Raw genomic sequence first — 57,671 nt, 5'->3', positions numbered from 1 at the left:
ACGAAGTCGCCACGCAAAACCTTCTCCAGGTGCTCGGTTCCGACAACATTAACGAACCGCTGACGCTGACGACCGAGTTGAAATTCGACGACGACCGCTTCGACGAGACCGCCCTGGTGCAACGCCTGGAAGCTAACAACAGCCAGCTACGAACTTTAGCAACCAACCGCGCGCTAGCCGGTATTCAAACGGAACTCATCCAAACTGAATACAAACCCACCGTGGCGCTCGTCACCGGGCTTGGCTACGACTTCTCCGTCGCGACCGGCACGCAGACTTTTGATTTTAACGACGATCGGCCTTCCCGCGAGGTAAAGCTACCCGGCTTCAAAGCCCCGGCCCGGACGCTCTCCGGAAACATCGGCTTCGGCGTCAACTACTTACTCTACGATGGCAAGAACCGCAAAGTGCGCGAGCAATCCGCCCGCCTGGAAGAACTCACCAGCAAGCTGGAATACGACGCCACCAACCAACAACTGCGCACCCAACTGCTCAACGCCGTGGCCCGGCATAACAACCAAACCCAGCTCGTTAACATCACCCAGGACCTGATCGCCAACGCGGAGCGTAACATTACCATCGCGGAAGAACGCTTCAGGGGTGGCACGATCAATAGCTTCGACTACCGCATCATTCAGGTCAACTTAGTTAATGCGGAATTTCAGTTGCTCAACGCGCTCTTGAACCTGAAAAATACGGAAACGGAGGTGCTGCGGCTTACGGGGCAGGTGGTGCAGTAGTTGGGGGCGAAAAGAATATAGAGAAAAGAGGTAAGACTAAGGAAAGAAGATGAAGGAAGGTTTGGAGTTGAAGGCTGCCGTGCTGAAGGAGTGTTTTCGCCGGTTGGTCGCGCAGTTGACGACGATCGAGTCGAGCATGAACGCCATTCGGGAATCGAAAAGTAGCGAAACGAAATCCAGCGCGGGTGATAAGTTCGAGACGGGGCGGGCGATGTTGCAACTGGAAGAAAACAACCTGAAGCAGCAACTCGCCGCCGCGTTGGGAACTCGCCAGCTACTCACGCAGGCGGAGCGGCAGCCGACCGGCGGTACAATCGCGATCGGTAGCCTGGTGGCGATGGATAAGGGCCTTTACTTTGTCTCTGCCGGTTTCGGCAAAGTCTCCGTTAACGGGCGGGACGTGTTCTGCACGAGCCCGGAGAGCCCGATCGGACGACGGTTAATCGGTAAGGGGGTGGGGGAGGCGTTTCTGTTTAATGAGGTGCGGTTCGTGGTGTTGGGGTTTGTTTGAGAGGTTGGCACCACGGCCCGCAATACGATTGACAACTTACTGAAAATGCGCGGCTCGCGGCTCAGCGAAGACTTCGAGCCAGCTACTCGTTATGTCGCCAACGGATACTTAACGGCTTTTACCACGCCGGCTTAGCTTTACTTTGCGACCTTAGGGTAAACTCTGCCCGATGAAATACCCGCTCGCCGCTCTATTACTATTTTTCCTCTCCGGCGGTATTTTTGCCCAAGAAGTTACTGCCAAGCGCACGTCAGCGCTACAAAAAGAAGGCTACGCCATTACGGGCAGCGTTGTCATCGAGGAACTTTCCGACGGCAAGCTAAAGTTATCTTTGACCGAGGACTACAGCACGCAGTCCGGGCCGGACGTGCACATGTTGCTTGCTACCTCCAAGTCCGTAGACGGGGCGTTCGACGTAGTTAACCTGACGGCGATCAACCACTGGTCCGGCGCGATGACTTTCGACCTGCCCGACAGCATCACCCTCGACCAATACGCTTACGTACTTCTGCACTGCGTACGGTTTAACGAGCCCTGGGCCTCCGGAAAACTGGGGGAAGTAGAGCAGGTGACGACCACCGCTACCAAAGATGCCTCCCTCACCAGCCAGGTGTCGATATTCCCCAACCCCGCCTCCGACGTAGCTAGCATCACCTGGCCGGCCACTTTTCAGCCCCACTCCGCTGACGTATTTAGCGTGCTTGGCCGCAACGTCAGCACACAACGCATTACCTCGAACGCCGTCAACACTGAGCTAGACGTAAGGCATTTTGTTGCGGGTCGCTATTTAGTGCGGCTGTCGGACGGGCAACGCACCGTCACCCGGCTGTTGTTAGTTAGACATTAATCTATTTCCTATTCCAGCAAAAAGTCAATCGCCTCAGAAATTCATTGATGACTGCTCGCGGCGTCGCTCATAATTCCGCACTGGCTGAGAACTGAGGCTTTTCTAAACCCTGATCTCCGGAACCTCTCCCCGCACCACCAGCCGGCCGGCCGTGGCCGCCCTAATTTCCTCGACGCTAACGCCCGGTGCCCGCTCCAGCAGTAAGAATCCGTCCGGCGTAACCTCCAGCACCGCCAGGTCGGTCACGATCTTCTTTACGCAGGCGACGCCGGTCAGCGGTAGCGAGCACTTAGATAAGAGTTTCGACTCCCCCCTGCGGTTCGTGTGGCTCATAGCCACGATAATGTTTTCGGCCGAGGCGACCAAATCCATTGCGCCGCCCATGCCCTTTACCATTTTACCAGGGATTTTCCAGTTGGCGATGTCGCCCGTGTCCGATACCTCCATCGCACCGAGTACGGTAAGCTGAACGTGCTGACCACGGATCATCGCAAAACTCGTGGCGGAGTCAAAAATACTCGCGCCGGGTAGCGCCGTGATGGTTTGCTTGCCGGCGTTAATCAGGTCGGCGTCTTCCTCGCCCGCGTAGGGGAACGGACCCATCCCGAGGATGCCGTTCTCGGACTGGAAAGTCACGTCAATGCCTTCGGGGATGTAATTAGCGATGAGGGTAGGGATGCCGATGCCGAGGTTGACGTACCAACCGTCTTTCAGTTCCTGGGCGATTCTTTTGGCAATTCCGTTTCTGTCTAACATGATTATTTTTTGGGTGGGTGGTAATAAATTAAGCCGCTTAATGGCGTCGCGTGCGCTAGTTTACTGCTCCCGCACGGTACGCTGCTCGATCCGCTTTTCGTAATCGACGCCCCGAAAAATACGCTGCACGAAGATGCCCGGTGTATGAATTTGGTTGGGGTCGAGCTCGCCCGGTTCCACCAGTTCTTCTACTTCCGCTACGGTGATCTTACCGGCCATGGCCATTAATGGGTTAAAGTTTCGGGCGGTGCCTTTGTAGATCAGGTTGCCGTCCCGATCACCCTTCCAGGCTTTGACGAGCGCGAAGTCGGCCGTCAGGGCGGATTCGAGAACGTGGGGTTTGCCGTTGAAGTCACGTACTTCTTTTCCTTCCGCCACTTCGGTTCCGTAACCGGCGGGCGTGAAAAAGGCGGGGATGCCCGCCCCGCCGGCCCGGCAGCGCTCGGCGAGCGAACCCTGCGGGATCAAATCGACTTCCAGACTCCCATCCAGCATCTGGCGCTCGAACTCTTTGTTCTCACCAACGTAGGACGAAACCATCTTACGCACCTGCCGCTGCTGGAGCATCAGTCCGATGCCAAAGTCATCGACGCCGGCGTTGTTGGAGATGCACTCCAGGTCGGTTACCCCACTTTCCACGAGCGCCGCGATGGCGTTTTCGGGGATGCCACAGAGGCCGAAGCCCCCCAGCATCAGGGTCATTCCGTTTTCAATTCCGGCTACGGCCGCGGCCGCATCGGGGACTACTTTGTTCATGATCGATCGTTTGTGTTCGGGGGTAAACTACTGCTTATTCAGCGCCCAGTCGTATTCTTTGTAGCCAATTTCTTTGTCGGCGGGAATGGCGGTGGCTAGGTACTCGTTGAGGTAGCCGCGTAGGTCACCAAAATCTTCTCCGTACCAGTCGAAAATCTTGGACACTTTGACGCTGCCGCTAGTTTGGTTGTAATCGGGGTTGCGGATGAACGCGCGGGCGCTTGTTTCTAGCATCCGGTCGAGATTCTCGGCGGTAAAGGCCCTGTTGGGCAGCGGCGGGCAGGACGTCGCGGCGCAATTGACGGCGAAGTGGATGCGGGCGTCCTTGTACCGGGGGCGCAGAATGTCGTGCTCGATGTTGTTGAGGCTGTAAGATTTCCCGTCGATGTCGATCCATTTCACCTTCCACGGGTCGCCGCCACTGATGTCCTGAATGGAGTTGACCGGGTAGAATTCCAGGACACGTTTGATGGTGAAGGCATTGTAGGCGTTAATCCAGTAAGCCATCGTGGCGTTACGGCCCCAGTCGTCGGTGGGGGCACTTTTCTGCAACGTAGCCAGGTAGTTATCGAGCTCGGCCTCGTTCTTTTTCAAGCCGGCGTAGTTGACGTTTCCCGCGTCGGTGACGTAGCGTTGTAGGAGAGTGTTCCAGGGCGCGTGGTCGGGTGGGGTGATGGCTGCCGGGGTTTGGATTGGTACTTTAGTCGGTGCTTCCGGTTGCGCGGTCGCTGGTGCCGAGTTTATGTGAGAAGGAGCGGCAACCGTGTTAGCTGGCTGGGTTGGTGCGGTAGGTTCTGGGTTCGCTGCTGGCTTGTGGACGGACGAACCGGTAGCAATCTTGGCGGGCTTAACCGGAGCCACGGGTTTGGCCTCCACCGGGGCGGGTAAGGTAATTTCCTTGATGGTGGACGGGTCTACGTTGCGGGTGAACTCGATCTGGTCTTGCTCGACGGGCAGAGAAGTTCTTGCCGGTACGGTCGCGGTAGTTGCGGTAACCTGGTCGACTGGTTCCGTGGTGTCGGTGGCAGGATTGACGTCGTCACAACCCACGGCAAGTAATCCGAGTAGGAGGGTGGTGGTCAGAAAACAAAATTGCTGTTGCATAATGCGGGTAGTTCTGTACGGAAGAACGCGTATACGGGTCGCATAGGTTTAGTGGCGGGGAATGGTGGTGGCGCGAAAAAACTAATTCGTCACCCGGCAACTTTAGCGAGAAATATTCTTGTTCATCTTCCGCCGGCGTTTTACCTTTGCGCCCACAAACGGAGGAATGGCAGAGCGGTTTAATGCACCGGTCTTGAAAACCGACGTACGGAAACGTACCGGGGGTTCGAATCCCTCTTCCTCCGCCCGAAAAGCTCGATCGATCACCGGTCGGGCTTTTCTATTTTCCGGCCAACTGTACGTAAGGATTCCACGTTGACCGAAGACTACAGACTAAAGACCCCAGACCAATAATGGACACCACCAAGATCATCCGCGCCCTAGCCACCGTCCAGGACCCCAACACCGGCACCGACCTGATCACCGCCAACATGGTCCTCCACCTCAAGGTCGCAGCGCCGGACGTCACCTTTACCCTCCAGCTACCGAAACTAGATAACGACTACAAGCAGCAACTCAACTTCGCCTGCCAGGAAGCTATTCTCGACGTATACCCGGAAGCGAACGTCCACGTCCACATGCAAAACCCCGGAAACCCTGCACCCGCGTCCGCGCAAGGCGCTGCTACCGGTGGCCCCCAAAAGCCTAATCCGCTCCCACAGATTCGCAACATCATCGCCATTGCCAGTGGAAAGGGTGGCGTTGGAAAATCTACGGTGGCCGTTAATCTGGCCCTCGCCCTCCAGGAAATTGGCGGTACGGTCGGCCTCCTCGACGCCGACGTCTACGGCCCCTCCGCTCCAACCATGCTCGGCTTGGTCGGCCAGAAGCCAACGGTCGAAAAAGTGTACGGCAAGCCGAAAATCAAACCCCTCTACGCCTACGGGATGCCCGTAATGAGTACCGGCTTCGTCGTCGAACCCGAGCAAGCCGTCGTTCTCCGTGGCCCCCGCCTGTCCGGCATCATCAAGCAGTTCCTCGAAGAGTGCATTTGGCCGCCGCTGGACTACTTAATCATCGACCTTCCTCCAGGAACGGGCGACGTTCAACTCAGCCTCGTCCAGACCGTCTCCGTAACCGGTGCCGTTCTCGTGACTACCCCCCAGGAAGTCGCGTTGAGTGATGCCATCAAAGCCATGAACATGTTCTTCCTGCCGGACGTACAGGTTCCCGTGCTCGGTGTGGTAGAAAATATGTCCTGGTTCACACCAAGGGAATTGCCGGATAACAAATACTACCTGTTCGGTAAAGACGGTGGGAAGATTTTGGCGAAAAAATCTAACTCGATGCTGCTCGGTCAAATACCGCTCATACAGGGCATACGGGAAGGTGGAGACAGCGGTAAGCCCGCCTTTCTCGATAAGGAAGACACGGTTACGCGGGAAGCGTGGCTGAAAGTCGCCAAAAACGTGGCACGCCAAACGGCCCTGCGCAATGAGATGATGAGTGCTACGCCGGTCGTGCAGGTCAAAAACACCTAATATCGTTTGGCCACAAAATCACAAAAATGGCCAGTGTCGTACATTTTGTGCTTCCGTGTTTTTGTGGCCCAATAGCTCGGTGATTCAAAGCCGGACTCCAAGCGTCAGATAAAATGACCGCGGCGCGCTGGGAATGATCCCGGGGCCAGGGTAGCCCGTGGCGCGCCGCGTAAAATACTGTTGATCCAACAAATTACCGGCCCCGGTTTCTACTAAGAGCTTCTTCCAACGGTAAGAGAGCGAAAGGTCCATCACGCCGTAGGCCGGTATTTCGCCTACGATGCCCGACTGATTATCTCGCACATCCTGCCCCGCGTTACTAGCATCCGTAAACTGGGAGGAAAGGTGTACGTACTGTAGCGATGCGAGTAAATCCCCGTACCCGGCGCTGATGCCCGTTTTCAAATTGAGAAACGGAATGAATTCCACTTCATTCCCTTCCACGCCGGCCGTCTCCGAGGAAGTGTATTGTGACCTCGTCAAACTAGTATTGGCAAAAGCTTCGACCGAATAAGCGACGCCCCCGTTTGTTTTTCCCCGCACGGCCTTCCAGGTAACGAGCGATTCAAGGCCGTAGATAAAAGCAGTCCCGATGTTCCCCCGTCTGCGGACAATACGTCCGCTGCGAACCTCCGTACCGTCCGCCCGAATGATGACTTCCGGTGTCAGGACTTCCCCGAGACGATCATTATAACGCAGGCCAAAAATATTCGCGGTCACGTCAATTTGCTTAAACGCGGCTCTAAATCCAACATCGGCCGTATACCCATCTTCGTCAGAAATATCCGGGTCTACCTGGAAAGACGGGTTGACGGTACGGATGTCGTTAAAGGTAACCGAGCGGTAGTTTTGACTGAAGTTAGCGAACAGTTCCGTGCCGCCTTCATCTCGGTAGCTGAGGCCCACGCCCAGGAGGAGGAGGTTACGCGCGAAGGTGCGATTGTCGTCAAATTCCGTATCCCGGATCGGGTTATTGGCCAGGTCGAAATCGATACGCCGGAAGGTGCCGCTGCTCTCGGTTTTGATGTATTCGTAGCGTGCGCCGGGGGTAACGCTCAACCGGTCGTTCAGGTAAAAGATGTGTTCACCAAAGATGGCCAGGTTACGGTTGGGGAAGGTGAATTGGCTCTGGCTCGGAAAGGAAGGGAAGCGGTCCGTCGCCAGGTTAAAGTCCGCGTCCTTGCCGTTCGTGCCCGGGCCCTGAAACGCGGTGTTATCGGCGTGGTAATATTTAGCACCGATGAGTGCGATTGCGCTTCTTTTACCGATGGTATAGCGGTGCAACAAACGCCCTTCCGCGCCGTAATTGTTGAAATCGTTCACGATCAGGTCGCGTGGCGCGTCGAGGTCGTCCACCTGGCTGACCCGGTTGGTTCGGAAGCCTACGGCAGCGCGGGAGGCATCGAGGCCAAATACGCTGAGGGATAGGTTCGTACGGTCGGTGAGTTTGTGTTCGTAGCGAAGGTTGTACAGCTGCCAATCGACTTTAAAATGATTGCGGGTTCGGTTGCTCTGGAAAGGGTCCTTGTAGAATTGAGCATCGGTAAGCCCCCCGGCCTGTTGAGCGAGATAGTCTAGGTAAGTATATTCAAAGGTCAGGCGGGCGTTTTCGCTAAAGGAGTAGTCGAGGTGTAAGTAGGCGTTACGACTATCGAAGTCGGAATTAGGCCGGAAACCATCGCCGCGTTTGTAGTTGACGTAGCCGTAGTAACCGACTTTCCCGACCGTTCCGCTCAGGGAATTAAAACTCGTAAATAGTCCGTAGCTGCCGACCGTTTGGCGACTGATCAACTCGATCTTTCGGTTGCGATTCGGCTCGTGGAATACGAAGTTTACCAGGCCGCCGAACTGCGTTCCGTACTGTAGACTCGCCGCCCCGCGCACGACCTGAATTTCCGCCAGCGCCTCCGCCGGCGGGGTGTAGTAGCTTTCCGGGTAGCCCAGCACGTCGGCCGAAATATCGTAGCCGTTTTGCCGGGTGTTGAAGCTGGCCGAGCGGTTGGGGTCGAGCCCGCGCCCGCCGATGCTGAGTTGTAGTCCGGCGTCGTCGGATTCGTAGATATTCAGTCCGGAAACGCGGGCGTAGAGTTGCCTTGCCTGGTTAGCGGCGAGGTTGGCGGTCAGTGCGGCTACGTTGACGACTTCCGTTTTCTTACCTGCGTAAATGGCCGTGCCTTCGACCGCGCGGAGGCGGCGGATAGCGGCTTTGAGATCCCGGTTCCCAATCACGGTCACCGCATCCAACTGCATATTCAGTCTCCTTAATTCAATCGTGATGCTCGTCTCTGGACCAGTCAGTGGAAAGTGGTACTGTAAGCTAGAAAATTCGGACTGATAAGATAGTAGTGTTACTCCTCTAATATTTTCCTGTATTGAAAAATTTGCCTTACCTTGTGCGTTGGTTACCCGCAGTTCTTGCGTCTCCGAAAGGTACAGGTCGACGCCCCGCAGGGGTTGGCGCGACGCACTGTCCACTACTGTCACCACTAATTTTGTTGTTTGGGCGCGGACGCCGATGCTGGGTAATGTGACAATGAGCAGCGTTAGCGAGGCTAACATCAAGGTGAACCTGCTGCTCAAACCGGTTCGTGTTTTCCTGAGCGCACGCAGGTCAGTACGGTGAGCTCGGGACGTAGAGGTCCCAAAATTTATCGAGTTCGACACCATCTTTCCCAGTCGATTCACTACTGATTCAATGCTAAATTCCATAGATCTGCTCATTAAAGTCAGTTAACCAAGTCACTCGTGGCGCGTCTTCGGTGATCGTCGTCAAGTCCACGTCTTTGCGCACATAAAGGCGGCTCGCTCGTCCATTCAGGGCAACGTAACTCTCCGCGTACACTTCCGGTTGCCGGCCCGTTCGCCCGATTTCTTCCTCCGCTAAAAAATGAGCGAATTCCAGAATAAAATCCGGTTGCGTCGCCAGCTGCTTCGACTGAAATGTTGAGAGATATGCGGCAGGGTCGACAATTCTGCTTTTGCCGGTTGCGGGGTCGACCAGCCGGTAATTCAGGTAACCCGCCTTTTCCATCAGCATCACCCGCCAGCTGAAGCGGTAGCCTTCTTCCGTCCAGAACAACTCCCCGTCGTTCGCCAAATAGCGCCAGGGGAGAAGTAAGTGTATCGCCAGTAGTAAGACTACGCAGCTGCTAGCAAGCCGGGGCACCGCCACCATTTTTTTGCTCTTCCCGAAATTTCCTTGCACCCGCGCTGCGCCAGCTAATCCTGCACTTAGTCGTGACGACCCCGCCCCGATAAATCTGCGAAACCACTCAAGTACCCGCTCGTGCCACTCCGCCCCGAAAAAGATCAGCGCGCTCACGATCATGATGTACGGAAACATACCGATCGGGAAAAGCACGCGCGTCATCACGTGAAAAACGACCACCGCGACGAAGGCCAAATTACGTGTCGGTCTGTATAGCAGGAGAAACGGAATGAATAGGTCGTACAGCGCGCCACTCCACGCAAAAGCGAAGTGAACCCAGCGCTCCTGCAACAAGTCACCGAGCAGCGGAATACTGTATTTAGCGGGCAGCCAAATGGCCAGTGGCTGGGCGTGAAGTAACCAATCCGTGTTCAGCTTTGCGAGACCGGCGTAGAAGTAAACAACCCCCACGAAAAGCTTCAGCACGTCGATCGTCCACCGTGGAACCAAGGCACCTTCGTTCAATCCGGCATCCAGCGAAAACCGTGCGTTGGCCGGCAGAAATATCATTAAGGCGGATAGCAGACTAACGAAGTAATAGTGGTTCAGGTAAGTCGTTTTGTCCATCAACTCCACGTAAGTGAAGCTGAGAAAAAAAACGACAGTTGCAACGCGATACTTCCACCCAAGGAGGATACAGACCGAACTCAAAGCGATGGCGCCGAACAGCAAATAAGTCCAATCACCAAGCGGCTTCACCCACGCAAAATATTGGTAGCTAAAGAAGTAACTCGGCTCCAAATAAAGCTTTTCGATCCAACCATTATACCAAAAGCGAATCACCGAAAGCAGCATCATCAGACCAAAACCAATGCGGAACACGGCCAGCGGCGCAGCACTGACCGGCGTGTTCAAACCCGTACGGGGCACCGGTGAACTCGTGCTGGAATCGATGTTAGCTAAATTAAATTTTCCTGGCTGAAGTGATGTTTACCGCGGATTGCGATCAGTCCCCATCCGCGTCAACGTAGTCCACGTTGATACTCAATGCCTGTAACATATCGACTTTTAGCAAAATCGTTAGCTTCTGCAACTCATCGTACAGGGCAAGCATTTGACCGTTATCCGTTAGGACCTGCTGACCAAAATCATCGTCCAGTGTTTGTGCCGCTGCTTTTATCGTTAGAAATTGCTGGGCAATCGAGGCACTCAAGGGTTCCCGCTCGGTAGCTCCGGTCGATTGGACGGCGTCCAAATAATCGGCCAGCCCATCACGATTAAAGAAGGTTTCGGTAGCCTCCAGCGCAGCTAAAAAGAGCGCCTTCGAATTGCCCCGGTAGCGGCCCTCGACCCGGTCCGCCAGCGGATCATCACTGAAAACCCCGGCGGGGATGCCGACTTTACCCGCCCGTAATGACTTTTCGTAGTAAAAAATGTAGTCGTTTACCGTGCGGTCAATGCTGGCCGTGGCGCTGTTGCCATCGTTGGCAATGTAGGCACTCCGGCCTTCCTTCACCTGTTCGGAAACTGCATTCTGTAGCTCAAGCATCCGATCGACAAGGCGTACGGAGTAAGTTATTGCTTTGCCGTTATTCGCCACCGGAACACCCGTTTCATCCGTACCAAAAAGTAGGTATTCGAGGGCGGGGAAGCCCTGAGCGGCGATCATGGAAGGCAACGCGAGGTTAGCTTCGGTCGCGATATTTTCTTGTATCTGCTTCACGTCCGCCGGGTAGGTGTTCGACTGACGGCGTAGGCGAACGGCCTCCGCTTCGGCTAGCAAAAATGGAGCTTGCCGTTGCCACGCTAAGTAAGCTGCGTCAAACTCAGTACGAGCTTGCTCGAGATTTGCGTCGTTCCCTTCACTTTCCAGTGATTGCAGACTCGTGAGAAGCTTAGTCAAAGGTGCCCGGCTAGCCCCGTAGCTGGGAATAATCACGTCATCAACCCAACCCGTCAGCATTTCGGAGCGGTCGAAGTTATTGCTGACGATTTGGTCGTCATCATTATCATCCGGATTACACGAGCTTGCGAGAAAGAGAATAGATAGAAACAAAAATACTCTTGACATCAGGGAAGAATTTAAAGGCGCTAATTTTGACGGTAATTACGGGGGGGGGAGCGGTCTAGTTGGCTGCTTCCGCTAAGACGAGACCGTACTGATCGGCAATTGCCGTTGCAATCGTCTCTAATTCAGCGGGGGCTACGTCCCAGAAACCTCTGTTCGTTGAGTTGTCTAGCTCGGATAATACGGTCAGTGACGAGAGGTAGCTATCGCTCAGTCTTGCCGCTTCGGTATAACCCACGGTGCTGGGTGTGAAGCGCAGCGAATAGATAAACCCGTACCCTTCGCTCAAATCGTGAAAAGCAGCTCCGTGATCTACCGGGGTAGCTTCCAGGCCCGCTTTACCCTGCATCAGGTAGAAGATCGCGCGGACTGCGAGCACCTTGGTCAGGTTGTCTTTGATAACGTCGGCCTGCGCGTCGCGCTCCTCGTAATCTCCGGCAACGATGGCGGCGCGACCGGCACGAAAAGCTTTTTCCGTAGCCTCGGCGGTGCCCGTGTAGTCCGTGTCACCATCCACGCGCTCCAGGTATTCATTGAGGAAACCGTCAACCTCACCGAGATCCGTTAGAGGCTTTTCCGGGGAAGCGGAAGCACCGAATAGGTAGCCGAACGCTTCGTCCCACTTGTGCTCCATGTCGGTGTAGGGCTTCCCTTCAAGTGGCGTACCGGCCGTGTTGTCGGCGCGGTTCGTACCCGCATCGAGCACGGTCGGGCTGAGGTAGTTATTTACTAATTGATCGTACATCAACGCACCAATGAGCGCCTTAGCGAATAGCTGATTGTATTCGTAGCCATCTTCACTTACGTAGCGCGTGCTGCTGCCATCCGCTAACTGGCCGGGGCGACCGCGCTCGGCCAGCTGGCTCCAGGCGGGAAATACCTTATTTACTTGGTTGGCTAAGTAATCATCGAAAGTGGTGCGAATGCCCGCAGCGGCGCCACTATTTGTAGCGAAAAGATCTGCACTGGCGGCCACTTTGCTGCGTAAGGATTTGGTGCTGGCGTTGAGCGCCGGGCTACTGAAGGGATCGACTCCTTCGGGGTTACGGAACATGTTATTTAGGTCATCCAATGATTTACTGGGGTCGCTCATGGCGGTAAGCAATTCTCCGGCCATGGCGATTCTTTCGGACTGCCCCGTAAAGCTTACCGTAGAGACACCCTCACGGGAGAAAGAATAGGTCTCGGGTACGGCGATGGACTGGTCCATAACATCGTCATCGTCTTCACAGGAGGTGAAAGGAATGAGTAGAAGCAGGGCTAGCAGGAAGTGTACTACGGTCTTCATCGGGGCATTTTTATTATCTGTATTCAATCCAGATAGTGCAAATGTCGGAATGGAAGCTGACTTTGACAAGCAAATGGGGTCTTATCTTGAATTAATCTTAATAAGGATAAGCTCCGGCCTGTTGATGATCAGTTCAGACGTCCCTCAATCTCCGTACAATCTCCGCTACGGCCGGGCAGACGATCGTGTTCCGTAGGGTCAGCGGCAAAATTTGCAGCATATTCTTCCGATCCGTGTGGGGGTATTCCCGGCAGGCTTTCGGGCGGGCGGGGTACACCGAACAGTAATTATCCGGGCCGAGAAAAGGGCAGGGGGCGGTGTTGAGGACGTAATCGCCGTCACCATCGAGGTGCAGGTGTTGCTCGACGAGGTCAGCGGGGCGCTGTCGCAGGTGCAAGGCTAATCGGGTGATGTCTACGTCGCGGAAGATCGGGCTGGTCGTCTTGCAGCAGTTCGCGCACTCGAGACAGTCTACCTCCCGAAAGACTTCCTCGTGGAGCTCGTGAAACTGCTCGTCCAAATCGCGCGGTGGCCGGGCTTTGAGCTTGGAGAAAAACTTCTTGTTGGCCTTCTTTTCCTGGAGCGCGCGCTGCCGGTGTTGGGGTAGATTAATCATGGATCAGACCGCTACGGGCGCTTTGATGGAGGGCATGGGGTCGTAATCGAGCAGCGTAATGTCTTCGTACCCGATCTCAAATATTCCCGGTGCGTCGGGGGTAATTTCCAGCTTAGGTAGCTTACCGGGCTGGCGACTCAGTTGCTCTTGTACCTGGTTCATGTGGTTGCTGTACAAATGCGCGTCACCGAGGGTGTGCACGAAATCACCGACCCCATAACCGCATTCCCTAGCTACTAAATGGACGAGCAGCGCGTAAGTAGCGATATTGAAGGGGACGCCGAGAAAGACGTCCGCCGAGCGCTGGTACAACTGGCAACTCAGCTTACCATCCGCTACGTAGAACTGGAACAGCGTGTGGCACGGCGGCAGTCCGGCCTTGGCCATCTCGGGGATGTCCTCCGGGTTCCAGGCCGTGACGATGTGGCGGCGGCTGTCGGGGTTATTCTTCAGGGAGTCGATCACGCCGGCGAGTTGGTCGACGCCGTTGAAATTACGCCACTGCTTACCGTACACCGGGCCGAGGTCGCCCCACTTGCCAGCAAATTCATCATCGTTGATAATGCGTTCCACGAATGACTTCATCTCCGCTTTCCATTCCGGACTGTATTTAGGGAACTTCTCCGTCAGACCATTTTTCCCTAGATAATACTGAAACGGCCACTCGTTCCAGATACGAACGCCGCTCTTAACTAGATAACGCAAGTTGGTATCTCCCCGCACGAACCACAGCAACTCGTGCACGACGCTCTTCCAGTGCACCCGCTTGGTGGTCAACATCGGGAATCCCTTTTGCAGGTCGTACCGCATCTGGTAGCCGAATACGGACCGGGTGCCGGTGCCCGTCCGGTCGCCCTTCTCCGTGCCGTCGGCTAAAATGTGGCGCATTAGGTCGAGGTACGTTTTCATGGAGGGAAGATTGGTTGTTAATGGCGGATTGCCCACCCCGCGCGCAGGATGCCGGCCTTGAGCCAGTAGTCAGCTCGCCGCAAAATTAGGGATAAAGCCCGGGTAGGTACACTGCGGTCGAAGTAAATTCAAAATCGATTTTCCTGCGCGGCCCGTGTACGCAACCAAAATCAGTCTTACTCCTTACCCTTGTCCTGGCTCAGCGGGGTCGGCTCACGAAATTTTTCGTGAAGTTATCGTACCAGACCCCCGCCCTGAAATACTGATCTTATATGAATACCCAACCTTACGTCGGCAAAACCGCCATCATCACCGGTGCCGGAGAAGGCATCGGTTTCGCCATTGCCAAAGAGCTGATCGCGGAAGGAGCTGACGTTGTCCTCAACGACATCAGTCCGGAAGCAACCGAGCGCGCCGTCGCTACCCTGAACGACGGAAACCAGAAAAACCTGGCTTACGGAATGTCCGGTGACGCCGGTGACGTAACTTTTATCCGCTCGCTGGTCGATTACGCGGACGCCATCGAAAACAGCCAGCTAGAAATGGTCGTCGCCAACGCCGGCCTGACCGAGTTCGGTGACTTCTTCGACTTCACGCCCGACAACTTTCAAAAGGTCATCGACCTCAACCTCCGGGGCACGTACTTTCTCGCCCAGGCCGCCGCCGCCAAGATGCGCGACAACGGCAACCCCGGTAACATCGTCCTTATCGGCAGTAACGTCGGCGAACGCGCCTACCGGAACCTGGCCGCTTACGGAATGAGCAAGGCCGGTATCTCGATGCTGGCTAAGCAACTCGTCATTCCCCTCGGCCCCCTCGGCATCAGCATCAACTGCGTTTCTCCAGGCGCGACCCTCACCGAAAGAACCGCGGCTGAGGTAGCGGATTACGCCGGCACCTGGGCGGTCCTCAACCCCAATGGCCGCGTCGGCACGACGGAAGATGTCGCCCACGCCGTCTCCTTCTTCCTCAGCCCCCTCTCCCGCCACGTCACCGGCCAAACGCTCCTCATCGACGGCGGCTGGACGGCCTACGGACCGAGCCCCTATACGATTGAGAAAATTCAGCAAGAACTCCCGAAGTGTTAGGAATAGTAGGCGGTAGGAAGGTTAGGCAGTAGGAGTAGTAGGCAGTAGGCTTTTACAACAAGTCATTAAAATAAATAGCCTACCGCCTACCAGCCTACCGCCTACCGCCTACCACCTAATCTTCCTACCAGCCTACCGCCTAAAAACCTATCTTTCCGCAATGAAAGAATTAGCGCTCCACTGGAAGATCCTCATCGGCATGGCGGCCGGCATCGCGTTTGGTGTATTAGCCAATGAGCTGGCCTGGGGGGAGTTCGTGCAGGATTGGATCAAGCCTTTCGGAACGATTTTTATCAATAGCCTTAAGTTGATCGCCATTCCGTTGATCGTGGCGAGTCTGATCAAGGGAATCACCGACCTGAAAGATATTTCCAAGCTGTCCGCAATGGGCGGGCGGACGGTGGGGATTTACGTCCTTACGACGATTGTCGCCATCGTGATTGGTTTGGGCATCGTGAATTTAATCGGACCCGGAAAAGGACTCGACGAAAGTACCCGGGACTCGCTATTGAATGACTTCGCCGAGGACGCCGGCGCGCGAATCCTGGACGCTCAATCCCAACGGGAGGCGGGGCCGTTACAAGCCCTGGTGGACATCGTCCCGGATAATATCGTCGGCGCGGCGTCGAGCAACGGAAACATGTTGCAGGTGATATTTTTCGTCATCTGCTTCGGGGTCGGCCTCATTCTGATCGACCCGAAGAAAGCACAGCCGGTCAAAGACTTCTTCGACGGCGTGAACGAAGTCGTCCTGAAATTGATCGACCTGATTATGCTCGCCGCACCCTACGGAGTGTTCGCCTTGCTCGCCGCCCTCGTTGTGGAAGCGCCGAGTAAGGACCTTTTCGTAGCCTTGTTACTGTATTCACTCTGCGTGCTGGCGGGCCTGGGGCTAATGATTTTCGTCATCTATCCGTCCCTCGTCAAAATATTTACTGGCCGCAGCATCACGTCTTTTTTTGCGGGCATCAGCCCCGCCCAGCTGCTGGCGTTTTCGACCAGTTCGAGCGCGGCCACCTTGCCGGTGACGATGGAGCGGGTCGAGGAGCACCTCGGCGTCGACGAAGAAGTGACCAGCTTTGTGCTACCCATCGGGGCGACGATCAATATGGACGGTACGAGTCTCTACCAGGCGGTAGCGGCGGTATTCATCGCCCAGGCGTACGGTATGGAATTAAGTCTGGGGGCTCAGCTGGGCATCATCACGACGGCCCTGGCGGCCTCCATCGGCTCGGCGGCCGTGCCCGGGGCGGGTATGGTGATGCTGGTGATCGTCCTCGGTCAGGCGGGTATTCCGGAAGCGGGCCTGGCGCTGATTTTTGCGGTCGACCGGCCGTTGGATATGTGCCGGACGGTAGCCAACGTCACGGGTGACGCGACGGTGGCGATGCTGGTGGCCAAGTCCGTCGGTAAGCTCCGCGACCCGCAGGAACGTAAATTAGACGATCACTACGTAGCGGTGAAGTAAGAAAGAAGCCGGCGTAAAGGGTTTGCGGAATAGGGCGCGGTCGCCGGTGCGGGGTCACTGGGTGAAGCGCAAAATATTTTAGCGTCAAACTCTTAAAGGTGGTGCGTACGTATGTCGCTTTTCAAGCCTGCGTTCTATCTTTAGGGTCTTCCCTAGTTACACTTTACACCTCTGATGAAAATATCTTTGCTGCTTTGCGCGGGCTTGTTCCTGCTCTGCCCCCAAGCCCTTTTTGCTCAATCACGCGAACCCCTGGAAGTCGAATTTGGCCGCCTCGCACCGGGTGAAATGGAGTTACTCCCCACCGGTAGGGACTCCGCCGCCGACGCATATTTTCTTTTCGATCGCGAAGAAGTCGAGTTCCAGAGGGGCGAAAGCTTGCAGATGATTCGCCGCGTCCACCGGCGTACCAAATTAATTCGCGAAAGTAGTTTCGACCGGGCCGACGTCGAACTCATTTACTGGTCGGAACACCAAGACATCAAGCAGGTGGAGGCAGCCGTTCACCCACCGGGGGGCGGAGTCATCGTGCTCAAGAATGCTGACATCATCGAAGAAAAGCTCGATGACGATCGACGCGTCGTGAAGTTTACCTTCCCTCAGGTGGCCGAAGGTGCCATCATCGAGTATCGGTACCAGTTGACGGACAAGTACGTCACCGTCCCGCCGGCCTTCTACTTTCAATCTGATATTCCCATTCGGTATACTGAATACACATCCATCATTCCTGACTTCCTGCAGTACGTCAATCTGGGCAACGCTACGAATTTTACCGTCAAAAAGGAAAAAGACCGTGACGGCGCTTCGATTAACGCCAGCGCCTACCGGAATATCCGCCAACGGTTGCACGAAACTACGCAGGCCTATTATGACGTGCCCGCCTACCAGCACCAACCTTACGTAAATAATTTTAAGGATTTCGTGCCCCACATTCGCTACCAGCTCCAGATTTACCGCTTCCCCGACGGGCGGATTGAAAAGGTGTTTTCCGACTGGCCCGAAACGGCTAGCGACATGCACGATTGGCCCACCTTCGGAAAAGCTTACCGGAGTAAGTCCCTATCGAATGCGGTGTGGAAGGAAGCCGCCATGAAAGTAGCCGGGCTAACGACAGAACGAGAAAAGGCTGAAGCACTTTACGACTTCGTAACCGCTAAGGTCGCGTGGGACGGAGACTACGATTACACGTGCGACAACACCCCAAACAAGGTATTTGCCGCTGGAAGTGGCGACAGCGGTGAGCTTTCCCTGACGTTACTGGCCCTACTCAACCGTGCCGACATCGAGGCGCAACCAGCGCTGGTTGCGCTCCGGGGCAACGGCAGCCCCATCCAGGTGTACCCAATTATGAGTCAGTTCCAACACGTCATAATCGTTGCGCAACTCGATGGCGTGGAGACCTTCATCGACCCCAACGACGGCTTTCGCCCCGTCGGCCTCCCCCGCGCGGTTGCGCTCAACCACCACGCCATGGTCATCGAGAAAGGAAATCCCCACTGGGTCGATCTCACCGTGCCACCCGCTACGCAAACGGTCGTCGCAAATATGATTATTGGTGATGACGGACTGGCCGACGTCGACATCACCTCCCGCCTGGAGAGTTACTTCGCTTACGAAGGCCGCGCCGCGATCGAAGGATTGGAGGAGGAGGACGAATTTCCCGTCGCTTCCGAAATCATCAACCGATTTTCCGAAGCCGCGGTCGTAAATCGCAGCCTCCGGGACGAAGACAAGAAAAACGGTGCCCTCAACTTTACCCTGAAAATGAGTGTGCCCATCGGGGAGTCTTTAAATGATTACCTCTACCTCCAGCCCGTGCTAATGACCATGCTGGACGGCGAACTGAAAGACACGGACCGGCGACTTTATCCGGTTGATTTCGCTTACCCCTGGTTGAAGCGCTACGTTAGCAACATCACCATCCCGGAAGGATACGCCGTTGAGGAATTACCCGTCTCCACCCGCATCACCTCCGAAGACGAATCGATCAGCTGCCTGTTCACCACCGCGGACGACGGGGCGGGTCACGTGTCCGTCAACATGACCGTCAAGATGCTACGGACGCTTTTCCAGCCCGACGAATATGAGGTCCTCCGGGAAATGTTTGTCAAAATTATCGAGATGCAGGAAACGACCATCGTTCTAAAAAAAGCCAAATAATGAGGTATCTGCTCCAAGCAACCCTGCTCTCTCTGTTGCTACTCCCGGCACCCGCGGCCGCGCAACTCGGTGAATTTTCTGCCCTGACCATTCCCGCCGCGCTGAAGGAAAACGCGCACTCGGTCGTACGCAGCGTCGACTATCACTGGGAAGTTACGTCTGACCACCAGGCTAAACTTACGGTCCGCAGAGTAGTCACCGTGCTCGACGGCCTGCACGACCGGGAAAGTCAACTGTTCATCCACTATGCGGATGATTCCAAAGTGACGCGGTTCAAAGCGACGCTGTACGACCGCCTGGGTGAGAAGATACGCGAAGCCAGAAAGTCCGAAATTTCCGACGTCCGCGCCAGTGGTGCATCTTTTCACGACGACAGCCGGGTGCTGGTGACCAAATTCGATGTCGTCAGCTACCCGTATACGGTGGAGTTCGAATACGAAACAAAGGCACGCGATTTTAGTATGGTCGCGGGCTTTCCGAAAATCATTCCGGTCAAGTACCGACAGTCGTGTGAGCGGGCCACTTACGTAGCTCTCGTTCCCATCGATAATGAATTGCGGCACTTTTCTACCGAGCTACCCGAACCTAATAAAGCGACCGTAGATGGCAAGCAGCAGTTCACCTGGGAGCTGAAAAACTTTGCGGCGCAAAAGGAAGAAGCAGAATCCCCGCCCCTGACGGAAACCTTGCCGTTTCTGGCCATCACGCTCGACCGGTTCTCCATCGACGGCTACGCGGGTAGCATGGCGACTTGGGAGGAATTTGGCACCTTCATCGGCACTTTACTGAAGGGGCGTGACGCACTACCGGAAGGCCTGAAACTGCTCGTCCAAGAAAAGACCGTTGGGTTGACAACCGACGTGGAAAAGATCGATGCGCTGTACCGGTTAATGCAGGACCGGACACGCTACGTCAGCGTCCAGCTGGGCATTGGCGGCTGGCAACCCTTCCCGGTGGCTTACGTGGAAGAGAACAAATACGGCGACTGCAAGGCGCTGAGTAATTACATGGGGGCAATGCTCAACGAAGTCGGCATCGAGTCCTACCCGGTGCTCGTCAACTGGAATGACGACGAGTTTTTTCCATCCCGGCCCGCCTTCACCGCCTCCAGTTTCAATCACGTGATTCTCTACGTACCCGGTGAAGACATGTATCTGGAATGCACCAGCAGCGACGCCCCCACGGGTTACCTCGGGGAGGGTAAGGACGCGCGCAACGTACTCCTGATCACGCCGACGGGCGGAAAACTCGTTGCGACGCCCGCCGTCACGCCGGCGGATAACGGCCGCATTCGTACGCTCGCGGTGGACATTCAGGCGGACGGAACCGCTGCCCTGGTCATCAGTGGCCGGTACCACGGCTTTTCTCACGAGGATTTCCGCAGCTTGCTTTCGCACGAGAAAGACCGCTCCAAACAGCTCAAGTATCTGAGTGACAGAACCATCATCCCGGACGTGTCGGGCGGAAAATATTCGCTTTCGGTCGCGCACGACGCACCGGTAGCAAATCTGGAATACGCCACTGAAGTCAAAAATTACGTCAGAAAAATGGGTAAACGCACCTTCGTACCCATCAATAAGTACGGTAGTTTCGATTACATCCCAGAGAAAAACGACGACCGACGCACGAAGCTCTTCAACACCTACGCGCGCTTTTTCGTCGACACGATCAGCCTGACCTTCCCCGCGGACCTGGAGATTGAAAGTTTGGGGGAGGCCGAGACGTCCTACGAGCACGCGGCCGGCGAGTACCGAGCCACCGTTAGCGTCGTCGGCAACCAGTTAACCTGGGTTCGCACGTTAAAAATTTTGCCCGTCGATCTTCCAGCGAGCGCTTACCCAGAATACCGCCAGTTCTTCGTGAACGTTGCCGAAGCGGAGAACCGGATGGTCGTGCTGCGGGATCGCAGGACGAAATAAAGTCACCATAAGGAATAAAACTTGGGGCGCGGCCGCGGGTGCCGGGCTTTTCCAGAAAAAAGCAATGCACCCGCGGCCGCGCCCTCATTCTTAGCACTAACTACTAACCTAAGGGGCTTTCTTTAGGATGCACTTTTTGTGCCCCGGGCCGGAAGATCCTCCACCGGAACGGCCGTGTTCCGCAACCGGCGGCCGTTCAACCAGCGGTAAGCCAAGTAACCGGCCAGACCCAGGATAATGAGTAAGCTCGAGATCCAGGAGATCGTCACCCCGGCGGCGTACGTTTTCGGGTCGAACACCATTTTGACCTCGTGCTCACCCGCCGGGACGCGGACCCCGCGCAGCAAGTAATTCGTCCGGATTAAATCTGTCTCGACCCCATCAACGTACGCCTTCCAACCTAGATCCGGCCCGTACCAGATCTCGGAAAAGACGGCCAGCTGCTCGCTGGATGACTTGAATGCGTAGGTAAGTTCGTCGGGTGAGTACTTTGTCAGCGCGATCGAACCGGCCCCGGTGGGGGACAGCCCGGAGACAACGTCCGCAAAATCTTCGTGCACGATTGCCGTGCCCCGGAGGTTAGCCACGGAACCGAGCGCGGTGAATTCGGCATCGTTAGAATTGACGATCTGCACGCTGTTTACCAACCACGCCGGCCCGAAAGCTGCCGGATTTTGCCGCGCGCTCGGCTGCCTGTTTTCGTCGGGGATGATGTAGTACTTCGTGTTCAACATGTTGAGCACGTCCGCATCCCGTTCGGCGAGGTAGCCGTCGATCAAATCCTGGTACCGACGCAGCTTGACGGCCGAATACCCGCCGACACTCTTATGGAGGTAACTCGTGCTGGCGTCGTTAAACGAATTGACGGTGAGGTTAAACACGCGGAAGTGCGGGTCGGTGTCCCGCAAAATTTGCTGGTCAGCGGCGGTCGCTTGAAAGGGCGTCGACACCCGTGGTTGTTTCGTCCAGTCTTCTTTACTCAGGTAGCGACCGTTGATGCCGCCAAAATCAAAGATTAGCAAGCCCGCCAGCATCAACCCGCCGACGAGGGGGCTGACCGAACGCCGGAACAGCAGCAGCAAGGTGGCGAAAGCGAGGCCTACGTACAAAAAGCTCCGCCATGCGTCCGACCGGTAAACCGCCGCCCGGGTTTCCTCGAGCGGAGCCAGTAGAGGCGTAACGTCGATCTGGCCCTGCGTCATCCTTTCCAGCGTGGCTACGTCATTTGGGTGGGCGAAAGTAATCGTGGCCGGAAGTACCACCGCAATAACTGCCCCCAGCACGGCGGCGGTGATGCCTGCGTAAAGCAACTGCTTGCGTCCTCTTTCCGGATCAATCTTCAGGGTAGTCAGCCAGGTACTCACGCCCAGCACGCCGAGCGCCAACATCATGAAAGTAGAAATACTCAGGGCGGAGTTCGGTGTTCGAAACGTGTTAAGTAGTGGCAAATTGTCAAAAAGTAGCCGGTTAAAGCTCGCCACGTTCTTTCCGGAACTCATGACCATTATCAGCAGCGTACCCAGGCCCAGCCAAATAGCTAACGAGCGCCTGGCGGTAAATAGCCCGAACAAAAAGAGTGCCCACACGACCGCCCCCAAGTAGTAAGGCCCTTCGGTGAAAGGGAGGGCGCCGTGGTAGAGGGGGGCGGGGTAAGTTTTGCGGGCCGGATAGCCGACGTCGCGCATGGCTTCGCCCAGGGCCGTAGTCGATGCGACTTCCTCCCCGCTACCCCCACCGGCGGCAAGGGGGGCGTAAGTAGCCACGGCGTCGATGAGCCCGTTGCTCCACTGCATGGCGTACTCCCAGTCGAGGCCGGTTGATTTAGCGTCGCTGGCACTACCACTGTTGCCGGTCTGAATAGGTGTCTCTAAAATCTGCCCACCCCGCATGGTCGAGGGCGCGTATTCCAGTGTTGGGAGAAGATTACTGGCCCCACTACCGACGGCCAGGAGTAGACCAAAAACGAGGACGCCCGCCGCTTTGAAAAAGTGGGGTAATTGTTTTTTACGGACGGCCGTGATCAGTTCGGCGACTCCGTAGAACGGTACGGTGAGCCCGAAATAATAAAGCATCTGGGGGTGGTTCGCCTTAATGGCCAGGCCCATCCCCAGCGCGAAAATCAAGCCACCCAGTAGGTACTTACGGCGGAATGCCGTTACGATGCCGGCCAGAATCAGGGGCAGGTAGAAGATCGTCATCACCTTCGTGGTGTGGCCAGCCTTCCAGAGTACGATGTTGCTGGTCGCCAGCACAATACCCAGCGCGCCGGCAATGCTCAGCCAGGGGTTCACCCCGACGATAATGAGGCACAGGTAAGCACAGATCAGGCCGAGAAAAAAGTTACCCGCCTGACTCGGAAGAACGTTAGCCAGCGGCTGTTCGAATAAGCCCAGTTGGTTGCCCTCCCGGATCGTCCTGATCTGATAAGTGGGCATACCGCCGAAACTCGTCCCCGTCCAGAGCACTGGTTCCCCGAGTTCTTGTGAATAGTCCATGAGTTCCTTACTCGCACCCCGGTAGGCGACAACGTCGCCCTGGCGGAGGACTTTGCCCTGGAACTGGGGCCAGAACGTCACGGCCGAAGCGATCAGGAAAATAACTAGCGCAACCAGGTGGGGTAGGAGGGTCTTAAATTTCATGGCGAATCACGGCTTATAAAAAGTCTACGTCAACTTCGTAAGGGTAGGTAATTAGGTAGTTCATGGCTTCGTCGACCGGGAAGTCTTCAAATACAATGCGGTAGAGCATCTCCGTGATGGGGACGCGGAGACGCAAATTGCGGGCGAGGTGGCGGGTGATCATGAGGGTGCGCACGCCCTCGGCGAGTTCCTGGCTCGTCGCGGCCACCTCGGCCAACTTTTCGCCCTTACCGAGGCGGTGGCCGAACGTGTAGTTGCGGCTTTTCTGGGAAGTGGCCGTTGCGATCAGGTCACCGATGCCGGCCGTACCGAAAAAAGCCCGGTTTTCACTACCCAGGGCGCGGCCGAAGTACACCATCTCGTGCAGGCCCCGCGTGATGAGCATGGCCTGGATGTTTTTCCCCAGCCCGTGGCCTTCGAGAATGCCGGAGCCGAGGGCGATCACGTTCTTGAGGACGCCGGCCAGCTCCGCCCCGAGCAGGTCGTAGGTTTCGAAAACGTGCAGTTGGGGGGAAGCCAGGACGAGTTGCGCGCGGGCGATCACTTCGTCGAACTTACTGGCAACCACGGAGGCCGAGGGCTGACCTTCGAGGAGCTCCTGGGCGAGGTTAGGGCCGGTCAGCGCGCCAACGCGAACGACCACGCTTTCTTCCTTAATCACGTCGGTCATCGTGTGGAGCTGCCGACGGGAGATGCCCTTTTTGGGGATGTCGTCGAGGTGAATACCCGTCACGTCGAGCCCCTTCGTGCCGTGGATCAGTACGTGGGCCGGCTCCAGGTATTTCGTTACCGAGCGCATCATGCTGCGGAAGTTGTTCGACGGCACGATGGGGAAGATGAGTTGGCACTCACCGGCTACCCGCTCCAAATCATTGATTACCCGGACGCGGTCGTGCAGCTTCACGCCAAACCGATACCGATCTTTCGCCAACTGCTCGACTAGTGCGGGGTTGCGGCTGTACACGAGCACGTCCGTATTCTGCGCGATGAGGTTAGCCATGGCCGTGCCGAAGGAGCCGGCACCGATGATGCCGACGGGCTCCGCGGAGGTGGGTTTGGTGGGCTGGATGTTAATGTGGGCGGGAGGGTTTGGGTGGTGATCGGTTGGTGGTGGCTACGCTAAGCTTCGTCCTCTTCCTTGAACGAATCGATTTCTCTACGTTCCCGCTTGGTGGGCCGTCCGGCGCCCTTTTCACGGAATTCACTGCCCTTGCGGCCAACGAACCAGTCTTTGTACTTGGTCAGTTCTTCTTCCGGCGTGTGATCCTGATAGGCGGTGATGGCAATCGGCGCACCGACGCGTTTTTCGAGGATCTTGAGCACTTCGTAGTCCATGTTGAAGCCGTTGCGGACGACGGCGACGCGGTCGCCGACCGTGACGGTCGTGCTCGGTTTAACTACCGTGCCGTTGATCCTGACTTTGTTGCCGCGCACCGTGTCGCCGGCCAGCGTCCGGCTTTTAAAGATGCGCACGGCCCAGAGCCACTTGTCGATGCGTACTTTTTCCATGGGCGGCAAGGTACGGAAATTCAGGGTTTGCCAGTTGCCTTTACTGCCATCAAATTTTACCCGGCACCCGTCCCGACGTAGTCGGCACGCTCACAAAAGAATAGCCCGCCGCAAGACGTTCTTGTTCCACACGACGCCCTACCTTCGCCCCATGCGCCTTTTTCTCCTGCTCCTGACTGCCCTAATTATTTTCGCCTGCGACGACGAAACGGCCGACCCCGTGGACCTGGCCGCCGACCAGAATTATTTCCCCCTCGAACTCAATCGTTCACTGATCTACGATCAGGACAGCATCGTCGTTCGCCGCTCGACAACCCGCTTTACCCAGTACGATACGGCGCGGGCGCAGGTGCGAGAAACGTTGGTGGAGCAATTTACCGCCGGCGACGGCCAGCAGGAATACCGCGGCGAACGCTGGCAACGCGCCGACGAAAGTAGCCCGTGGCGCTTCGTACAGACTTACACCGTCACGCGCAGTGCAACCGCCGCGCGCCGCAATGAGGACAACCTGACCTTCACCAAACTCGTATTCCCCATCCGTGCCGGTCGTAACTGGGACGGTAACAAAGCCTTCGACGAAACGATAGAGCTTTTGGTTGGTGGCCAATTTCTCGACGTCTATAACTTCTGGAATTATCGCTACGGTCCGGGCCCCATCGATACGACGTATAACGGGATTCCGGTCACGGACGTCTGGACGGTCGAACAAGCTGACGTAGACAACAGCATTGAATTTCGCCAGGCCTACGAACGCTACGCACCCGGAATCGGCCTCGTCGAAAGGTTTTTGGACGCCCGCCACACCCAGGCCGTCCGGTGCTGTAACCGCGACTTTGCGATCGCTAACGACCTCAGTTGGGACGAGAAGGCGGAAAAAGGTTTTATCCTCCATCAGCGCCTGCGAGAAATTCGGTAATACCCGTTCAAACCGCCCCGTACTTTTGGCCGTTTGGCGGAAAATCCCGAACTTCGGTTACTGAGCCGCCCTTAACAACTAATCATCCATGCTGCGGAAAACCATCAAAACGATTGAAGCACTCGTCGAATTCATTGGCAAGGCAGCCGGGTATTTTAACCTGATGTTGATTGCCGTGATCGTTATCGACGTAGCCCTACGCACCCTGTTTTCCCTAACTGGCGCCTGGGTCATCGAGCTCGAATGGCACCTGTTCGCCGTCATTTTTCTGCTCGGCATTCCCTACGCGATGCAGCAGGACCGCCACGTACGGGTCGACCTTTTCTACGAACGATTTACGCACAAGGATAAGCGCCTGGTCAATTTGCTCGGTACGATCGTATTTCTGCTGCCCTGGGCCGCAGTATTATTTTTTACCGGCTGGCACTACGCCGCCGAAGCGTTCGCCACGGGGGAGGGGAGCCCGAACCCGAACGGCATCCCTTACTTTTTCCCGGTTAAGGCGATGATCCCGTTCGCCGCCGGTTTACTCGTGCTCCAGGGGATGGCCACGGGGATCGGCGTCTACCTCGAACCTGAAGACGCGGAGTGGGAAGTCGCGGAAGACGAATGAGCTCACTTATCGTGTAGCGTAAAGCTAAAGGGCGACTAACCGTAAGTTGCTTATTATAGCGGCCGATTCATACTTCCCGTCCTTGGCAATTCTCGCAATTATACTGTTCATCAGTATTTTCTTACTGGTGCTTTACGGCTACCCCGTCGCATTCACGCTGGGTGGCCTTAGCCTTGTTTACGCCATTTGTTTTCTCGACGCGAGCGTGCTGACGCTACTGCCCAACCGCGTGATGGGGGTGATGGAAAATTCGGTACTGCTGGCCGTCCCGCTTTTTATCTTCATGGGCATCATGCTCGAAAAGTCTGGGCTGGCGGAGCGGATGCTGCGTACGATGTCGGAGCTGTTCGGACGAGTGCGGGGTGGGATGGCGGTCTCGGTCATCATCGTGGGTGCGCTGTTGGCGGCGTCCACCGGCATCGTCGGGGCGACGGTCGTGACGATGGGCCTGATCAGCCTGCCGCCGATGCTGAAGAAAGGGTACGCGCCGGGCATTGCTACGGGGGTGATTGCTGCTTCGGGGACGCTGGGGCAAATCATTCCACCTTCGGTGGTGCTGGTCCTACTGGGTAGCGTACTGGGCGTTTCGGTCGGTAAATTGTTTGCTGCGGCGTTGGTCCCGAGTATGATGCTGGTGGGTGCTTACGTCGCCTACGTGTTGCTGCTGGGAATCGTCAAACCTTCCGCCCTGCCACCGGGGGAGGCGGGGGCGATAATTTGGGATCGGAACCTGTTGGTGCGGTTGATCAAGAGTCTGTTTCTTCCGCTGCTGCTCATCATTGCTGTGCTTGGGTCAATCCTCGCGGGCTGGGCTTCACCGACGGAGGCCGCCGCGATCGGTGCGGCGGGGGCCATCGTGCTGACCCTGGGCCAGGGCAAGCTCGACTGGGCGACAACCAAACTCGTCTGCCAGGAGACGACGCACCTGACGGCGATGGTCTTCATGATTCTGCTGGGCGCGACGACGTTTTCACTCGTGTTCCGGGAAATGGGCGGGGATTCATTCCTGGTCCAGCTCATCGAGCGGAGTGATTTGGGGGAGTATCAATTTCTTTTTCTGGTCATGGTCGTCGTGTTTGTCGCTGGCTTCTTTATTGACTTCATTGAAATCGTGTTCATCATCGTTCCGGTGGTGACGCCGCTGTTCGTGGGCTACGGTACTGACTTAATTTGGCTCGGAATTTTGTTGGGCATCAATTTGCAGACCAGCTTTTTGTCTCCGCCCTTTGGCTTTGCGTTGTTCTACCTAAAGGGCGTCGCGCCGCCGGAGGTGAAAACGGCGCATCTCTACCGCGGCATCGTCCCCTTTTTAATCATTCAAGTTATTTTGATGACCATCGTAGTGTTTTTTCCTGAGTGGATTCTGTAATAAAAGGATAGCGCGGTCGTCCCGACTGAGTGTTGGACTAGCTAAGCGTGGCGGGTACGAAGCTGACGGGCGATACGAGGCTAGTCCTTACACAAATTATGGCCTGATTCACTAACCCATAAACCCACAAAGTTCCTTATCCTTACCACCCCAAACCAATTCACACATGACCGAGACAAATAACCTGGGTGTAGGCTCCCGCATCCGTCACGCAGCCTTCGGCGACGGTGTTATCATCAAAACCTACAAAGCAGCCTACGACGTCACGTTCATGACCTACGGCATCAAATCCGTCGGCCGCGAATCCGCCGAACTGGAAGCGATCGAAGCCATCCCCGCCGAGGAAGTCGCCAGTTTCAACGAAGCCGAGCAAGCTCTCGTTCGTATCCTACGCACCTATAACGGCATCGACGAGACCACCGAGCTGGGTGACAAGTGGGACGACGGTAAGCTCATCCTCCAGCCCGGAGATACCAGCCTCAGCCCGAAAGAAATGCCCATTAATGATTTCTTCCACAAGATCGTGATGGTCCGCGACCGCCTCCGCGTCATGGAGCAGCGCGTTAACGCGAGCAGCATGACCGACGAGGAAAAGGTTAACCTGCAACAGTACATCACGCGCATCTACGGTAGTTTGACTTCCTTCAATACTCTGTTCCGCCATAAAAAAGATCACTTTACGGGCGCGGGACGTAGGTAGGAGGAAGAGGTAAGAATATAGAAAAAAGAGTAAGGACCTCAGACCAAAGACTCCAGACTCCAGACCCCAGACCCCAGACTACGCAACCACCACTTACCCACCGGAAATTCTTCAATAAAATTTTCACCCACCCGCCCCCCCTGAAGATTACCTTCGCCAAACTATTAAGACTATCCGCAAAACTTAACCCAATGGCAACCCCGAAATCTCCACTTTCCGATACCGTGCTCAACATGACCGAGTCCGCCACCCTCAAAATGGCCGCCCTCGGGCGTGAGGCAAAAGCCCAGGGCCACGACGTCATTGCCCTGAGCCTCGGCGAGCCCGATTTCGACACGCCGGAACACATCAAGGAGGCGGCAAAAGTTGCGCTGGACGAGGGCTACACGAAGTACACCCCCGTGCCCGGGTACCCCGAATTACGTCAGGCCATCGCCGACAAGTTTAGGAACGAAAACGGTCTGGACTACACGGCCGATCAAATCGTTGTGTCGAACGGTGCTAAGCAATCTATTTTCAACATCGCACACGCGCTGCTCAACGAGGGTGACGAAGTAATTATTCTGGCCCCATTTTGGGTTAGCTACTCCGCCATCGTCGAACTGGCTGGTGGCACGCCCGTCCCCGTTGGCGCGGGTATCGAGGATGATTACAAGGTCAGCGCCGATGCCATCGCGGCGGCGATCACCGACAAAACCAAGTTCATCCTTTTTTCCAGCCCCTGCAACCCGACGGGCTCCGTCTACACGGGCGACGAACTGAGTGCAATCGCCAGGATGCTGGTGCGCTTTCCCGACGTCTACGTCGTCTCCGACGAAATCTACGAACTCATTAATTTTACCGGCGAGCACGCTTCCATCGGTGCCTGCCCCGAGGTTAAGGACCGCACCATCACCGTCAACGGCTTCGCGAAGGGCTTCGCCATGACGGGCTGGCGGCTCGGCTACATGGGCGCACCGCTCGAAATTGCCAAAGCCTGTACCAAGCTGCAGGGGCAGTCTACCTCCGGAGCGAACAGCATCGCCCAGCGTGCCGGCCTCCACGCACTGACGACTTCCTTAGCGCCGAGCCACGCCATGAAGGACGCTTTCGCCAAACGGCGCGAACTGATTATCGGCGGGCTGAAGAAAATCGAAGGCTTAAAGGTGAATCACCCCCAGGGCGCTTTCTACCTCTTCCCGGACGTCAGTGCATTTTTCGGTAAATCAGCCGGTGGGTCCACCATCAACGACTCCGACGAACTAGCGGAATACCTGCTTACGAGCGCCCACGTCGCTACGGTGGGCGGCAGTTCATTCGGCGCACCCGACTGCTTGCGCATTAGCTACGCTGCTTCCGAGGAGCAACTTACGGAAGCCATTGCTCGGATTACCAAGGCTTTAGGTGAACTGAAGTAATACGTAATTCAATAGATTACTGGTCGGCGGGCCAGTGTTCAAACAGCTGCCGATTACCGCAGCGTATGCTCACAATCTACCGTCGGGCTTCCGCGAGCGGGTCATTACTCAACAGGAGGCGCAGGGCCTCGCTCACGATATCGTCCCGCTCGTTGAGAATCTGGAAATAAGCCGAATTGCCGTAAAGTTGCTTGGCCAGCCGGGCCTTGAAGTAGTGGCGTAAGTCAGCACGAAAAGTATCGGACATCGGTCCGACGCTACCTCCGTATTCTTTAGCCGCCCTGCTCACCAGTCCGGGGAGCACGGCATCCAGGTCCACGTTGAATTGCTTGGAGAACTGGTCGACGTCCGCAATCTCCCCAACGGCGGGGTTGGCGCGTAGGTACTCAAACAGGTACGCCGGAATTTGCTGCCGGACGCGCAAGTAATTCTCGTCGTTCATGCTCGTGTCGAGCGGCACGAAGTAGTCCGGCGTGATGCCACCACCGCCGAAAACGGAGTGGCCGTTGTCGGTGTAGTAGAGGAAACTGCTGTCCTGCGCGTAGTCGGTCGAGCCCGTCAATTCCCCGCTTTCAAAGCGACGGCCGAGGTCGTCGCGGTAGGCTTTTTCCCCGTCGTCGTAAGGTCGTTGGATGCTGCGCCCGGACGGCGTAAAGTAGCGCGCGATCGTCAGGCGGAGCGCCGAGGAATCGCCGAGTGGATACTGCTCCTGCACGAGTCCCTTGCCGAACGTTCTGCGGCCGACGATGATGCCCCGGTCGTGGTCCTGGATGGCGCCTGCCACGATCTCGCTCGCGCTGGCGGAGCCACCGTCGACGAGCACGGCAATCCGCTGAATGTTGTAGAATGCCCGTCCGTTAGTCTTGTAGTCCGCCCGGCGGGAGCTACGCCCTTCCGTATAAACGAGCAACAAGTTTTTCTCGACGAAAAGTTGACTGAGCATCTTGGTCGCCTCCTGCAGGTACCCGCCGGGGTTGCCGCGCAGGTCGAGCACGAGGTTGTGCGCGTCCTTCTTTTCGAGCTGTTCTTCGAGGGCCTTCACGAATTCGTCGTAGGTGTCCCGGCTAAACCGGTTGATGCGGACGTAGGCCGTTTTCGGCTCCAGCAAGTAGGCTGCTTCAACGCTGTAAATGGGGATCGGGGCGCGGGTAATGACGAACGGTCGGGCTGCGAAAACGCCGGGTCGGCGGACGGTAATTTCCACGTCCGTACCGCTTTCACCCCGCATCAGCGAGGCCGGGTCGATGTTGTTTTCGTAGACGCCGGTTACCGTACTGTCGCCGACGAGCACGATCTGGTCGCCGGACAAGATACCGGCCGTCTCGCTCGGGCCGCCGGGGAGCGCGCTGACGACGTTGATGGTGTCGTCAATGACCAAGAACTCAATGCCGATGCCCTCAAAATTTCCCTGCATGGATTCATTCAGCGCCTGCAGCTCCTGGGCGGGAATGTAACTGCTGTGCGGGTCGAGGTCTTTCAGCACGGCCGTGATTGCTGCCTCGTGGAGTTTTTCGGCGTCGACTTCGTCCACGTAGCGCGCGTCCACGTAGCGTAAAATCTCTTCGACGCGGCCCCCGCCGTGGCCGCCCTCGCCGTCGCTGGTGTTTACTACGAGCGGTCCGTTATAATTCAATCGGTAGCCCAGGAAGAGTCCCGCAGCCAGTACGGCGGCGAGGAGAAGCGGGGTCCAAATCTTAGGGTTGGTCTTGGGCATAACGGCGGCTTAGTCACAAAAATACGCACCCCGGTCCGGGGCTTCCGGGTGTACGAACGCTCCCGGAAGAAAAAGGTCAGTAAGAAAGCTAAAATTCTCGGGCGCGGTCGCGGGTGCCGGGGAGATTCGGTGGAGAAGGTAGCAGGGGTGTACCGTGGGCAACGCGGCTGGTGAAAGCCATCGGGACTATGTTTTGTGATCATTCGCAATGCCCCAAATACATTGCTTTTTTCCATCCAAAACTATGCACCCGCGACCGCGCCAATTAACCCACCGTCTCGCACTACCAGCTAGATTTGCCGCCGAATTCCCTACCCATCATTTCCCAGACGGTAACGAACAGGGCCGCTACGGTGGGGCCGATCACGAACCCACTCAGGCCAAAAATGGAGATACCGCCGAGGGTAGAAATCAGGACCAAGTAATCGGGCATGCCCGTGTCCCGCCCGACGAGCAGGGGGCGTAGCAAGTTATCCACCAGACCGATAATCAGGGCACCGACCGCGACGACTACGATCGCGTTGGCGGTCTCTCCCTGAATAAACAAGATGATGGACGCCGGCACCCAAACGATGGCGCTACCGCCGATGGGTAACAGCGCCAAAAAGGTCATTACGACGCCCCAGAGCACGGGTGCGGGAATGCCGACGATCCAGAATAATATGCCGCCGATGGCTCCCTGCGTAATGGCCACGATAACGGTGCCTTTCAACGTCGCCCGGCTCACCTGGGTGAAGCGTTGGACCAGCGTTCGTTCCCGCACGTTGCCCAGTGGCACCGTGTCGATCGACTTGCGGACGATCGTGCGGCCATCCTTTAAAAAGAAGAACAGCAGGTAAAGCATCAGCGTGAACTGAATGAAGATGTTGATGATGTTGCTCGTCACCGCGAGGGCCTGCGCCGCAACGGCTTCCCCGGCCTGCGCAACGTAGCCGTTCAGTTTCTCCCGCAGGTCGCCGACGTTGATGCCGTAAGTCTCCAGCGTGCTTCCGACCTTGGGTAGCTCACGGTCGACGTAGTCCAGAATAACGTTGGGGTCGACGTCACCGTTCTGGATGGAAGCGTACAGACCTGTTACCTGATTGAACAGGGCCAAACAAATCAGGATGAAGGGGACGATTACGAAGAGTAGCACCAGCACGCAAGTGAGCGCCGCCGCCATGCTCTTACGTTTGACTCCAAACATTTTGAGCAGCCAACGGTAAAGCTTATAAAAGATGATCGCCAGCACGACGGCCCACAGCACGGTCAGCACGAAGGGGCCGATCATGTTGAAGAACAGCGCCGTAACGACCGCTACGATGATGAAGAAAAGGTTGCGGTGGATGCGACCTTCATTGGCGCGGGATTGGATTATTGGCATGGTAGTCTCATACCTTTAATCGCGCCTAGTTGTTCATTGGGAAACGCACCGCTTTGATGTTGTGGCCTTCCGCGTTTTCGATGTCGTAAAGCTCCACGACGGTCTGCTCGATGAGGATATTGATCAGTGAATAAGTAGGGCCGACGGCGAAGCCTTTATTACTCAGAAACTGGGTTACGAACCATTTTAAACCGATGTAGTCCGTGTAGCTGAGTTCCCGGGCGACTTGCAATTCATCGAGAATTTCTTCCTCGGTGATGATGATGTAGCCCGGCGCGGCCGTGTTGTGGTAGGTCTTGACCTTGTGCTCCAACTTGATCTTACCGATGATGCGGGGGCCGGTCAGTTTCACCCGGTTGCTGAAGCCTGGTTTGGGTTGCTCGGGGTGGGCCGGTAGGGCCTCCAGCACGGGGACGCTGACGTTGCGATCCTGAATTAAGCTCGCGTGCTCGGCGGCAACTTCTTCTTCCTCCTGAACGACCGTGATGGCCGCCTGGTGAATCGCCTTCTTCTCCTTGAGGCTCAGCACGATTTCGTCGATGTGCTGCTCCGCTTCAATGATGATTTTGGTCAATTCGCCGGACAGTTCCTTGCCCTTCAGCAGCTCGCTGTGGAAAAAGGTCGCCTGGTGGGCCACTTTGTTGCGAATACGGGACATCTCCTTCCAGAGCTTTTCGAAATTTTTGTCGCGGAAAAAGGTCTTGAAGTATTTGGTGTAGTTGCCCTGCAGGTTCTCTTTGAGTTCGCGGAGGTCTTCAATGTTATCGATCTCGTCGAGCAGCTCTAGCACGCGCTCCGGGTCGTTGAAGCCGGTAGATTGCTTGTAGATCAGCAGGCCGAGGTCGTCGAAATCGGCGAATTCGATATCGCTGTTGATGAAGTGGCTGAACTGATTGGACCGGTTCCGCTGCCGGCCCCGTACCTTCTCGATCATCTTTGGCGTAGCCGTCACGTCCCACCAGGCGATGCCGACGCGTTGGAAGAAGAACTTGATCAGGTAGCGGCGCAGCAGGTTCTCGACGGCATTGATCTTGGGGTAAAGTTGGTTGGCGATCTCGCTGGAAATATCGTCCTGCAAAATCCTGATGTGCGCAAATTTAAGCGTCTCGCGAAAGTGCCGCAGCATGCGCTGCCGGAGGGGTTCGAGCTCTTCAAAGTAACGGCTCTCGACGCGGACGATGAAAGCACTCTCTACTAGATCAGTGATTATCTTACTCGTGTCGATGGGGACGACGCGGACAAAAAGCCCGTTTTCTCCTTTGATGTAGGGGACCCCTTCCTGGTTTTGGGTAATGATGGGCGTCTTGCCGTTAAAAATAGCCGCGCTGAAGCTGATGGCGCGGATGAGCGCTTCGTGATTAACAATGTCTTCGGGGTCAATACAGAGTAGCTCGAAAGTGAAGTTGCCGGACATAATATAGATAGTTTGGCCATTTTGGAATGGATAGATTGTGAACGGGCCAATATACCTAATTCGTGCCGCCCTTCCGGAAAGCCGCTCGATTGGCGGTTGAACCTGGCACCCTTACAATCTACCATTCTTTATAAAAGCGGCCAAGCTCGTCGAAAGCCGGTTTCCCGCCCGGCGTGAAACCGGTGGCGGAGGTGTTTCTTCCCCCTTCGTACCCGAGGTAACTGGGCCATTTCCAGACAAACATGCCCGTCAGTTCGGGAGTAGCTCTTACTTCCGTGAGTAAGGCTTGGTAACAGCGGAGTTGCGTCGCCGCGCTGGCCGGTCGGTCGGCAGCTTCGGCGTGGGGGTTCACCCAGGCGCTGGTCACCGAGCGGAAGCCGACTTCCGTTAGCCACAAAGGTTTTTGGTGTTTTTTGGCGATGGTCGTGGCCACGTCGAGCCACTGCCTTGCTCCGGCGCGTAGCTGTTCATCGCTCGGGTTAGCGAGTTTCGACAGCGGGTAGTAAGAGTTAAGGCCGATGACGTCCAGGTCGTCCCAGAAGGTGAGGCGCTCGAATTCTTCGCCCCAGTTAGCGGCGTAGGTCAGGTGGCCCGAGTAGACTTTACGGACTTTAGCGATGATGGCGCGCCAGCGATCGGGGTGTTTGAGGGTCGCTTCGACTAACTCGGTACCTAGGCACAAGCCTTCCACTTTTTCTCGTTCCGCCAGCAAGGCGTAGTGCAGAATCCAGTATTCGTAGTAATCGAACCAGTCCGCCCAGTCCCGCTCTTCGGTAAAATCGATGTCGCCCGGCCAGGAATCCCCGCCGACCCAGATTTGCGGCTTGAGCAGGACGTACAAACCCCGCCGCCGTGCTTGCCGGATGGAATGGGTGGTGGCGGCGTCGTTTTCCGAGCCGGCGTTCGCGGGGATGAAGAACGGTTTGGGCTGGCCGGCGGCGCGCTGAAAGGTGTAGGGGACCACCGCCACCGCACTGACCGAACCGGTCACCAGGCTATCCAGCGAAGCGCCCACCTTGCCGCCACCGTAGCCATTGTGTACGCGGTAGCCCTCGTGGGCGAACGTCATGCCGGCGAGCTTGCCGGACGGCAGGGGGCGGCGGACGAGGGCGGGTAGGGCACTGCCTAGCCGGCGTTGCTCGGCGTAGCTGTTGGTCAGCTGATCTTCTGAATCGGACTGAATTGCGGCCAAAAATTCTAATGAGGATAAGCCCGGTGTCATCCCCTGCACCCGCGCCCGCGCAACCAATTGCTGAATGATCCGCGAAGCCGCCCCGGTCGCCTCGTCGGCCGGTTGTGGCGAGTCAGTAATTGCTGCGTAGCGTTGCGACGCCGTCACCGAATTCCGGTAGTCCTGCGCCTGCCGTTGAGTTTTGTCGGCGATAAGTTGGGCGTAGGCGACCGTGAGGTCCAGTTCCGTGCGGGGAAGCGAGCCACCGGAGCAATCTCGCAGCGCCATTTCCCAGATTCCGCTCGCGTAAAGTAGCGCAGCGGCGGAAAAAGCGCCCGGGCACAGGTGGAGAATTTGCGTTTCCTGATCAAAAAAGGCTGGCCCCATCCGATCGGTGCGTAGGCCGAGGCGCTCGACGCTCGGGTAAAGCCTGATCTCGGCCGGCTCCGCACAAGTGGCCATCCCCAACTGGCCCCTGGCCCGCAACGTCATTGCGACGGCGCCAGTGACCAGCCCCGCATCGAGTGCCGCTGGGGGACCATCGTAGGCGTACACGACGACGTCATCGTTGACCGTAATTGGCGCTTCTAGGTTTTGGAGGTGTATCTCCCCAGCGTCGTCGAAGGACCACGTCGTGTCCTTGAAAGTACCGTAGATCCGGTCGCCACCCGCCCGGTGCAGTTCGAAGGCCCACGGGGAGCGGAAAAGCTGCCCCCAAGTTTCGCCACCTTTTTCGCGTAGCGCGGCCACAAGGTTCGCTACGCTGTCGGCCACGTATAAACCGGCCACCGTTTGTCCGTTGCTCCACGGATTATCGTAGTAGGGTACGTAGAGGACATCGCCGGGCAACAGGTACTTTTTGCGGTCGAACGCTACGCCATCGGGTAAGAAATTGATCACGTCGGTGTGCCCCGCCGGTAAGCGGGTGCCGAAAATAATCGTCGGGCCAGCGCCGAGGCTATCGGCCGTCATGTCTTCGCAACTGACTACCGAAATTCGTTTGCCCCGGGACTGGGTGGCGGCTATTTCCCGCAGGAGCACTCGTAGTACCGTCGCGTCCGCCCCCTTGTCAACGCAATAGACGAAGCGCCACACCGAGGCCCGCATGGCGCCACGGCGTACCTCCTGTCTGCTTAAGCGCGGTTCGGAGGCTGTTTCGCTTGCGGTGGGGCGGGAGCAAGCGGCCACGAGCAAGACCAGTAAAATGAAGGGCAGGGCATTCTTCATCGGGTGGGGATTCGGTCGGGATAATCCGTGATGATGCCCGCTACTCCAAGCGCCACTAATTCTCGCATCCGGTCGGTCGTGTTGACCGTCCAGGGAATGACTTTCATGCCGAGCGCGGTGGCTTCCTTGATCAGTTTCTCGTCGACGTGGATCTCGTACGGACTGTAAATGGGCGGTACAAAACCCAAGTCGTTCATCTTTTTAGCGAGGTCACCGGGGTGCTCGTCGAGGTAGGCAAGGGTGATGCTTGGCGCGGCATCGCGGATGACGGCCAGCACGGGTGGATCGAAGCACTGAAGCGTGACCAAATCGGGGTGGCCCCAGGTGTTGACGTCATTTAGCACGAGCCGGACAAAAGTCTGACGGTCAGGTACGAAGCGTGGGTCGAGCTCGGGTTCGTATTTAAGCTCGATGTTGTAGCGAGGGGGTGGTCGGTTTTGTTGACGGCAAAAGGCAGCGACGGCGGCAAAAACGGCGAGCAGGGTGGGTTTGTGGGCTGGTCGCTTTGCTTGCTCGGGGAAGCGGGGGTGGGGTAGTTGGCCGCAGTCGTAGGCAGCGATCTCGGCGGCGGTGAGTTCCCGCAGATTGATCCGTTCACTGCCCAGCTTGTCACCCGCCGGGCTCAGGCAAATTTCGGGGTTCATCCAAGGCTCGTGGCTCACGATCACGACGTCGTCCCGCGAAATCAATACGTCGAGTTCGAGGGTGGTTACTTGCGGATAAGACAGCGCGCGCAGAAACGCGGGGATGGTGTTTTCCGGTAGCAGTCCCCGGCAGCCCCGGTGGCCTTGCCAGTCGAACTTGGCTTCTTCCGAGGACGTGTCACCTTGGTCAGTATTCTCGGTATCGTACATCTCCGTCATATTTTTTGGGCGACGCGGCGCGGGTGCAAAGTAAGTGGGAATGGAGCAGTGATGACTTTGGGATCTGAGAGTACTTGATACGCAAAGGTCGTAGTTCACCGCCAAACCTGAGACACGAGCTGGCCAACGGGGACCAAAATTTAGCCGTTCAACGCGTGGGAATAACGCGCAAATATTTGCAAATAAAACGCATATTGTTTACTTTTGTACAAAATACAAACAAAATGCAGCTAAATCTTCTCTCCTGTAGCAGTGATCGCCCGGACCGCCGCGCCATCGCCCGCACGCTTTCCGACATCGGCGACGACGTAGACCAAAACCTCGGCAACGAACTAACGGACATTCTCCTACAGGGCTCCACCGTAGAGATCGGGGTGTCCTTCAACGAAAGTTCCGCTTTCCGTGCGCTGCGCAAACTGAACATTGAATACGAGATACTGGACTAAGTCGCAGTTCTACGAACGCAGCAACTTCAGCGGGGGTACGAATGGCTTTCAGTCGTTCGTACCCCTTTGGTTTTTGTGATCATCCGAAAGTTGCTTCTCTGCACGACGGCAATCGTTTCCCCTTACCGTAGCATTACTTCTTTTTATTCTTCTTGCCCCGGGGCTTCATACCGCGCGTCTGCGGTTTTTTGTATTTCGCCATCATCGTCACCCGCCGGCCCTTGCGGACGTTGACCTTTGAGTTCTTGACGCTCTTTTCGTGGAAGGCGCGTTGTTCCCTTTGGGGGCGTAGCCAGCTTACTTCTTCCTCGACGTAGGCAGGGTCGCGTTCTAGGTCGATGAGTTCTTCGGAAAACTCGACCTCTTCCGGGATGGCGCGCGGATCGATTTTCATGTCCATTAATTCTTCAATCTGGTTACGGTACTCTTCCTCGGCCGGGGAGACGAACGAGATCGCCACGCCCTTGCGCTCGGCGCGGCCCGTGCGGCCGATGCGGTGCATGTGCTTCTCCGCCGTGTCCGACAGGTCGAAGTTGAATACGTGGGTGACTTCGCTGACGTCAATACCCCGCGCCACGAGGTCCGTGGCGATTAAGATGCGAAAGGTTCCGTCGGCAAAGCTATTGATGGAGTTGATGCGGTAGTTCTGTGATTTCGAGCTGTGGATGATGCCGACCGCCTCGCCGAAGACCGGCTCCATGCGTTCGTACAGCGCGTCGGATAGCCGGCGCGTGGCGCAGAAGACCAGTACTTTTTGCATGGTGTCGTCCTGCTTCAGGAGCGCTTCAAGGAGGTTTGCTTTGGAGTTGAAGTTGGGGGCTTCGTACGCGTACTGATCGATGTTTTCGAGCGGCGCGCCGGAGGGGGCGGCCTCGATGACCTCGTAGTAGTCGGTGAATTGATCGATGGTGGCCATTACTTCCGGGACCATCGTGGCCGAGAAGAAAAGGTGTTGGCGCTTTTTGGGCAGGAAGTCGACGATGTCGTTGAGCTGGGAGCGGAAGCCCAGGTCGAGCATTTCGTCGACTTCATCGAGGATGAGCCGTTTCACCTGCTTGAGTTTAAGTACGCCGTCCTTCAGCAGGTCGACCAGCCGGCCGGGCGTGCCAACGATGACGTCGACGCCAACTTCAACTTCCGCTTTGTGGGTCTTGATGTTAGTCCCACCGTAGACGCCGACGATTTCGACGGTCATGTAAGTGGTTAGCTTCTCGAGCTCCTTAACGACCTGGATGACCAGCTCCCGCGTCGGGACGATGATCAGAATTTGTGGGTAGGGCGACTTGGTAAATTGCCAGAGCCGAAGGGCCGGCAGCAGGTAGGCAAAAGTCTTGCCCGTGCCCGTCTGGGCGATGCCGATCACGTCGCGCCCGGCCATGATCGGTGCGAATGACTTTTCCTGGATCGCGGTCGGGACGGTGATGCCCTGGTCGGTGAGGGCGTTGTGGAGGGCATTATTAAGGTTAAGGTCGGCAAAGGTCATGGGGCAAAGATACGTGGGGGAGGTTCTTATTCGTCGGTAAGCTCAGGGGAGCTAAACCAAACGTATTAACGCTACTTGCCGCAATCTTGCTGTGCGACAGACGATAAACGATATTCGATTTACTATTGTACGTAATAATTCACTGCGTTCGTTTGCCGCAACGATCAAACATGTGAAGATGCTGACATCTTTCGCGCAGCATCCCTGATTAAATACTTACGGAGTTCAATGGGATGGTAATGGATAAGGTCACTTGGGTAGATACCCCTGGTTACGTCCAGCCAAATAACTTTGCACCCGCGCCCGCGCCAAAAATTAGAGGATTACCGGACAGTTCGAATATTGGCTTAACCGGAAAACACACTTTAAGCCTTCATTAAGAACCCGCACCCAGTCGATCACGTTGGTGTTTTGCGTAATGAAACAACGCACGGCCTTCGTCTTTCGACGGTTTGCTTAAGTAACGTTTTCACCCAACCAACCAGCATGAAACAGTTTTTGCTATTCGCTGCCCTTTTTTGCAGCCTCGCCGCCACGGCGCAATCAGACACCCCCAACGATTGGTGGGATATGGACCGTACGGAGAACACTTTCCCCGGCGTAAGTGCCAAAAAAACCCACAACTACCTGGAGGGAAAGACCGCCACCAAAGTGATCGTTGCCGTCATTGATTCCGGCGTAGACATCGAGCACGAAGACCTGAAGGACGCGATCTGGACGAACGAAGACGAAATCCCCGGCAACGGCATCGACGACGACCGCAACGGCTACGTTGACGATATCCACGGCTGGAACTTCATCGGCGGGGCCGACGGGCGGAACGTGAACAACGAAAACTTGGAAGTCGTCCGTCTGTACAACACGTACAAGAAGAAGTATGACAATCGCAACCGTGATGGTCTGAGCAAGAAGGAAAAGGTCGAGTACGACGCGTACAAAGAGTACGAAAAGATCGTCCAGGATAAGCGCACCGAACTCGGCCCCAACTACGAGCAGTACAAAGGGATCAAGGAGAGCATGGACGTTATCGTGAAAAAAACCGGCAAATCCATCGAAGACGTCACCGCCGACGACATCGCCGCGATCCAGGACAAGGACATGGCAACCGGCCAGATCCAAAAAGTGGTGGCCAACGCCACGGAGCGTGGCGCTACCGTCCAGGAGCTGTACGCCGACCTCGAAGGAGCCCTCGACTACTTCTCCGGTCAAATGGACTATAACTACAACCCAGACTTCGACGCCCGCGATATCGTGGGGGATAACCCCGGCGACCTCGACGATCGTAATTACGGCAACAGCGACGTGGACGGGCCCGACGCCAGCCACGGTACCCACGTCTCCGGCATCATCGCCGGCGTGCGCGACAACGGAATCGGCGTCAATGGAGTGGGTGGTGCGAACGTCCAGATCATGTCGATCCGCACGGTACCGAACGGCGACGAGCGCGACAAGGACGTGGCCAACGCCATCCGCTACGCGGTCGACAACGGCGCCAAGGTCATCAACATGAGTTTCGGTAAGGGTTATTCACCCTACAAAAAAGCGGTTGACGCGGCCATGAAGTACGCCGAGAAGAAGGACGTGCTGATGGTACACGCCGCCGGTAACGACGGTAAGATGTTGACGCTGACGAATAATTTTCCGAACGATACTTACGAAGGCAAGAAGCGCACGGGCAAAACTTGGATCGAAGTGGGTGCCGCCAGCGCGTTCTACGACGAAAACCTGGCCGCCAGCTTTTCCAACTACAACAAGAAACACGTAGACGTTTTCGCCCCCGGGCGCGATATCTACTCGACCACTCCGGACAATAACTACGCTTCGTTCAACGGCACGTCCATGGCCGCCCCGATGGTCGCCGGCATCGCCGCGCTCGTGCGGAGTTACTTCCCCGACCTCAAGGCCAAGCAAGTGCGAGAAATCATTCTCGAAAGTGCCCTGCCGGTTAATCTCCAAGTGAAGAAGCCGGGCTCCGAGGAAATGGTCAGTTTTGCTGAATTATCCGCCACCGGTGGTCTAGCGAACGCCTACACGGCCGTCAAACTAGCCGAGCGCACGAAGGGTAAAAACCGGAAAGCCGGTAAGCGCGACGAGACGCTGCGCATGTACTAAACGCCCCGGCGTGATGGTTTAACTGACACGGGCTCAAGTCTTCGGACCTGGGCCCGTTTGCTTTTATTCCTCTCAGCAACGCACAAAACCGATCACTCATCCGTACTGATTGGTTGAGTAAGTTTACCGACTTTTAAGCGACCCCACACTAAATGCTTCACCCCCTCTCGCGCAGGCGCACCACCGCCCGTTTTGTTCTGTTCTTCTGGCTGTGCGCCGCCTCGGCTCCATCGTTCGCCCAGCAGTGGGATACCACTTACGTGCAGGAGCAGACAGCCCGCTACCGGATCAATGGTGGATTTCGCGTGATTGATGATTTGGCCGAGTTCACCACCCCGGACGGAGAGCGGTTTGAAATTGAGAATCGAAATCTGGCCTTCAGGATTGGCGGACGGTACGGCATTGCCAGTTACACGTTCAGCATTCCCATTAGTGACTTGGGGACGGGCACCGACGAGGAGCAGAGTGGTGGGTGGGGCCTCGGGCTACGCCTCTACCGGCGGTACGGATATTTTCGCACCCAGTTTCGGTTCACCGATGGCTTCCGGTTGACAAAGAACAACGGAGACGGCGAATTTAGGAGCGACATTAAGTTATTTACCGCCTACGTGTACGCCTATCATTTACTGAACGCGCGGCGCTTTAGCCTACGCTCCAGCTTCAACCAGCGCGATCGGCAGCTAGTAAGTAGCGGTAGTTTTTTACTCGGTGGGCTCATCACGCGGCGGCGATTTTTGGCCGATAGCTTGGCCATCAGCCAGGAAGAAGGCGCGTCGCTCCAACTGGCACGTTTCGCGCAAACAAATCTGGGGGTCGGTGGCGGATATTCGTACACGGCCATCATTAATAAAGATTTTTTCATCACTCCGCTGATCTACGCGGGGCCGGAGTTGCGGTTCACCAACGTCCAGGAGTCGGGGCGGGGGAGGATGGCCGAGAACGTGCGGGTGGGTTTGCAGTTGCGGGCACGGCTGTCGGTTGGTTATAACGTCGGGCGGTATTTTGTCGCCCTGATCGGTGACTTTATTCCCAATACGGATAAGACGGCTACGCTGACGACTCGGTCTTCGCGGTCACAATTGGAATTACGGATTGGCACCCAGTGGTAGACGCCGTTCGCACCACTTACAAATAACATTCATGCAAGCGTTCATCATCGGTTTCGGTATCATTCTCGTTGCCGCGGGTATCTATCATTTTGTCAACCCCGCCTTTTACGATCCAATCATGCCCGGGTGGTTTCCAAAGCGATTGGCCAACGCCGCCGGTGGCGTGGCTGAAATTATCATCGGGGCGGGGATGCTGTTTCCCGACACCCGCGTCGTGGCTACCTGGGCGGCGATGGCTTTGATGGTTGTTTTTTTGCCGTTACACGTCTGGGACCTCACTAAACCCCGGCCGGCCATCGGGAATCATTACGTTGCCTTCGTAAGACTCGTACTGCAACTAGTCTTCATCTACTTGCTTTACCGGGGGGCAAGGGGAGCGAGCTAGCTATGTGTTACTGGCGTAGAAAAATTAACTGCGCGATCCCGAGTTAACCGCGTCACGAAAGTCATAATAATGTGCATCCGTGACTAGTTTTACATCTAGTGCGGGAAGCGGCGAACGGGCAGCCGATTGAGTCGTTTACCGCACGAGCCGCTTCGCCAGTCCGTTACAACGCACGAGCACAAACATCGATACCATGCAAGACCCAACCACCCCCGCCGAAATCAGGGGAGATAAAGTAGGAAAAGTAGGCGCCGTGATCGGCCTTGTTTTATTCCTGCTCCTGTTATTTATCCCCCTGTTCTTCACCACGTTGCCCAAACCCGGCCAGCCGGGCATCTTAGTTAACCTCGGGATGATCGACCTCGGCCAGGGTAATGAGAATGCCGGACCTTCATCCCCAGCCGCACCGCCCGTGGTCGAAGAGGTAACGCCGCCACTTCCCCAGGAGGATGTCGCACCGCTTCCGCCCCCGCCGCCCACCAGCGCGGAGCCGCAACCCACGCCGGTTACCCGCGAGGTCGTCGTCACCGAAACGCCGCAGGAGATCGCCATCCGCAAGCAGAAGGCCCGCGAAGAGGCGCGCAAGAAATCGGAGGCGGACCGTAAGCGTCGTGATCAATTGGAAGTGGACCGCCGTGCCAAAACCGAGCGCGACCGCGTGAAGGCCATCGAAACGGAGCGCCGCAATAAAGAAGCGGCCGAAGCCGCCGTGCGGCGCGAGGCCGCCGAAAAAGCACAGCGCGAGCGGGATGCCGCCGCTGCCGCCCAGAGAAAAAGAGAAGAGGAAGCCGCCGCCACGCGCAACCGGGCCGGTGGGTTATTCGGTGGCGGGGGTGGCCAGGGCAACACCGGTAAGCCCGGCAATCAGGGCGTCGACAACGGCGACCCGGATTCTAAGGTCCTGGAAGGTGTTTCGACCGGTGACGGCCGCGTTTCCGGCGGTCTGGGCGGCCGGGGTGTGCTCAGCAGCCCCGTCGTGCGCGAAAATTCTCAGCGGCCCGGCCGGGTAGTCGTCGACGTTTGCGTCGGCCCCGACGGTAAAATACTTTCCGCTAATTACACCCAGTCCGGCTCCACCACCACGGACCCCAACCTCGTCAGCGCCGCCCAGCGCAACGCCCTCCAGTGGAAATTCCAGCCCAACCCCTCCGCCCCGGAACGGCAGTGCGGGAAAATCACGTACGACTTTAAGGTGCAGTAAGCCGTCCGCCGCACAGAGTTGGAATAACCCCTAACCGCTTCGTTGGGTACGGGTCATTTTCGTGGTGGTACCATCGTTTTAGTGTTCCAGGATGAAAACCCTCGCTTGCTTCGGTGCGAGGCGAATGTCAGTAAGTTGTACGGCAGCTTCGCTGTTGCCCAATTCTTTGCCCTTCGTGAAACCACCCGTGATTTTGACGTAGTCGCTCAGATCAGCTAAGGTTCTCGCCGAAGAGTTGCCGTTAAGAATTATCATCACGGTTTCGCTACCCGCGCGGCGGAAGTAAACGTAGACGCCATCCCTCGGAACGAACTGCGTGAGCTCACCGACGGTCAGCGCTTCGCTATTTTTACGGTAATTGGCTAGTGCCCGGACGTAGTTGAAGTACTCCCTCTGCGCACCATTGCGGTTGGTATCCGAAAATAAGTCGGTATCGTCGCCGGGGAAGCCACCGGGAAAGTCTACGCGACCGCCTTCCCCGAACGCGCCGCCCGACCCTTCCAGCAGCGCCTCGGTGCCGTAATAAATCGAGGGCGTACCCCGTAGCGTCAGCAGTAGCGCCATTGCGCTTTTCATTTTCGTCAGGTCTCCGGCGAAGGTGGTGTACAGGCGGCTGATATCGTGGTTATCCAGAAAGATGACATTCTTTGACGGGTCCGGGTAGAGGTAATCCTGGCTAAGGGTGTAGTAGAGGCGCGTTACGCCACCCGTCCAGGAGGGCTCTTCCGCGATCGCTTCGTGGATGGCGAAGTAGGTTTGGAAGTCGGTTACCGCCGGAAGTTTAGTATCGATCGCCTGGCTGAGTTTATCGCCACCGACGAACCAGGCTTGCACGCCAATCTGGTTGACCCAGGTTTCGCCAAAGATCCCCACGTGCGGAATTTCCTCCCGCAACCGCCGGTTCCAGTTCGCCATGAATTTCGTGTCCGGGTAGGTGTACGTATCGACCCGAAAAGCGTCCTGGCCGCTATAAAGCGTCCACCAGATGCTGTTGTTGATCAGGTAATTCGCCAGGTGCTCGTTTTCCTGGTTGAGGTCGGGCATGTGGTTGTCGAACCACCCGTCGAGCATTTGGCGTTTGTCGATTTCGGAAGCGTAGGGATCGAAGATGGTGGCGGCGCGGAAGTTGCTTTTTGTGTACGTGGGCCACTGGTGAATCCAGTCGGCGGAAGGAATATCACGGATTTGATAGTGTTGGTCGCCACAGTGGTTAAAGATCACGTCCATCACCACCTTGATGCCCCTGGCGTGGGCTAGGTTGACGAGTTCTTTGTACTGCGCGTTGGTCCCCAATCGTGGGTCGATTCGGTAGTGGTCACTCACGGCGTAGCCATGGTAACTGGCGTAGGGTTGGTCGTTTTCTAGGACGGGATTGAGCCAGAGAGCGGTTACGCCGAGATCTTCCAGGTAGTCGAGGTGATCGATGACGCCCTGCAAATCGCCGCCGTGCCGGAAGAGAAATTTGTCGCGGTTGACGAGGGTGTCGGTCGCGGCGTAAATTTTGTCATTAGTCGGGTCACCGTTAGCAAACCGGTCGGGCATGATGAGGTAGATCAAATCGCGCGAACTTAGTGGCTGCCGGTCGGTCCACGTCGTACGGGGGTGGGCATCGAGGCGGTATTCAATCGTTTTTTGGGTCTTATCCGTTCGTGTTTCCCCGGATGTTACTTGGGCGAGGTCGCGGGTGCCGAGTTGAATTGGAAAGGAGCCGGGGAGGGTGCCCGGCGCGATGTGCAACCCCACAAAAAGGTAATTCGGGTTCGCCAGTCTGCGCACGTACTCCACCGCCACGCCCGGATAACTTACCAATGCGCGATCGTAGTCCGCTACGTTACGAGCGTAGACCAAGATTTCTACCCGGGGGGCCACCATGTCCACCCACCAGTTCATCGGTTCCACCCGTTCAACTACATTTTCCAAACCCGTAGGCGACCGAATTACGTACTCGGAGAACTCCGTACCAATGGGCAAGTGCTGCATCGGATCGTCATCAAATACCGAAGGCTGTTGCGCGATCAGGGGAGAGACCAGTAGCACCGTAAATACGGCTAGTAGTGTATTAACTCGTAGCATAAAGTAAGTTTAATTGGTCGGCAAAATATAGGGGCTGCGCAAGTCAACGTAGCTTTGCCGCCATGCGTGCACTCCTTAGGTACTTGGTCTTATTCGGCGGCATCGTTCTGATGATTAACGGTTGCGACGGCGTGGTCAGCTCCCGTTTCGGCACACTTGAACAATCTACGATCGACCTGACCGATACCGACGTAAATATCGGGGACGACGACTACGTGAAAGTAACGAATGCCGTCTTCACCCCGGTCACGATCGACGTTCAATCCGCCGTCTTCTGGTCAGCCGACGTCCGGCAATCTGCCTTACTTACCGGCGCACAGTTATCCGCCTGGAAAAACGGTGAGCGGGTCCGCCCCCAAATCATTGCTTGGCTTAAAAGCCCCGCTTCTACGTCCGCGCCAATTTCTCTCAATCAGTTTACAAAATCCAATACGGCCGAAGGAGTCATCGGGCATTCCACCACAACCGACGCAGCCGCGTGGGCAAAGCAACGCTTCGTTATCGATGAATCCACGCACTACCTACACCTCAATCAACAGCCCGCCCGGTGGTACTGGAGTCTAGCCATGTTTCTCGGCGGACTGACGATTGCCGCCCTCCCGGATTTACTCAATCTGTAAGAAGCTCGAATTAAATTACCTCGCCTACCGCCTACCGCCTACCGCCTACTGCCTACTGCCTACCGCCTACCGCCTACCGCCTAAAATCCTACCGCCTAAACCCCTCTACTCCTCCACCTCCTCCTCCATCATCGCCACCAACTCCCGCTTAATCATGTGGTAAGTCTCCTCCTGCGCCCGAATCCTCAAATCACCCCCGCCGCGGAAATAAGTGTTCATGCGCTGGTCATTTAACAACCGCGATTTAGTGTTGTCCTGCAGCTGAATATTGATGTAATCCAGCACCCGATCCCGAATGGCCGGGTCGAGGATGGGGAAGGTCGTCTCGATACGGTGACTGAGGTTGCGCGTCATAAAGTCGGCAGAGCTCATGTACAGTTTGTCCTCACCCCCGTGGTAAAAGTGAAAGACGCGGGCGTGCTCCAGGTAGCGATCGACAATACTGATTACGTGGATATTTCCCCTGAGCCCGGGTTGGTCCGGCACCAAGCAGCAAATACCCCGGATGATAAGCTCGATCTTGACGCCGGCCGCCGCCGCCTCGTAAATGATGTCGATCATGGTCGGGTCCTGCAGGCTGTTCATCTTCAGCATCATGTATCCCTGCCGCCCCGCTTTAGCTTCGGCGATCTCGAAATTGATGAGTTCTTCCAGGCCGTCGCGTAGGTTGAACTTGCCGACTTTAAGGTACTCGAAGGGTGTCTCCGGTGCCTGGACGTGCTCCAGGTAAGTGAACACGCGGGAGACTTCACTCGTGAGGCGGGTATCGGCGGTAAACACGCCAAAGTCGCTGTAAATCTTGGCCGTGTCCTCGTGGAAGTTGCCGGTCGCCAGGTAACAGTATATTTCCTGTTCGCCTTCGTGAATCCGCCGTACGAGGGCTAGTTTCGAGTGGACTTTGACGCCCGGGAAACTGTAGGCGACGTGCACGCCGGCGGCTTCGAGGCGTTCGCCCCAGCGCAAATTAGCCTCTTCGTCAAAACGCGCTTTGACCTCGATAAATACGCTTACGACCTTACCGGCCTTAACGGCGCGAATGATCGCCTTCATGATTCTACTCCGGCGCGCCACCCGGTACTGCACGATCTTGATGTGCGTCACCTCCGGGTCGTCGGCCGCGGTGTCGAAGAAACGGATGACGGACTCGTAACTCTGGTAGGGCACGTGGAGCAAGTGGTCGCGCTGGCGGATTTCGCCCCAGAAGTCGCTCGTGTCCTCCAGGGGCGGGTAGGGCAGCGGCGGCTGGGGTTGGTTCTTGAGCTTGGTCAGGCCAAAATCAGGAAAGCCGAAGAAATCGAAGTTGTTGTGGTAACGCCCTTCGGCGAGGACGTCGTAGCGGTCCAACTCGAAACTGTCTTTGAGATAGCTGAGTAGTTTGGGGACCATCGTGCGGTCGTAGACGAAGCGGCTAGCGGGGCCAACGTGGCGGCGCTTCAGACTGGTCTTAATCTTCTCCAAAAGATCACCGCTAAACTCATCATCGATGTACAGTTCCGCATCCCGAGTTAATTTGATGCTGTAAGTGTCGTCGATGTTGTACCCCGGGAACATCCAGCTGACGGAGTGGCGCACAATGTCGTCGAGCATGATCAGCGTGCGCTTGCCGTCGGTGTCGGGGAGTTCGATGAAGCGGGGCAGGTGGTCGCTGGGAATTTTGACGATCGCGTAAGCGAGTTCCTTCGACTTCTTCTGGTGCATCAGGATCGAGAGGTACAATTGCGCGTTGTTGAGGAACGGGCGCACCATGTCTTTGACCAGCAGCACGGGCTGGACGTAGGGCAGCATGTTTTCCCGAAAATAATCCTCCACGAACGCGCTCTCTTCCGCGTTCATCTCCAGGCGCCGCTTGAGGTGAATGCCGTGGCGTTGTAACTCCGGAATGATCACTTTTTCGAAGATCCGACTGAACTCCGTTTGCTGCCGGTTGACGATCCGCTGAATGTTCTTCACGGTATCCTTGGGGCTGATGTCCAGTTCCTTCTTAGTCTTTTTCCCTACCCGCAGCAGGTTGCGGTGGTTCGCCATGCGGACGCGGAAAAACTCGTCGAGGTTCGAGCTGTAGATCGCCAAAAACTTGATGCGTTCGAAGAGCGGCACCGAGGGGTCCTTCGCTTCCTGGAGGACGCGGTGGTTGAAGGACAGCCAGGAGATGTCGCGGGGGATGGTGGTGTATTTGCTCATGCTTTGGACTCGTGGGTAAGGGAAATTTTTTGGCGCGGGCGCGGGTGCAAGGTAATCAAGACGTAAAGATGATGGGTGGATTCAGGTAATTTCAAAGCAAAAGTACTTTATGTTTGAAAGTTGATTCGTATTCTTGCAGTATGGAAGTAATCGTAGTCTCGTTGTACTTAGTAGTGTTCCTCGGTATTTGGTCCGCTGTTGCTAGCGTGGCTGCGCTGTTGCTGCACTGGTTCCTGGACTTCAAAAAACTAAGCCCCGGCTTCCGTCCCTTAGCCGTGCTCTGCTTTGTGCTGACGCCGGCGCTGATTTGGCTGCTGAGTCTGTTCAGTACCAAAATGATTGTTACTAAGGGAGACATCTACGGAAACTACGTGATCGACCGATCCCTGATTCCCGGGCCCGCTGCGGACTGGCAGTACGCTAAGTACACTTTCAGGATTTTCCGGAATAACGAGCTCGTCTTTACCGAGTGGAAGAATGATGGGCATCACAAATCATGCAAGATGCCCATAACTATCATCAAGTCTCACCCCAACCACCACCTAAAAATCTCACCAAACTCAGCCTGTCACCACGTCGTTGCCGAATCACCGACCATGTATCGCGGCATATGGAATTTCACCTACGTGTTCAAGTCACATCACTACGGTAATATGTTCTTCCGCAAGGTCCGCTGGTGGGAGTTCTGGTTGCGGTAAGCCTTGCTCTCCACCAACGATCCTTGCCTCCGCGAAGCGATAGCGAGTCCCGCACTCAGTCGGGACGTCCGCGCCCAATGACTCACGACCGACGGACAATCCAAACCTCCCGGAAAATTTCCGCCAACCCAAACTATCTTGCGGCCCTAACCCAACCGCCAATGACCAAAACCAGCCCCCGCCAAACCACCAACCACGTTCTGATGGTCCGCCCCCGCCACTTCGCGATGGGCAGCCCCACCCACCTGGACAACGCCTTCCAGGAAATTGCTCCACCCGAACACCAGCGCGGCATCGCCGCCGCCGCCGTAGGTGAATTCAACACTTACGTAGCTGCCCTGCGCGGCGCCGGCATCCGCGTAACCGTAGCGGACGACGATGAAACCCTCGTCACCCCCGATTCCGCCTTCCCCAACAACTGGTTCAGTACCCACGCCGACGGATTGCTAGTAACCTACCCCATGTTCTGGCCGCAACGCCGGATCGAACGGCGGCAGGAGATTCTCGACTTATTAGATCAGAACCACGAGATCAACCGTACGCTAGCCCTCGAACACTGGGAAAATGCCGGCCGCTTCCTCGAAGGCACCGGATCGCTCATCCTCGACCGCGTGAACCGCGTGGCGTACTGCTGTTTTTCCGAACGTGCCACCGAGGCCGCCATCCACGACTGGTGCGCGGCCATGGACTACACCGCGGTCACCTTCCACGCCGTCGATCAGCGCGGAACCCCCGTCTACCACACGAACGTGATGCTGGCCATCGGCAGTGAAGTGGCGGTAGCCTGTTTCGACGCCGTCACTGATTTAACGGAGAAAGAAAAGCTTACCCAAAGCCTGACCAAGGCGGGCAAACGCTTACTTGGCATCAGCCAGGCACAGATGGACCAATTCGGCGGAAACATGCTCGAACTGCACAACGAGCGGGGGCCAATTTGGGTAATGTCAGCCGCGGCCCACCAAAGCCTCGACGAAGCGCAGCTCGAAGCCCTCGGCGCACCCGTGCTGCACGTTTCCCTACCTAACATCGAGAAGTACGGCGGCGGTAGCGCGCGCTGTATGATCTCGGAAATCTTCTTACCCGATAAAAAAACCACCGATCATGAGTAACTACCAAAATGTAATCGTAGCCGTCGAAGCCGGTATCCTGCACGTCACCATTAACCGCCCGAAAGCCCTCAACGCACTGAACCAGCAGACGATGCGGGAACTGGAGCAGGTCTTCGGTAAAGAATACAAAGACAGCAAAGAAATCACCGGCGTGCTGATCACCGGCTCCGGCGACCGCGCCTTCGTGGCGGGTGCCGACATCAAAGAATTCATTGGTGTCGCCGCGGAAGGCAGTGGCCGCGAAATGTCGGAAATGGGGCAGAACGTGTTCTTTCTCATCGAACGCTTCCACGTGCCCGTGCTGGCTTTAATCAATGGTTTCGCCCTCGGCGGCGGGTGCGAACTGGCGCTGGCCTGTCACCTACGCGTTGCGGCGGATACCGCTAAGTTCGGCCAACCCGAAGTCAACCTGGGTATCATCCCCGGCTACGGCGGCACACAACGCCTGAACCAGGTAGTTGGCAAAGGAAAGGCTATCGAACTAACCCTGACGGGCAACATGATCGACGCGCAGGAAGCCCACCGGATCGGTTTGGTCAACTACGCACTACCGGCCGCAGAAGCCAAAGCCAAAGCAATGGAGTTACTCAGCACCATCGCGACCAAAGGACCCATCGCCGTCCGCGAATCCATCAGCGCCATCAATGCCTACTACGCCGGCAGCGATTTTGCGGCGGAAGCGGAAGCTTTCGGTATCGCCAGCGGTGCGGAAGACTTCGCGGAAGGAGCGGCGGCGTTCGTCGAGAAGCGGAAAGCTAATTTCAAAGGAAAGTAGGCTTCCAGCTCTTATAACTTTGAAGTGACCTATTCCTGCTTAGCAGAATTACGACTAGCCACCAATCAAAAATGGCCGCCAACATCCTTGTTGACGGCCATTTTTGTATAAATTTAATCGCTCACTGAACTTCCTCCAGTTCTACGTAGAATGCCAATTCGCTGTTCGCCGGGATACTGCCGTCGGGCGTACCGTTGGCACCGTAAGCGAGCGCGGAAGGAATGAAGAAAGTAGCCTTGTCCCCTTCTTTCAACAGCGCGATGCCTTCGTCCCAACCCGGGATCACCGAGCCCGTACCGAGGCGGAAAGGAATACCCTGGCCGCGTTCGAACGACTGATCAAAAACGCTTCCGTCTTCCACCAGTGCACCGATGTACTGGACGACCACGCCCTGGCCGGCCTGCGCCTGCGCACCGCTGCCTTGCTCGTGGACAATGTACTTCAAACCACTCGCCGTAGTCTCCAACTGATCGTCGAGGTCACCGGCGTTGTACTGCTCGATGACGCCTGCGGCAAAAGTGTTCCGTTCTTCACCACGGGCGATGATGATGCTGCGACCCGCTTCCATTTCGGCCATCTTTTCGTCGCGGCGGATTTCGAATTCTTCTTCGGATAAGATCTCGAACGGCTTGACCGTGTAGAAGGTAACGGTATCGTTTTCCATACCGGGCGCGCGCTGCCGCGGGTCCACGATTTTGACCTGCACGGTCGCGGAATCACCGACGCGCATGTAGCGGATGATGTCTTCCACGTCACCGACGTCCTCCGTATCCATGGCTACGGCCTGGATCATCGGCAGGTCGCCGCCCGTTGCGTAGGTGCTGAAGAGCGTGCTGTCCGTTTGAGTCTTGATGGTGGCGTTGAAGCTCACGTAGTCGCCGGGCTTGACGACGGGGCCGTCACCGGACTTGAAGATTTCGAAGGTGCGGCCGAGTTCGGTCGTCATTGTTTCGCCACCGTCACTTTCGCAACCGGTAAATAAAACGCTGGCCAGCAGCGCGAGGGTTAGAATTCGCATAGTTATCAGGTATTAAAATTGTGGTACGCCGTGTCGATTTCCTGGGCGTAATCGGGTAACAGATTTTTGAATTTATTGATCGTCGTGCCGAGGGGGGCAAAGCTTACCCCGCCGGAAGCATTCTTGTGTCCGCCGCCCCGGAAGTGGGCCTTGCAGATCTGCTGCACGTCCATCTCGCCCTTCGAGCGGATCGACATTTTAACGATGGTTGGCTGCTCGTGGATGAAGGCTGCAATCATCATTTTTGGCATCCGGAGCACGTAATTGACGATGCCCTCCGTATCGCCCCGTTTGATGTCGAAATGCTTGTAGTCCTCCTGGGTCAGCCAGATGATGCCGGTCCGCAGTTCGGGGTCGATTTCCATACGGTTGGCCAGGCAGTGGCCGAGGATGCGGAGCTGCTTTTCCGTCATCGTGTTCCAGATGGAATCTTGGATCTTGTAGTCGTCCGTCCCCGCCTCGATCAATTTCGACACAATCCGGAACAGTCTGGCCGAAGTTGCGTAACGAAAGCCACCCGTGTCGGTCACGATGCCCGTGTAGAGGCAGTCGGCGACGTCCCGCGTCACCCAGCCGGCGTGACCGAGGTCGTCCATGAACTGGTAGATCATCTCGCAGGTGGAGCTGAACGACGTGTCGGAGAAAATCTCGTCCGCGATCGGTTCCGGATACATGTGGTGGTCGATCATGATGCGCGGCCGCTTGTCGTTGTCGAGCCCGGCGGATACTTTATCGATGCGGTCAAAGCTATTCAGATCGAGGATAAAAAACAGTCCCGCCTGGTCAATGGCCCGGCGCGCGTCCTCCGTCTCGTCGTCGTAGATAACGATGTCGCTGACGGCGGGCAGGAAACCGAGGAAATCGGGGTAGTCCGACGGCAGCACGATTTTCACGCTGTGCCCCTGGCTTTTCAGGTAGTGCAGCAGGCCGAGGCTGCTGCCCACGGCGTCACCGTCCGGATTGCGGTGGCTCAAGATCACGATGTCTTTCGGGCTGGCGAGGAGGGATTTTACGACGTCAAGATTAAGCTTCATGCGGGCGGGGTGGGGTTCGAGCGCGCAAAGCTACGGTTTATTTGGGTGGGTGCTAAGTTCACCCAGCCCCGCGGGTAGTTGCTTTTTCGGAAACGGTAACAACCAGTTTCTGTGGGAGAGGGCGGGCGCGGTCGTGGAATGCAGGGGTAGTGAAGTAGGAGTGGGGGGAGTGGGGCAGCGCTTAAGGGACCGACCCCAAGCCGGCAACCAAATGACCGCCCCGAACGTACCTTGCCCAACACAAACCCCCGAACGACATGGCCTCCGCCCTCAAGAACCTCAGCACCTACGACGAAACTAACATCCCCGACGCCACCGAACTGAAATTCGGCGTTGTGGTAGCCGATTGGAACAAGGACATCACCCACGCCCTCTACGAAGGCTGCCTAGAAACGCTCACCAAGCACGGTGCCCTCACCGATAACATCCACGTGATCCAGGTGCCGGGCACGTTTGAGCTCCCCGCCGCCGCCCGCATGATCGCCACCCGGGAAACGCTGGATGCCGTCATCTGCATCGGTTGCGTCATCAAGGGGGAGACCCAGCACGACGAATACATCAACAACAGCGTCGCGCAGGGGCTCGTCAACCTCAGCATTGCCACCGGACTACCGTATATTTTCGGCGTGCTGACGCCCAATACCCACCAACAAGCCGTTGACCGGGCCGGTGGCGAGCACGGAAATAAAGGTGTTGAAGCGGCGGTGACTGGGATCCGGATGGGGTCGCTGTACAAGGAATACGGTAAGCGGAAGAAGGGGATCGGATTTGGACGGTAAGACTGCAATCAACGCGTCGTCCTGGCGCGCGTGAATGGATGCTTGGTCGATGCGCCGTGAGGGCGCATCGACCAAGAAAGTATACCACACCACACCACACTATACTACACCACGCCGTGGGGTGTTGGCGACTCCACTGTGCAGCTGCGACTGCTGCTGAGATTTCATTGCCCCAGCCACCGCATGCCAAACCCAGGCCGTAGTCCCAGCACCTCGTGGTAAACCGACCCAATATTCAGCTCAATTCCCGGACCGACCACGTACCCGACCCCGAAACTAAGTTCACTAGCCTCCGTAGCCACGCCCAGTCGAATCCTAATCTGTTCCGCCGGCAGGTATTCCAAGCCCGCCCGAAAACGCACGGGGTGGTCCGTATCCTGGTGCGCTTCCAGGTTGAAGGTGAGTTGGTCGGTCGGTGTGTAAGTAGCGCCGATGGCGAGGATTTGGGGTAAGTATTCGTCCGGTAAGCGCTCGCTGCGGAAGGGCGAAAAGATGCGTGCGCCGACGGCGAGGTCTTTGATAACTTGTAACCGAGCTCCTAGCCCGAACGTCACGTTGAAAGAACTGGCGTAGCCCTCCGTACTGGTCGTGAAGCCGTGAAAATCTGCGCCGATGCTCAACTGCTCGGTGATCTGCCGCCCGTAGCTAAGCCCCAGGCGGTTTTCCCGGTAGCCGTCGAAGCCGAAGCTGGCCAGTTGCACGCCAAACCCACCGAAGCCCGTCCCGTAAGTAACCCCGGCGTTCGCCACGGTAAGCTCGCTGATGCCCCAACGCTGCTCTGCACCCGCGCCCGCGCCCACCTCCCCCTTCCGCAAGGCACCGAAGCCCGCCGGATTGGTCCACAAAGCATCGAGACCGGTAGCCGCCACGCCCGTGCCCCCCATGAACTGGCTGCGCGCGTCGAAAACGGGGATGACGCCGTCCTGCCCGTGGAGGTTCGTGATGAGCAGTAGAATAACGGAGAACAGAAAAAATCCGGAACGCACGGGGAGGTTTTTTTGTGAAGATAGGAATTGATCCAGCACGTAAGCCTCATCCCCAAAAAATCAAAATAAATGAGAGGGCAACACAGAAGCACATAAAGAAAATAATTACGTTTTTAACGACGCGCTACATTTGTTGCTTCTTTCTTCTTTTGTGCTTTATGTGATAAAAGTCCAAACAAAAGATCGTGAATGAGCGGTTGCCGCTGAGTATCATTAAACAGTAGACATCACCGACCCGCCCATCCTTACCGTAACTTGTCGTCCATAATGCTCCAAGCCCAAGACCTTTCTTATACCTACCCCAACGGCGAAACCCTACGCTTTCCCGACCTGACTTGCGCCGCCGGCGAGACGCGCCTATTGCTCGGCAAATCCGGCTCCGGAAAAACAACTCTACTCCAATTGCTGGCCGGACTGCGCAGCCCCGCCACGGGCAGCGTAGAGATTGACGGAACGGCGGTAAACACCCTCACCGGCAGCGCCCTGGACCGTTTCCGCGGGGCGAAAGTCGGCATGGTTTTCCAAACCGCCCACTTTATCCGCTCCGTCAGTATCCGCGACAACCTCCGGCTGGCCCAAAGCTTGGGTGGTAAGCCGGTCGACGACCGGAGGATCGAGGAACTACTAACCGATCTGGACGTAGCGCACAAAACACACGCCTTCCCCGCCAAACTGAGCGTGGGGCAGCAACAGCGCGTGGCGATCGCCCGGGCGGTCATCAACCAGCCCGCCGTCATCCTCGCCGACGAGCCGACTTCCGCGCTCGACGACGACAACGCCCTCCAAGTGCTTACCCTGCTGCAAAGCCAGGCCGCGGCCGTCAACGCGGCGCTCCTCATCGTGACGCACGACAACCGCCTCACTTCCGCCATTGCCAACCAAACGACGTTATGAACATCCTTTCGCTGGCCTTCCGCAACCTATGGTATAAACCACTCACGGCGCTGCTGAGCGTGCTACTTTTCGCGCTGTCCATCGGCCTGATCGCCCTGTTGCTGAACCTGCGGGCGCAGGCGGATGACCAGTTCGACAACAACCTCGCCGGCATCAACTTAGTGGTGGGCGCGAAGGGCAGTCCGCTCGAGCTCGTCCTGAACAGTATGTACCACGTCGGCTACCCCAACGGGAATATTCCGCTGGGCAAGGTGAAAGCCTTTTTTAATCCGCAGCACCCGATCGTGGAGGCGGCCGTCCCGCTGTCTCTCGGCGATAGCTACCTGGGGTACCGCATCGTGGGCACGACGGCGGATTTAATCGACTGGTACGGTGGCGTTCTGGTGGAAGGAAAGGCGTTTGCCAAAGACTTCGAAGCGGTCGTGGGTGAGGAAGTCGCCCGTAAGAACGGCCTGCGTATCGGTAGCACCTTCCGCTCCAGCCACGGGATCATCGACGAGGGCGCGGACCGCGTGGAGCACGACGGTGAGTTCGTCGTGACGGGGGTTTTGGCAGCCAGCGGTACCGTGCTCGACCAGATCGTGCTGACCACCAACCAAACCTACTGGCATTCACACGAGGCGCACGACGCGGAGGGTGGCCACGCGGGCCACGACCACGACCACGCGGCACATGATCACGATCATGACCACGCAGAGGTGACCACGCTAATGGAGGAAGATCCGGAAAAGGAAATCACGAGTATTCTCGTCCGTTACAAGAACCCTAGCTCTTTTCAGGCGCTCAGCTTTCCGCGGAACATCAACGAGAATACGGATTTACTAGCGGCAAACCCCGCTTACGAGATCAGTGAGGTGCGCCGTCAGTTCGATACCGGGCAGCGGCTGCTGGGCGTGCTGGTTGTTGCGATCACCATCGTTTCGGCCCTCAGTATTTTCATTTCGTTGTTCACTTCCCTGCGGGAGCGGCGCTACGAGCTGGCCCTCCTGCGCGTGCTGGGGGCGGGGCGGCCGC

At 56.7% G+C, this 57,671-nt stretch carries 48 protein-coding genes and 1 tRNA gene (2 of these 49 running past the window's edge); 26 read left to right on the top strand and 23 right to left on the bottom strand.

Annotated elements, in window-relative coordinates:
* From GGR27_RS02585 to GGR27_RS02575, 3 genes are all read left to right on the top strand, one after another.
* Positions 1-740, top strand: the 3' portion of a protein-coding gene (locus tag GGR27_RS02585; protein ID WP_168035824.1) for a TolC family protein. Its footprint begins 646 nt before the window's first position; only the last 740 of its 1,386 coding nucleotides appear in the window; its start codon lies beyond the left edge, outside the window; it ends in the stop codon at positions 738-740.
* A gap of 49 nt (positions 741-789) precedes the next feature.
* A complete protein-coding gene (locus GGR27_RS02580) occupies positions 790-1,251 on the top strand; it encodes a 3-oxoacyl-ACP synthase (RefSeq protein ID WP_168035823.1) in 462 nt (153 codons plus the stop codon).
* A gap of 169 nt (positions 1,252-1,420) precedes the next feature.
* Positions 1,421-2,098 carry a T9SS type A sorting domain-containing protein gene (locus tag GGR27_RS02575; RefSeq protein ID WP_168035822.1) on the top strand — a complete coding sequence of 226 codons (678 nt, stop codon included), beginning with the start codon at positions 1,421-1,423 and terminating at the stop codon, positions 2,096-2,098.
* 102 nt (positions 2,099-2,200) lie between these two features.
* On the opposite strand, the gene GGR27_RS02570 is transcribed toward GGR27_RS02575, so the two are convergent.
* From GGR27_RS02570 to GGR27_RS02560, 3 genes are read right to left on the bottom strand one after another with little or no spacing between them, the layout of a single operon-like run.
* Positions 2,201-2,854 (bottom strand): CoA transferase subunit B, encoded by a 654-nt coding sequence (locus tag GGR27_RS02570; protein WP_168035821.1) that lies wholly within the window; start codon positions 2,852-2,854, stop codon positions 2,201-2,203.
* 60 nt (positions 2,855-2,914) lie between these two features.
* A complete protein-coding gene (locus GGR27_RS02565; protein WP_168035820.1) occupies positions 2,915-3,610 on the bottom strand; it encodes a CoA transferase subunit A in 696 nt (231 codons plus the stop codon).
* A 27-nt stretch (positions 3,611-3,637) separates the two neighbouring features.
* Positions 3,638-4,714 (bottom strand): DUF547 domain-containing protein, encoded by a 1,077-nt coding sequence (locus tag GGR27_RS02560; protein ID WP_168035819.1) that lies wholly within the window; start codon positions 4,712-4,714, stop codon positions 3,638-3,640.
* A gap of 160 nt (positions 4,715-4,874) precedes the next feature.
* Here GGR27_RS02560 and GGR27_RS02555 point away from each other — a divergent pair.
* Both GGR27_RS02555 and GGR27_RS02550 read left to right on the top strand, forming a co-directional pair.
* Positions 4,875-4,959, top strand: a tRNA-Ser gene (locus tag GGR27_RS02555).
* A gap of 108 nt (positions 4,960-5,067) precedes the next feature.
* The gene (locus tag GGR27_RS02550) at positions 5,068-6,195 is read left to right on the top strand and encodes an Mrp/NBP35 family ATP-binding protein (protein ID WP_168035818.1); all 1,128 of its coding nucleotides are present in this window, start codon (positions 5,068-5,070) and stop codon (positions 6,193-6,195) included.
* Positions 6,196-6,279: 84 nt separating this feature from the next.
* On the opposite strand, the gene GGR27_RS02545 is transcribed toward GGR27_RS02550, so the two are convergent.
* From GGR27_RS02545 to GGR27_RS02520, 6 genes are all read right to left on the bottom strand, one after another.
* Entirely contained in the window at positions 6,280-8,754 is a 2,475-nt protein-coding gene (locus GGR27_RS02545) for a TonB-dependent receptor domain-containing protein (protein WP_168035817.1), read from the bottom strand.
* Between the two features lie 139 nt (positions 8,755-8,893).
* Positions 8,894-10,258 (bottom strand): HTTM domain-containing protein, encoded by a 1,365-nt coding sequence (locus GGR27_RS02540; protein ID WP_245184373.1) that lies wholly within the window; start codon positions 10,256-10,258, stop codon positions 8,894-8,896.
* 91 nt (positions 10,259-10,349) lie between these two features.
* Positions 10,350-11,414, bottom strand: a complete 1,065-nt coding sequence (locus GGR27_RS02535; RefSeq protein ID WP_168035816.1) for an imelysin family protein — start codon at positions 11,412-11,414, stop codon at positions 10,350-10,352.
* 55 nt (positions 11,415-11,469) lie between these two features.
* On the bottom strand, positions 11,470-12,699 hold the full coding sequence (locus GGR27_RS02530; protein ID WP_168035815.1) for a DUF4856 domain-containing protein: 1,230 nt from the start codon (positions 12,697-12,699) through the stop codon (positions 11,470-11,472).
* 133 nt (positions 12,700-12,832) lie between these two features.
* Complete coding sequence (locus tag GGR27_RS02525; protein WP_209037861.1) at positions 12,833-13,315, bottom strand: YkgJ family cysteine cluster protein; 483 nt, start codon at positions 13,313-13,315, stop codon at positions 12,833-12,835.
* A gap of 3 nt (positions 13,316-13,318) precedes the next feature.
* Positions 13,319-14,224, bottom strand: coding sequence for a thymidylate synthase (locus tag GGR27_RS02520; RefSeq protein WP_168035814.1), 906 nt, complete (start codon positions 14,222-14,224; stop codon positions 13,319-13,321).
* A 272-nt stretch (positions 14,225-14,496) separates the two neighbouring features.
* Between GGR27_RS02520 and GGR27_RS02515 the strand changes: the two genes are divergently transcribed.
* From GGR27_RS02515 to GGR27_RS02500, 4 genes are all read left to right on the top strand, one after another.
* Positions 14,497-15,312, top strand: coding sequence for an SDR family NAD(P)-dependent oxidoreductase (locus GGR27_RS02515; protein ID WP_168035813.1), 816 nt, complete (start codon positions 14,497-14,499; stop codon positions 15,310-15,312).
* A 160-nt stretch (positions 15,313-15,472) separates the two neighbouring features.
* Positions 15,473-16,780 (top strand): dicarboxylate/amino acid:cation symporter, encoded by a 1,308-nt coding sequence (locus tag GGR27_RS02510; protein WP_168035812.1) that lies wholly within the window; start codon positions 15,473-15,475, stop codon positions 16,778-16,780.
* Between the two features lie 174 nt (positions 16,781-16,954).
* Positions 16,955-18,940 (top strand): DUF3857 domain-containing protein, encoded by a 1,986-nt coding sequence (locus tag GGR27_RS02505; protein ID WP_168035811.1) that lies wholly within the window; start codon positions 16,955-16,957, stop codon positions 18,938-18,940.
* Positions 18,940-20,859 (top strand): DUF3857 domain-containing protein, encoded by a 1,920-nt coding sequence (locus GGR27_RS02500; protein ID WP_168035810.1) that lies wholly within the window; start codon positions 18,940-18,942, stop codon positions 20,857-20,859. Before GGR27_RS02505 ends, GGR27_RS02500 begins: the two co-directional genes overlap by 1 nt.
* A gap of 122 nt (positions 20,860-20,981) precedes the next feature.
* Here GGR27_RS02500 and GGR27_RS02495 read toward each other — a convergent pair whose 3' ends face one another.
* From GGR27_RS02495 to GGR27_RS02485, 3 genes are all read right to left on the bottom strand, one after another.
* Positions 20,982-23,498, bottom strand: coding sequence for a glycosyltransferase family protein (locus tag GGR27_RS02495; protein ID WP_168035809.1), 2,517 nt, complete (start codon positions 23,496-23,498; stop codon positions 20,982-20,984).
* A gap of 13 nt (positions 23,499-23,511) precedes the next feature.
* Positions 23,512-24,525 (bottom strand): NAD(P)H-dependent glycerol-3-phosphate dehydrogenase, encoded by a 1,014-nt coding sequence (locus GGR27_RS02490; RefSeq protein WP_320060337.1) that lies wholly within the window; start codon positions 24,523-24,525, stop codon positions 23,512-23,514.
* A 92-nt stretch (positions 24,526-24,617) separates the two neighbouring features.
* A complete protein-coding gene (locus GGR27_RS02485; protein ID WP_168035807.1) occupies positions 24,618-25,007 on the bottom strand; it encodes an RNA-binding S4 domain-containing protein in 390 nt (129 codons plus the stop codon).
* A gap of 151 nt (positions 25,008-25,158) precedes the next feature.
* Here GGR27_RS02485 and GGR27_RS02480 point away from each other — a divergent pair, with 151 nt between their 5' ends.
* The 5 genes from GGR27_RS02480 (at position 25,159) to GGR27_RS02460 (ending at position 30,002) form a co-directional block, all read left to right on the top strand.
* Positions 25,159-25,923, top strand: a complete 765-nt coding sequence (locus tag GGR27_RS02480; protein ID WP_168035806.1) for a hypothetical protein — start codon at positions 25,159-25,161, stop codon at positions 25,921-25,923.
* A gap of 88 nt (positions 25,924-26,011) precedes the next feature.
* Positions 26,012-26,536: a TRAP transporter small permease subunit gene (locus tag GGR27_RS02475; protein ID WP_168035805.1), complete on the top strand. Its 525-nt coding sequence runs from the start codon at positions 26,012-26,014 to the stop codon at positions 26,534-26,536.
* Between the two features lie 82 nt (positions 26,537-26,618).
* Entirely contained in the window at positions 26,619-27,905 is a 1,287-nt protein-coding gene (locus tag GGR27_RS02470) for a TRAP transporter large permease (protein ID WP_168035804.1), read from the top strand.
* Positions 27,906-28,071: 166 nt separating this feature from the next.
* Positions 28,072-28,605 (top strand): hypothetical protein, encoded by a 534-nt coding sequence (locus GGR27_RS02465; protein ID WP_168035803.1) that lies wholly within the window; start codon positions 28,072-28,074, stop codon positions 28,603-28,605.
* A gap of 191 nt (positions 28,606-28,796) precedes the next feature.
* On the top strand, positions 28,797-30,002 hold the full coding sequence (locus GGR27_RS02460; protein WP_168035802.1) for a pyridoxal phosphate-dependent aminotransferase: 1,206 nt from the start codon (positions 28,797-28,799) through the stop codon (positions 30,000-30,002).
* Between the two features lie 76 nt (positions 30,003-30,078).
* On the opposite strand, the gene GGR27_RS02455 is transcribed toward GGR27_RS02460, so the two are convergent.
* The 5 genes from GGR27_RS02455 to GGR27_RS02435 form a co-directional block, all read right to left on the bottom strand.
* Positions 30,079-31,716, bottom strand: a complete 1,638-nt coding sequence (locus tag GGR27_RS02455; RefSeq protein WP_168035801.1) for a S41 family peptidase — start codon at positions 31,714-31,716, stop codon at positions 30,079-30,081.
* Positions 31,717-31,999: 283 nt separating this feature from the next.
* Complete coding sequence (locus GGR27_RS02450; RefSeq protein WP_168035800.1) at positions 32,000-33,079, bottom strand: AI-2E family transporter; 1,080 nt, start codon at positions 33,077-33,079, stop codon at positions 32,000-32,002.
* Between the two features lie 25 nt (positions 33,080-33,104).
* Positions 33,105-34,493, bottom strand: a complete 1,389-nt coding sequence (locus GGR27_RS02445; RefSeq protein ID WP_168035799.1) for a HEPN domain-containing protein — start codon at positions 34,491-34,493, stop codon at positions 33,105-33,107.
* Positions 34,494-34,611: 118 nt separating this feature from the next.
* A complete protein-coding gene (locus tag GGR27_RS02440; protein ID WP_168035798.1) occupies positions 34,612-36,891 on the bottom strand; it encodes a glycoside hydrolase family 113 in 2,280 nt (759 codons plus the stop codon).
* Positions 36,888-37,754 (bottom strand): glycerophosphodiester phosphodiesterase family protein, encoded by an 867-nt coding sequence (locus GGR27_RS02435; RefSeq protein ID WP_168035797.1) that lies wholly within the window; start codon positions 37,752-37,754, stop codon positions 36,888-36,890. The genes GGR27_RS02440 and GGR27_RS02435 overlap by 4 nt, the downstream gene beginning before the upstream one ends.
* A gap of 224 nt (positions 37,755-37,978) precedes the next feature.
* Here GGR27_RS02435 and GGR27_RS02430 point away from each other — a divergent pair, with 224 nt between their 5' ends.
* The gene (locus GGR27_RS02430; RefSeq protein ID WP_168035796.1) at positions 37,979-38,200 is read left to right on the top strand and encodes a hypothetical protein; all 222 of its coding nucleotides are present in this window, start codon (positions 37,979-37,981) and stop codon (positions 38,198-38,200) included.
* Positions 38,201-38,333: 133 nt separating this feature from the next.
* Here GGR27_RS02430 and GGR27_RS02425 read toward each other — a convergent pair whose 3' ends face one another.
* Complete coding sequence (locus tag GGR27_RS02425) at positions 38,334-39,683, bottom strand: DEAD/DEAH box helicase (protein ID WP_168035795.1); 1,350 nt, start codon at positions 39,681-39,683, stop codon at positions 38,334-38,336.
* A gap of 486 nt (positions 39,684-40,169) precedes the next feature.
* On the opposite strand from GGR27_RS02425, the gene GGR27_RS02420 reads away from it, so the two are divergent.
* The 4 genes from GGR27_RS02420 (at position 40,170) to GGR27_RS02405 (ending at position 44,490) form a co-directional block, all read left to right on the top strand.
* Complete coding sequence (locus GGR27_RS02420) at positions 40,170-41,795, top strand: S8 family peptidase (protein ID WP_168035794.1); 1,626 nt, start codon at positions 40,170-40,172, stop codon at positions 41,793-41,795.
* 152 nt (positions 41,796-41,947) lie between these two features.
* Complete coding sequence (locus GGR27_RS02415; RefSeq protein ID WP_168035793.1) at positions 41,948-42,904, top strand: DUF4421 family protein; 957 nt, start codon at positions 41,948-41,950, stop codon at positions 42,902-42,904.
* A 31-nt stretch (positions 42,905-42,935) separates the two neighbouring features.
* On the top strand, positions 42,936-43,289 hold the full coding sequence (locus tag GGR27_RS02410) for a DoxX family protein (protein WP_168035792.1): 354 nt from the start codon (positions 42,936-42,938) through the stop codon (positions 43,287-43,289).
* Positions 43,290-43,482: 193 nt separating this feature from the next.
* On the top strand, positions 43,483-44,490 hold the full coding sequence (locus GGR27_RS02405) for a cell envelope integrity protein TolA (protein ID WP_168035791.1): 1,008 nt from the start codon (positions 43,483-43,485) through the stop codon (positions 44,488-44,490).
* A 78-nt stretch (positions 44,491-44,568) separates the two neighbouring features.
* On the opposite strand, the gene GGR27_RS02400 is transcribed toward GGR27_RS02405, so the two are convergent.
* On the bottom strand, positions 44,569-46,563 hold the full coding sequence (locus tag GGR27_RS02400; RefSeq protein ID WP_168035790.1) for a glycoside hydrolase family 13 protein: 1,995 nt from the start codon (positions 46,561-46,563) through the stop codon (positions 44,569-44,571).
* Between the two features lie 62 nt (positions 46,564-46,625).
* On the opposite strand from GGR27_RS02400, the gene GGR27_RS02395 reads away from it, so the two are divergent.
* A complete protein-coding gene (locus GGR27_RS02395; protein ID WP_168035789.1) occupies positions 46,626-47,183 on the top strand; it encodes a hypothetical protein in 558 nt (185 codons plus the stop codon).
* 105 nt (positions 47,184-47,288) lie between these two features.
* On the opposite strand, the gene ppk1 is transcribed toward GGR27_RS02395, so the two are convergent.
* A complete protein-coding gene (gene ppk1 / locus GGR27_RS02390) occupies positions 47,289-49,364 on the bottom strand; it encodes a polyphosphate kinase 1 (protein WP_168035788.1) in 2,076 nt (691 codons plus the stop codon).
* A gap of 140 nt (positions 49,365-49,504) precedes the next feature.
* Between ppk1 and GGR27_RS02385 the strand changes: the two genes are divergently transcribed.
* The 3 genes from GGR27_RS02385 (at position 49,505) to GGR27_RS02375 (ending at position 51,946) form a co-directional block, all read left to right on the top strand.
* The gene (locus GGR27_RS02385) at positions 49,505-50,062 is read left to right on the top strand and encodes a hypothetical protein (RefSeq protein WP_168035787.1); all 558 of its coding nucleotides are present in this window, start codon (positions 49,505-49,507) and stop codon (positions 50,060-50,062) included.
* Positions 50,063-50,223: 161 nt separating this feature from the next.
* Positions 50,224-51,171 carry a citrulline utilization hydrolase CtlX gene (gene ctlX, locus GGR27_RS02380; protein WP_168035786.1) on the top strand — a complete coding sequence of 316 codons (948 nt, stop codon included), beginning with the start codon at positions 50,224-50,226 and terminating at the stop codon, positions 51,169-51,171.
* Positions 51,164-51,946, top strand: coding sequence for an enoyl-CoA hydratase/isomerase family protein (locus GGR27_RS02375; protein ID WP_168035785.1), 783 nt, complete (start codon positions 51,164-51,166; stop codon positions 51,944-51,946). Before ctlX ends, GGR27_RS02375 begins: the two co-directional genes overlap by 8 nt.
* Before the next feature lie 121 nt (positions 51,947-52,067).
* On the opposite strand, the gene GGR27_RS19935 is transcribed toward GGR27_RS02375, so the two are convergent.
* Together GGR27_RS19935 and GGR27_RS02365 are read right to left on the bottom strand one after the other, a co-directional pair.
* Complete coding sequence (locus GGR27_RS19935) at positions 52,068-52,964, bottom strand: FKBP-type peptidyl-prolyl cis-trans isomerase (protein ID WP_245184371.1); 897 nt, start codon at positions 52,962-52,964, stop codon at positions 52,068-52,070.
* Positions 52,965-52,969: 5 nt separating this feature from the next.
* Positions 52,970-53,998 carry a DHH family phosphoesterase gene (locus GGR27_RS02365; RefSeq protein WP_168035784.1) on the bottom strand — a complete coding sequence of 343 codons (1,029 nt, stop codon included), beginning with the start codon at positions 53,996-53,998 and terminating at the stop codon, positions 52,970-52,972.
* Between the two features lie 257 nt (positions 53,999-54,255).
* Between GGR27_RS02365 and ribH the strand changes: the two genes are divergently transcribed.
* Positions 54,256-54,777, top strand: a complete 522-nt coding sequence (gene ribH / locus GGR27_RS02360) for a 6,7-dimethyl-8-ribityllumazine synthase (protein ID WP_168035783.1) — start codon at positions 54,256-54,258, stop codon at positions 54,775-54,777.
* Between the two features lie 164 nt (positions 54,778-54,941).
* Here the strand turns inward: ribH and GGR27_RS02355 are convergent, their stop codons facing one another.
* Positions 54,942-55,763: a PorV/PorQ family protein gene (locus GGR27_RS02355; protein WP_168035782.1), complete on the bottom strand. Its 822-nt coding sequence runs from the start codon at positions 55,761-55,763 to the stop codon at positions 54,942-54,944.
* 267 nt (positions 55,764-56,030) lie between these two features.
* On the opposite strand from GGR27_RS02355, the gene GGR27_RS02350 reads away from it, so the two are divergent.
* Together GGR27_RS02350 and GGR27_RS02345 are read left to right on the top strand one after the other, a co-directional pair.
* A complete protein-coding gene (locus tag GGR27_RS02350; protein ID WP_168035781.1) occupies positions 56,031-56,657 on the top strand; it encodes an ABC transporter ATP-binding protein in 627 nt (208 codons plus the stop codon).
* Positions 56,654-57,671: the 5' portion of an ABC transporter permease gene (locus GGR27_RS02345; protein WP_168035780.1), read on the top strand. It continues 266 nt past the right edge of the window; only the first 1,018 of its 1,284 coding nucleotides appear in the window; the start codon lies at positions 56,654-56,656; its stop codon lies beyond the right edge, outside the window. Before GGR27_RS02350 ends, GGR27_RS02345 begins: the two co-directional genes overlap by 4 nt.

It is taken from the genome of Neolewinella antarctica, from assembly GCF_011927835.1.
Classification (GTDB): Bacteria; Bacteroidota; Bacteroidia; order Chitinophagales; family Saprospiraceae; genus Neolewinella; species Neolewinella antarctica.
Note: the sequence above shows the minus strand (reverse complement) of the source record. Positions and strands in the feature narration are given on the sequence as shown.

Coding starts and splice junctions, on each gene's coding strand:
- GGR27_RS02580 (WP_168035823.1), top strand. CDS start 790: ATGAAGGAAGGTTTGGAGTTGAAGGCTGCCGTGCTGAAGGAGTGTTTT.
- GGR27_RS02575 (WP_168035822.1), top strand. CDS start 1,421: ATGAAATACCCGCTCGCCGCTCTATTACTATTTTTCCTCTCCGGCGGT.
- GGR27_RS02570 (WP_168035821.1), bottom strand. CDS start 2,854: ATGTTAGACAGAAACGGAATTGCCAAAAGAATCGCCCAGGAACTGAAA.
- GGR27_RS02565 (WP_168035820.1), bottom strand. CDS start 3,610: ATGAACAAAGTAGTCCCCGATGCGGCCGCGGCCGTAGCCGGAATTGAA.
- GGR27_RS02560 (WP_168035819.1), bottom strand. CDS start 4,714: ATGCAACAGCAATTTTGTTTTCTGACCACCACCCTCCTACTCGGATTA.
- GGR27_RS02550 (WP_168035818.1), top strand. CDS start 5,068: ATGGACACCACCAAGATCATCCGCGCCCTAGCCACCGTCCAGGACCCC.
- GGR27_RS02545 (WP_168035817.1), bottom strand. CDS start 8,754: ATGTTAGCCTCGCTAACGCTGCTCATTGTCACATTACCCAGCATCGGC.
- GGR27_RS02535 (WP_168035816.1), bottom strand. CDS start 11,414: ATGTCAAGAGTATTTTTGTTTCTATCTATTCTCTTTCTCGCAAGCTCG.
- GGR27_RS02530 (WP_168035815.1), bottom strand. CDS start 12,699: ATGAAGACCGTAGTACACTTCCTGCTAGCCCTGCTTCTACTCATTCCT.
- GGR27_RS02525 (WP_209037861.1), bottom strand. CDS start 13,315: ATGATTAATCTACCCCAACACCGGCAGCGCGCGCTCCAGGAAAAGAAG.
- GGR27_RS02520 (WP_168035814.1), bottom strand. CDS start 14,224: ATGAAAACGTACCTCGACCTAATGCGCCACATTTTAGCCGACGGCACG.
- GGR27_RS02515 (WP_168035813.1), top strand. CDS start 14,497: ATGAATACCCAACCTTACGTCGGCAAAACCGCCATCATCACCGGTGCC.
- GGR27_RS02510 (WP_168035812.1), top strand. CDS start 15,473: ATGAAAGAATTAGCGCTCCACTGGAAGATCCTCATCGGCATGGCGGCC.
- GGR27_RS02505 (WP_168035811.1), top strand. CDS start 16,955: ATGAAAATATCTTTGCTGCTTTGCGCGGGCTTGTTCCTGCTCTGCCCC.
- GGR27_RS02500 (WP_168035810.1), top strand. CDS start 18,940: ATGAGGTATCTGCTCCAAGCAACCCTGCTCTCTCTGTTGCTACTCCCG.
- GGR27_RS02495 (WP_168035809.1), bottom strand. CDS start 23,498: ATGAAATTTAAGACCCTCCTACCCCACCTGGTTGCGCTAGTTATTTTC.
- GGR27_RS02485 (WP_168035807.1), bottom strand. CDS start 25,007: ATGGAAAAAGTACGCATCGACAAGTGGCTCTGGGCCGTGCGCATCTTT.
- GGR27_RS02480 (WP_168035806.1), top strand. CDS start 25,159: ATGCGCCTTTTTCTCCTGCTCCTGACTGCCCTAATTATTTTCGCCTGC.
- GGR27_RS02475 (WP_168035805.1), top strand. CDS start 26,012: ATGCTGCGGAAAACCATCAAAACGATTGAAGCACTCGTCGAATTCATT.
- GGR27_RS02465 (WP_168035803.1), top strand. CDS start 28,072: ATGACCGAGACAAATAACCTGGGTGTAGGCTCCCGCATCCGTCACGCA.
- GGR27_RS02460 (WP_168035802.1), top strand. CDS start 28,797: ATGGCAACCCCGAAATCTCCACTTTCCGATACCGTGCTCAACATGACC.
- GGR27_RS02455 (WP_168035801.1), bottom strand. CDS start 31,716: ATGCCCAAGACCAACCCTAAGATTTGGACCCCGCTTCTCCTCGCCGCC.
- GGR27_RS02450 (WP_168035800.1), bottom strand. CDS start 33,079: ATGCCAATAATCCAATCCCGCGCCAATGAAGGTCGCATCCACCGCAAC.
- GGR27_RS02445 (WP_168035799.1), bottom strand. CDS start 34,493: ATGTCCGGCAACTTCACTTTCGAGCTACTCTGTATTGACCCCGAAGAC.
- GGR27_RS02440 (WP_168035798.1), bottom strand. CDS start 36,891: ATGAAGAATGCCCTGCCCTTCATTTTACTGGTCTTGCTCGTGGCCGCT.
- GGR27_RS02435 (WP_168035797.1), bottom strand. CDS start 37,754: ATGACGGAGATGTACGATACCGAGAATACTGACCAAGGTGACACGTCC.
- GGR27_RS02430 (WP_168035796.1), top strand. CDS start 37,979: ATGCAGCTAAATCTTCTCTCCTGTAGCAGTGATCGCCCGGACCGCCGC.
- GGR27_RS02425 (WP_168035795.1), bottom strand. CDS start 39,683: ATGACCTTTGCCGACCTTAACCTTAATAATGCCCTCCACAACGCCCTC.
- GGR27_RS02420 (WP_168035794.1), top strand. CDS start 40,170: ATGAAACAGTTTTTGCTATTCGCTGCCCTTTTTTGCAGCCTCGCCGCC.
- GGR27_RS02415 (WP_168035793.1), top strand. CDS start 41,948: ATGCTTCACCCCCTCTCGCGCAGGCGCACCACCGCCCGTTTTGTTCTG.
- GGR27_RS02410 (WP_168035792.1), top strand. CDS start 42,936: ATGCAAGCGTTCATCATCGGTTTCGGTATCATTCTCGTTGCCGCGGGT.
- GGR27_RS02405 (WP_168035791.1), top strand. CDS start 43,483: ATGCAAGACCCAACCACCCCCGCCGAAATCAGGGGAGATAAAGTAGGA.
- GGR27_RS02400 (WP_168035790.1), bottom strand. CDS start 46,563: ATGCTACGAGTTAATACACTACTAGCCGTATTTACGGTGCTACTGGTC.
- GGR27_RS02395 (WP_168035789.1), top strand. CDS start 46,626: ATGCGTGCACTCCTTAGGTACTTGGTCTTATTCGGCGGCATCGTTCTG.
- ppk1 (WP_168035788.1), bottom strand. CDS start 49,364: ATGAGCAAATACACCACCATCCCCCGCGACATCTCCTGGCTGTCCTTC.
- GGR27_RS02385 (WP_168035787.1), top strand. CDS start 49,505: ATGGAAGTAATCGTAGTCTCGTTGTACTTAGTAGTGTTCCTCGGTATT.
- ctlX (WP_168035786.1), top strand. CDS start 50,224: ATGACCAAAACCAGCCCCCGCCAAACCACCAACCACGTTCTGATGGTC.
- GGR27_RS02375 (WP_168035785.1), top strand. CDS start 51,164: ATGAGTAACTACCAAAATGTAATCGTAGCCGTCGAAGCCGGTATCCTG.
- GGR27_RS19935 (WP_245184371.1), bottom strand. CDS start 52,964: ATGCGAATTCTAACCCTCGCGCTGCTGGCCAGCGTTTTATTTACCGGT.
- GGR27_RS02365 (WP_168035784.1), bottom strand. CDS start 53,998: ATGAAGCTTAATCTTGACGTCGTAAAATCCCTCCTCGCCAGCCCGAAA.
- ribH (WP_168035783.1), top strand. CDS start 54,256: ATGGCCTCCGCCCTCAAGAACCTCAGCACCTACGACGAAACTAACATC.
- GGR27_RS02350 (WP_168035781.1), top strand. CDS start 56,031: ATGCTCCAAGCCCAAGACCTTTCTTATACCTACCCCAACGGCGAAACC.